General features: G+C 49.0%; 52 protein-coding genes. 17 read left to right on the forward strand and 35 right to left on the reverse strand.

Features of this window, described 5'->3' with window-relative positions; genetic code table 11:
* The first annotated feature begins 1,018 nt into the window (after positions 1–1,018).
* The 9 genes from IX315_RS03955 (at position 1,019) to IX315_RS03995 (ending at position 4,705) form a co-directional block, all read left to right on the forward strand.
* Positions 1,019–1,234, forward strand: coding sequence for a hypothetical protein (locus tag IX315_RS03955; RefSeq protein WP_002560959.1), 216 nt, complete (start codon positions 1,019–1,021; stop codon positions 1,232–1,234).
* Positions 1,235–1,245: 11 nt separating this feature from the next.
* On the forward strand, positions 1,246–1,467 hold the full coding sequence (locus IX315_RS03960) for a hypothetical protein (protein WP_002560960.1): 222 nt from the start codon (positions 1,246–1,248) through the stop codon (positions 1,465–1,467).
* A gap of 13 nt (positions 1,468–1,480) precedes the next feature.
* On the forward strand, positions 1,481–1,897 hold the full coding sequence (locus tag IX315_RS03965) for a PcfK-like family protein (protein WP_002560961.1): 417 nt from the start codon (positions 1,481–1,483) through the stop codon (positions 1,895–1,897).
* Positions 1,894–3,225, forward strand: coding sequence for a PcfJ domain-containing protein (locus IX315_RS03970; RefSeq protein WP_002560962.1), 1,332 nt, complete (start codon positions 1,894–1,896; stop codon positions 3,223–3,225). Before IX315_RS03965 ends, IX315_RS03970 begins: the two co-directional genes overlap by 4 nt.
* A gap of 24 nt (positions 3,226–3,249) precedes the next feature.
* On the forward strand, positions 3,250–3,507 hold the full coding sequence (locus IX315_RS03975; protein WP_002560963.1) for a hypothetical protein: 258 nt from the start codon (positions 3,250–3,252) through the stop codon (positions 3,505–3,507).
* 19 nt (positions 3,508–3,526) lie between these two features.
* Positions 3,527–3,757 (forward strand): DUF3873 domain-containing protein, encoded by a 231-nt coding sequence (locus IX315_RS03980; protein WP_002560964.1) that lies wholly within the window; start codon positions 3,527–3,529, stop codon positions 3,755–3,757.
* A complete protein-coding gene (locus IX315_RS03985) occupies positions 3,754–3,999 on the forward strand; it encodes a DUF6956 domain-containing protein (RefSeq protein WP_002560965.1) in 246 nt (81 codons plus the stop codon). Before IX315_RS03980 ends, IX315_RS03985 begins: the two co-directional genes overlap by 4 nt.
* Before the next feature lie 53 nt (positions 4,000–4,052).
* Entirely contained in the window at positions 4,053–4,361 is a 309-nt protein-coding gene (locus tag IX315_RS03990; protein WP_002560966.1) for a hypothetical protein, read from the forward strand.
* Between the two features lie 122 nt (positions 4,362–4,483).
* On the forward strand, positions 4,484–4,705 hold the full coding sequence (locus IX315_RS03995) for a DUF7688 family protein (RefSeq protein WP_004356138.1): 222 nt from the start codon (positions 4,484–4,486) through the stop codon (positions 4,703–4,705).
* 64 nt (positions 4,706–4,769) lie between these two features.
* On the opposite strand, the gene IX315_RS04000 is transcribed toward IX315_RS03995, so the two are convergent.
* The 19 genes from IX315_RS04000 to IX315_RS04090 form a co-directional block, all read right to left on the reverse strand.
* The gene (locus tag IX315_RS04000; protein ID WP_002560968.1) at positions 4,770–6,227 is read right to left on the reverse strand and encodes an ATP-dependent nuclease; all 1,458 of its coding nucleotides are present in this window, start codon (positions 6,225–6,227) and stop codon (positions 4,770–4,772) included.
* 161 nt (positions 6,228–6,388) lie between these two features.
* A complete protein-coding gene (locus IX315_RS04005) occupies positions 6,389–6,916 on the reverse strand; it encodes a glycoside hydrolase family protein (protein ID WP_002560969.1) in 528 nt (175 codons plus the stop codon).
* Positions 6,913–7,416 carry a DUF3872 domain-containing protein gene (locus IX315_RS04010; RefSeq protein ID WP_002560970.1) on the reverse strand — a complete coding sequence of 168 codons (504 nt, stop codon included), beginning with the start codon at positions 7,414–7,416 and terminating at the stop codon, positions 6,913–6,915. Before IX315_RS04010 ends, IX315_RS04005 begins: the two co-directional genes overlap by 4 nt.
* Positions 7,413–8,315 (reverse strand): toprim domain-containing protein, encoded by a 903-nt coding sequence (locus IX315_RS04015; protein ID WP_002560971.1) that lies wholly within the window; start codon positions 8,313–8,315, stop codon positions 7,413–7,415. The genes IX315_RS04010 and IX315_RS04015 overlap by 4 nt, the downstream gene beginning before the upstream one ends.
* A gap of 7 nt (positions 8,316–8,322) precedes the next feature.
* Positions 8,323–8,898 carry a conjugal transfer protein TraO gene (locus IX315_RS04020; RefSeq protein WP_008764729.1) on the reverse strand — a complete coding sequence of 192 codons (576 nt, stop codon included), beginning with the start codon at positions 8,896–8,898 and terminating at the stop codon, positions 8,323–8,325.
* 2 nt (positions 8,899–8,900) lie between these two features.
* Positions 8,901–9,887, reverse strand: coding sequence for a conjugative transposon protein TraN (traN, locus tag IX315_RS04025; protein WP_002560973.1), 987 nt, complete (start codon positions 9,885–9,887; stop codon positions 8,901–8,903).
* A 47-nt stretch (positions 9,888–9,934) separates the two neighbouring features.
* Positions 9,935–11,281 carry a conjugative transposon protein TraM gene (gene traM, locus IX315_RS04030; protein ID WP_002560974.1) on the reverse strand — a complete coding sequence of 449 codons (1,347 nt, stop codon included), beginning with the start codon at positions 11,279–11,281 and terminating at the stop codon, positions 9,935–9,937.
* The gene (locus IX315_RS04035; RefSeq protein ID WP_002560975.1) at positions 11,262–11,549 is read right to left on the reverse strand and encodes a TraL conjugative transposon family protein; all 288 of its coding nucleotides are present in this window, start codon (positions 11,547–11,549) and stop codon (positions 11,262–11,264) included. Before IX315_RS04035 ends, traM begins: the two co-directional genes overlap by 20 nt.
* Before the next feature lie 39 nt (positions 11,550–11,588).
* Entirely contained in the window at positions 11,589–12,212 is a 624-nt protein-coding gene (gene traK / locus IX315_RS04040) for a conjugative transposon protein TraK (protein WP_002560976.1), read from the reverse strand.
* Between the two features lie 31 nt (positions 12,213–12,243).
* On the reverse strand, positions 12,244–13,248 hold the full coding sequence (gene traJ / locus IX315_RS04045; protein ID WP_002560977.1) for a conjugative transposon protein TraJ: 1,005 nt from the start codon (positions 13,246–13,248) through the stop codon (positions 12,244–12,246).
* A 4-nt stretch (positions 13,249–13,252) separates the two neighbouring features.
* Positions 13,253–13,882 carry a DUF4141 domain-containing protein gene (locus IX315_RS04050; RefSeq protein ID WP_002560978.1) on the reverse strand — a complete coding sequence of 210 codons (630 nt, stop codon included), beginning with the start codon at positions 13,880–13,882 and terminating at the stop codon, positions 13,253–13,255.
* Positions 13,883–13,905: 23 nt separating this feature from the next.
* Positions 13,906–14,286, reverse strand: a complete 381-nt coding sequence (locus IX315_RS04055; RefSeq protein ID WP_002560979.1) for a DUF3876 domain-containing protein — start codon at positions 14,284–14,286, stop codon at positions 13,906–13,908.
* 34 nt (positions 14,287–14,320) lie between these two features.
* The gene (locus IX315_RS04060) at positions 14,321–16,825 is read right to left on the reverse strand and encodes a TraG family conjugative transposon ATPase (RefSeq protein ID WP_004356142.1); all 2,505 of its coding nucleotides are present in this window, start codon (positions 16,823–16,825) and stop codon (positions 14,321–14,323) included.
* A complete protein-coding gene (locus IX315_RS04065) occupies positions 16,822–17,154 on the reverse strand; it encodes a DUF4133 domain-containing protein (RefSeq protein WP_008764731.1) in 333 nt (110 codons plus the stop codon). The genes IX315_RS04060 and IX315_RS04065 overlap by 4 nt, the downstream gene beginning before the upstream one ends.
* Positions 17,155–17,164: 10 nt before the next feature.
* Positions 17,165–17,482 (reverse strand): DUF4134 domain-containing protein, encoded by a 318-nt coding sequence (locus tag IX315_RS04070; protein WP_002560983.1) that lies wholly within the window; start codon positions 17,480–17,482, stop codon positions 17,165–17,167.
* A gap of 201 nt (positions 17,483–17,683) precedes the next feature.
* Positions 17,684–18,412, reverse strand: coding sequence for a hypothetical protein (locus IX315_RS04075; RefSeq protein ID WP_008764732.1), 729 nt, complete (start codon positions 18,410–18,412; stop codon positions 17,684–17,686).
* A 16-nt stretch (positions 18,413–18,428) separates the two neighbouring features.
* The gene (locus IX315_RS04080) at positions 18,429–18,782 is read right to left on the reverse strand and encodes a DUF3408 domain-containing protein (RefSeq protein WP_025880727.1); all 354 of its coding nucleotides are present in this window, start codon (positions 18,780–18,782) and stop codon (positions 18,429–18,431) included.
* 2 nt (positions 18,783–18,784) lie between these two features.
* Complete coding sequence (locus IX315_RS04085; protein ID WP_002560986.1) at positions 18,785–19,225, reverse strand: DUF3408 domain-containing protein; 441 nt, start codon at positions 19,223–19,225, stop codon at positions 18,785–18,787.
* Positions 19,226–19,227: 2 nt separating this feature from the next.
* Positions 19,228–19,989 carry a ParA family protein gene (locus IX315_RS04090; protein WP_002560987.1) on the reverse strand — a complete coding sequence of 254 codons (762 nt, stop codon included), beginning with the start codon at positions 19,987–19,989 and terminating at the stop codon, positions 19,228–19,230.
* A 709-nt stretch (positions 19,990–20,698) separates the two neighbouring features.
* On the opposite strand from IX315_RS04090, the gene mobA reads away from it, so the two are divergent.
* From mobA to mobC, 3 genes are read left to right on the forward strand one after another with little or no spacing between them, the layout of a single operon-like run.
* The gene (gene mobA / locus IX315_RS04095; RefSeq protein WP_002560988.1) at positions 20,699–21,127 is read left to right on the forward strand and encodes a conjugal transfer protein MobA; all 429 of its coding nucleotides are present in this window, start codon (positions 20,699–20,701) and stop codon (positions 21,125–21,127) included.
* Complete coding sequence (gene mobB / locus IX315_RS04100; protein ID WP_002560989.1) at positions 21,106–22,353, forward strand: conjugal transfer protein MobB; 1,248 nt, start codon at positions 21,106–21,108, stop codon at positions 22,351–22,353. The genes mobA and mobB overlap by 22 nt, the downstream gene beginning before the upstream one ends.
* 30 nt (positions 22,354–22,383) lie before the next feature.
* The gene (gene mobC, locus IX315_RS04105) at positions 22,384–24,393 is read left to right on the forward strand and encodes a conjugal transfer protein MobC (protein WP_002560990.1); all 2,010 of its coding nucleotides are present in this window, start codon (positions 22,384–22,386) and stop codon (positions 24,391–24,393) included.
* A 41-nt stretch (positions 24,394–24,434) separates the two neighbouring features.
* On the opposite strand, the gene IX315_RS04110 is transcribed toward mobC, so the two are convergent.
* From IX315_RS04110 to IX315_RS04175, 14 genes are all read right to left on the reverse strand, one after another.
* Positions 24,435–25,052: a hypothetical protein gene (locus IX315_RS04110; RefSeq protein ID WP_008764734.1), complete on the reverse strand. Its 618-nt coding sequence runs from the start codon at positions 25,050–25,052 to the stop codon at positions 24,435–24,437.
* Entirely contained in the window at positions 25,018–26,181 is a 1,164-nt protein-coding gene (locus tag IX315_RS04115) for a GNAT family N-acetyltransferase (RefSeq protein WP_002560992.1), read from the reverse strand. The genes IX315_RS04110 and IX315_RS04115 overlap by 35 nt, the downstream gene beginning before the upstream one ends.
* A 9-nt stretch (positions 26,182–26,190) precedes the next feature.
* Positions 26,191–27,642 carry an ATP-binding protein gene (locus tag IX315_RS04120; RefSeq protein ID WP_211837204.1) on the reverse strand — a complete coding sequence of 484 codons (1,452 nt, stop codon included), beginning with the start codon at positions 27,640–27,642 and terminating at the stop codon, positions 26,191–26,193.
* A gap of 140 nt (positions 27,643–27,782) precedes the next feature.
* Positions 27,783–28,385, reverse strand: coding sequence for an RteC domain-containing protein (locus tag IX315_RS04125; RefSeq protein WP_002560994.1), 603 nt, complete (start codon positions 28,383–28,385; stop codon positions 27,783–27,785).
* A gap of 238 nt (positions 28,386–28,623) precedes the next feature.
* Complete coding sequence (locus IX315_RS04130) at positions 28,624–29,046, reverse strand: dihydrofolate reductase family protein (protein ID WP_002560995.1); 423 nt, start codon at positions 29,044–29,046, stop codon at positions 28,624–28,626.
* A gap of 279 nt (positions 29,047–29,325) precedes the next feature.
* Positions 29,326–30,648: a sigma-54-dependent transcriptional regulator gene (locus IX315_RS04135; RefSeq protein WP_008759623.1), complete on the reverse strand. Its 1,323-nt coding sequence runs from the start codon at positions 30,646–30,648 to the stop codon at positions 29,326–29,328.
* Complete coding sequence (locus IX315_RS04140) at positions 30,641–32,959, reverse strand: hybrid sensor histidine kinase/response regulator (RefSeq protein ID WP_211837205.1); 2,319 nt, start codon at positions 32,957–32,959, stop codon at positions 30,641–30,643. The genes IX315_RS04135 and IX315_RS04140 overlap by 8 nt, the downstream gene beginning before the upstream one ends.
* On the reverse strand, positions 32,959–34,884 hold the full coding sequence (gene tet(Q) / locus IX315_RS04145; RefSeq protein WP_005802293.1) for a tetracycline resistance ribosomal protection protein Tet(Q): 1,926 nt from the start codon (positions 34,882–34,884) through the stop codon (positions 32,959–32,961). The genes IX315_RS04140 and tet(Q) overlap by 1 nt, the downstream gene beginning before the upstream one ends.
* Before the next feature lie 657 nt (positions 34,885–35,541).
* Positions 35,542–41,355, reverse strand: a complete 5,814-nt coding sequence (locus IX315_RS04150; RefSeq protein ID WP_211837206.1) for an N-6 DNA methylase — start codon at positions 41,353–41,355, stop codon at positions 35,542–35,544.
* Positions 41,345–41,797 (reverse strand): DUF1896 domain-containing protein, encoded by a 453-nt coding sequence (locus IX315_RS04155; protein ID WP_002561000.1) that lies wholly within the window; start codon positions 41,795–41,797, stop codon positions 41,345–41,347. The genes IX315_RS04150 and IX315_RS04155 overlap by 11 nt, the downstream gene beginning before the upstream one ends.
* 239 nt (positions 41,798–42,036) lie before the next feature.
* Positions 42,037–44,124 (reverse strand): type IA DNA topoisomerase, encoded by a 2,088-nt coding sequence (locus IX315_RS04160; protein ID WP_002561001.1) that lies wholly within the window; start codon positions 44,122–44,124, stop codon positions 42,037–42,039.
* 61 nt (positions 44,125–44,185) lie between these two features.
* Positions 44,186–45,754, reverse strand: a complete 1,569-nt coding sequence (locus tag IX315_RS04165; protein WP_002561002.1) for a DUF3945 domain-containing protein — start codon at positions 45,752–45,754, stop codon at positions 44,186–44,188.
* Between the two features lie 20 nt (positions 45,755–45,774).
* Positions 45,775–46,125, reverse strand: a complete 351-nt coding sequence (locus IX315_RS04170; RefSeq protein ID WP_004291454.1) for a helix-turn-helix domain-containing protein — start codon at positions 46,123–46,125, stop codon at positions 45,775–45,777.
* A 3-nt stretch (positions 46,126–46,128) separates the two neighbouring features.
* On the reverse strand, positions 46,129–46,485 hold the full coding sequence (locus IX315_RS04175; protein ID WP_002561004.1) for a helix-turn-helix domain-containing protein: 357 nt from the start codon (positions 46,483–46,485) through the stop codon (positions 46,129–46,131).
* A 280-nt stretch (positions 46,486–46,765) separates the two neighbouring features.
* Between IX315_RS04175 and IX315_RS04180 the strand changes: the two genes are divergently transcribed.
* The 5 genes from IX315_RS04180 (at position 46,766) to IX315_RS04200 (ending at position 50,897) form a co-directional block, all read left to right on the forward strand.
* Complete coding sequence (locus tag IX315_RS04180; protein ID WP_019131010.1) at positions 46,766–47,065, forward strand: helix-turn-helix domain-containing protein; 300 nt, start codon at positions 46,766–46,768, stop codon at positions 47,063–47,065.
* A gap of 31 nt (positions 47,066–47,096) precedes the next feature.
* On the forward strand, positions 47,097–47,402 hold the full coding sequence (locus tag IX315_RS04185) for a helix-turn-helix domain-containing protein (protein ID WP_002561005.1): 306 nt from the start codon (positions 47,097–47,099) through the stop codon (positions 47,400–47,402).
* Between the two features lie 190 nt (positions 47,403–47,592).
* On the forward strand, positions 47,593–47,796 hold the full coding sequence (locus IX315_RS04190; RefSeq protein WP_002561006.1) for a helix-turn-helix transcriptional regulator: 204 nt from the start codon (positions 47,593–47,595) through the stop codon (positions 47,794–47,796).
* Positions 47,797–47,848: 52 nt separating this feature from the next.
* Positions 47,849–48,790 (forward strand): HamA C-terminal domain-containing protein, encoded by a 942-nt coding sequence (locus IX315_RS04195; RefSeq protein WP_002561007.1) that lies wholly within the window; start codon positions 47,849–47,851, stop codon positions 48,788–48,790.
* Entirely contained in the window at positions 48,774–50,897 is a 2,124-nt protein-coding gene (locus tag IX315_RS04200) for a DEAD/DEAH box helicase (RefSeq protein ID WP_004355287.1), read from the forward strand. Before IX315_RS04195 ends, IX315_RS04200 begins: the two co-directional genes overlap by 17 nt.
* Positions 50,898–50,999: 102 nt before the next feature.
* Here IX315_RS04200 and IX315_RS04205 read toward each other — a convergent pair whose 3' ends face one another.
* Together IX315_RS04205 and IX315_RS04210 are read right to left on the reverse strand one after the other, a co-directional pair.
* Complete coding sequence (locus IX315_RS04205; protein WP_002561010.1) at positions 51,000–51,362, reverse strand: hypothetical protein; 363 nt, start codon at positions 51,360–51,362, stop codon at positions 51,000–51,002.
* Positions 51,363–51,374: 12 nt separating this feature from the next.
* A partial coding sequence (locus tag IX315_RS04210) for a site-specific integrase (protein ID WP_211837207.1) occupies positions 51,375–52,502 on the reverse strand: 1,128 nt, incomplete at its 5' end.

Here is a 52,502-nt window from a genome sequence, read left to right on the forward strand (position 1 = left end):
TTTGCAACGTGAAGTTACGAAAAGAGTGTAATTTATTGAAAATGAGCGTAGGTTAATTGCTCTTGATAGTAATAGGTTACGATTTAGTTAGTTATCTACTGCATTATCCTTCTGCGCGTCGCGTAACCTTCAAAGAACTCTTTGTATGCAAAAGTAGCTATTTTATCCGAGATTTTGATATAAACTCCCGGATTTTTTATCACCTCATTCATTAGTTTTTCCGTAAAAGCGGTATTGTTCGTCGGAACACCATTGCCCAAAACGAGTTTAGAACAAACGTGTGCCGACTACCGCATAGCCAGAGAAAAGGGCATTGCCTCACGCCTAAACGATGTTTAGACTGATGAAGCAATGCCCCTTTCTTTTGCGTCTATGCCAAGAGGTGCTTTTACGGGCTACCAGATGATTTTTCTTTTTTAGCTGTTTTTTGTGCCGGAAGCGGAAAGTGAATGCAGAGAGTGTCAGCCTGCCCCATAAATGAAACAAGCGGCCACACACAGCGGGCAATCCGGGAAGAATGATTGTTGCCACCCGGCTGGACAAGTCCCGTCGGATCGGAAAACAATCATACTCCCTTTGTTGTGGTTTGCCCTTTTCACGCTTCCGGTGATGTCTTTTTCCTTTTGGTGATTCCTTTTTTACGGATTTTCCCCTGAAGTTTTTTCTACCCAATCTGCCTCTGGTTTCGTTTACCTCCATTTTGCGCCTTTCAGTGAGCCGCATCAGTCAGTCATTTTCGTTCAGGGCGCAAAGGTAATTCCGGGATTGGACGGGAAAGCAAGGTCAAGCCTCCTGTTTTCTGCGGAAATCTCCAGCCCTTCGGGTAGTATTTCCCCGAAAAACCTTGCATTCCCTAATCCCTACCTTTTCAAGCACCCGAAACGAAAACGACCGATGCGACAGAAAGACGCATAAAAAAAATGTCGGATAAACGAGAGGCAGATAAGATAGTTTGAAACTCAACTCCCTCAGCTCTTGAATCCGCATAAAAAACAAAAAAATCAAAAACAGCGAAGATATGACGGCAACGGCAAATTTCAGACAAGTGGCGCAATACATCGGGTTGGCGATATGCGGCTTGATGATGCGCACCGCCTTCGGGGTGTTCGGCATCCTTTGGGACATCATCAGAGAGATTATAAACGGAGTGTTCCGAGTGGCGATAGGTGTAATCGTGGCTATTCTTTCCACCATTGCCTACTTCGGCTTCATCCTTTGGTTATTCACCCTTTAACCCTTACCGACATGGCAAAGAGAAACAGCAAGACGGTAGCGCAGCAGTGCAGATATTACGAGGTGGACAACATCTTCGTGTATATGGTGGAAACGTACATCAACGGTAATTTTGAAACTTTCCGAAGATTGTACCACGAACTGAACAAGGACACACGGAGGGACTTCATGGACTTCCTTCTCAGCGAGGTAGAGCCGACCTATTGGAGAGAGAGACTTAAACAGACAATCTAAAAACGACAGCGATATGAAAGGAACAGACCATTTCAAAAGAACGATACAAATGTATCTGGAACAGCGGGCGGAGGAAGATACGCTCTTTGCGAAGAAGTACCGCAACCCTGCCAAAAACATAGACGAGTGCGTGACCCACATTCTGAACTATGTGCAGAAAAGCGGTTGCAGCGGCTTCACGGACGGAGAGATATTCGGGCAAGCCATCCACTACTATGAGGAAAACGAGATAGAGGTGGGCAAACCTATGAACTGCCAAGTGGTGGTGAACCATGTTGTGGAACTCACGGAAGAGGAAAAGGCGGAGGCACGTCAGAACGCAGCTCGCAGATACCAAGAGGAGGAACTCCGCAAGTTGCAAAACCGCAACAGACCGCCAGCGAGAAAAGTAACCCAATCCCAACCCTCATTATTTGATTTAGGCTTATGAAACCGAAGACCAAGATACAGAAAAAGGTGGCAAGACTTTCAGCCAACCTTCGCCCCATATCAGCGACACAAATAGATTGGGCATACCGCCACTGTATTGAACATATCGGCTACCGCACCAAGAAAGGGAACATTACCTGCTCCGACTGCGGTCACGAGTGGTACAGCAACAGCGTACTGTGCGACACCCTTGAAGGCTGTACCTGCCCCAAATGCTATGCCAAACTCAAAGTGCAGGACACACGCAAACGTATCTACAAGGAAACGCAGTATTTCAGCGTGATAACCACCTGCAAAGGCTATCAGGTAATCCGTGTGGCGCAGGTCAGATGCGAGAGCAGGAAAGGCGAGCCGATGCACTTCTATTGCCACGAGGTTGTGCAGCGTTGGATTTCACCCGACGGTAAGGTTACGGACATGGCGTTGCTCCGTGGCTTCACATTCTATTACTGCGATGTATGGGCATTGTGCAGCGCGATGGAGATAAGACCGCACAACAGCCTATACGATGATGTTGTGGCAAGAAGCTGTGCATATCCTAAGATGAGGGTATTACCCCAACTCAGACGCAACGGCTTCAAGGGCGATTTCCACGGCATTTCCCCCGTGCGTCTTTTCAAAGCCTTGCTTTCAGACCCAAGAATTGAAACCCTTATGAAAGGCGATGAGATTGAGGTCATGAAACACTTTCTTTTCAATGCCCGTACTGCCGATGAATGCTGGGCATCATATCTGATTGCCAAGCGTCACAAGTATCGGATAGACAACTTCTCCATGTGGTGCGACTATCTGCGTATGCTCAACAAACTCGGTCAAGACCTCCGCAACCCGAAGAACATCTGCCCCGAAGATTTCATGGCGGCACACGACAACGCAACTCGAAAGATTGAAGCCATACACGAGAAGGAACGGGCCGAACAACGCCGCCGCTGGGAGATTGAAAGGCGTGAGCGTGAACAACAGCGGCAACTGCAAAGGGAAAAAGATGCGGAGGATTTCATTGCCAACAAATCCAAATTCTTCGGATTGGTAATCACTGACGAGGAAATAATCGTCAAGGTACTTGAAAGCATAGACGAGTATTACAGCGAGGGCAAGGCACAGAACATCTGCGTGTTCGGCAGTGAATACTACAAGAAAGCCGACACCCTCATACTCTCGGCAAGGATTGGCGGTGAGATAATTGAAACCGTAGAGGTGGATTTGCGGACACTCAAGGTGGTGCAGTGCCACGGCAAGTACAACCAAGACACCGAATACCACGAGCGCATCATAGACCTTGTGAACAAGAACGCCAACCTTATCCGTGAGCGGATGAAAGCGGCATAGCATAAACCCTAAAACAACATTGATATGGAAGTAAGAATCGAAAGCATGATTTGTGTGTGGGACGATAAAATCCCCACCTTGTTCCTTGAATTTGTAAATCTCCTCACTCTCTCAACAAGTGAGGAGGGATTAAGAAAGAGCGTAAAGGAGTTTGCCGAGAAGCACGAACTTGACAAGTTTTTCCTTTACGGCTTCGGCTCTCACCATTTCTACCTGCACCAACGCTACACGAGCAACCCCGAAATAGTGATGAAGAACAGAGTTCTGTCAGTACATTTTTAATCATCTAAAAAGCAACATTATGGCAACACGAATGACCATCAACGGAGTAAGCACCTGTACGGAAGCAGGGACGGAGAAATATGAGCGTTTCCAATCGGGTATCGGCAGACGCAAGCGGACACTTGTGCAGTACGACTACCGCCATACGGACGGAGAACTGTTCACTTGTGTCAAACCCACATTGGACGAGTGCCGAACCGCAAGGAACAAGTGGCTGAACGCAAAGCAGGGAAAGGAGGGCAACCGATGAACACGACCTATCAAACGCTGATAGTCAAATTCAGCGAACCTATCGCGGCATTGGACGGTATCTTTGACGATGCCCAAGCGTGGGGAACGGACACCCTCAAAGGGTGGATAGATGATTACGAAAGCACACGTTTCACCGCCACCGACAGCCATACGGCAGTCATCACGAGCGAGTACAATATGGAGTGTGTGAAGGAGTGGCTGCAACGGCAGACACCCATTGCCGAGATGCGAGAATTTTGAACAAGTTGGCGGTGTCCGCACCGCCAGCACTTAAAACCCTAAAAACAACGAATATGATAGCACAGACGATATTACAGCAGATAGGTGGAAAACGCTTTACCGCCATGACAGGTAGCCGAGATTACATCAATATGGGCAACGGCTTACGGATGAGCCTTGCAAGGAACAAGACAAGTGCCAACCGCCTTGACATCATCTATGATGCGGGGGCAGATCTCTACAATATGCGCTTCTACCGCAGGACATTCAGCAAAAAGACATTCGAGTGCAGGACGAAGGACATTGCCGTACACGAGGGTATCTATTTTGATATGCTGGAGGAAATGTTCACGATGGTGACGGGACTTTACACACGCTTTTAAGAAGAGGAACGGGCGGTAAAATCGCCGCCCGCTACTTTTGTCAGTGAGCAGTGGGCGGCACAAAAGTAGCAAAAAGCCCAAGTTCCAATCTGTGATACAATTTACAAAAACAAGTTTTAATCATGGAAGCAATCAGACAGAACGGAAAAATCATCTTGCACAGCAACGACGGCATAAGCATAAAGATGATTTTCAGAAACCTTACGGGAAGGAATTTTCAAGGTCAGGAGTATGCGGACTATATTAGCCACATCGCAATTGGGAGCATGGGGTTTACGCCCGGTAGCATTGAGCATTGCAGGGACGGTGGCGTGATAGACACGGGAACAATCCCGAATGTATGAAAAGCGGAAAATCCAATGAAGTTGGCGGCTTCATCGGATTTTTCCGAAATAATCATTAAGTATTTTAATTTTGAAATGTTTTTTGTAAGAATGTTAGTAGTTTAGACATATCTTCCTTTCGATATATCATTTCACAAACTTTTTGAACAAATACATTTTCTTCTATTCCTTGTTCTTTTAAGTTTTTAATGAGGTAATTATAAAACGCCTTGTCGTCATTCTTTTTGATTAAACTATCCACCACTTCTTTTAGTGATTTAACTTTGAAAAAACGGTCACCTATTTCCTTGAAAAAATCAGCATCTTTATTTACAATAATTTTTTCATGTAGGTATTTTTCCAAACTATGTATTGGCAGAAAATTTATTGTTAAATTAGTATATAATCCCTTTTGCTTATATAGTTGTTCAAAATCCGGTTTTACATCACCATCAAGAACACTTAATACTTTTGTTCCAACCCCTGCTAAATTTGACTTACAAATATCATCTTGCATTTTTAACACATTCTCCCAACCACCACTTGGTAGAATATTAATCAATTTACTTTTATACAAGGCATTTTCATCAATTATATTCTCCAATATATATTTAGCCAACACATCCTCTACTAAAATAAGAAAATCGTATCCCGAATGTTGATAAATATCTCGTGTTGCATATGATGGATAACATGGATTTACAATAGCGATATTATCCAACTCCTTTTGTAAATGAAAAATATTTGAAGGCTTTATTTTCCTAAGTAATTCTATTGAATGACTTGAAAAATATATAGCAAGATTATACTCTGTAGCCAATTTTTGCAAAAAATCAACTAACCTCATGATTGCAGATGGATGCAATGCTAATTCAATTTCATCTATCAATATAAGCCGTACATCTTCAGACTTTGCAGGGCGAACAATGACAACATTCAACATATGCAATAAGCTAATCAACATATTTTCTCCTGCACTCATACAAAACTGATTAACTATTCCATTAGTTCCTTCAATGAAATATGGAATTCCTTTGAACGCTTTAAGTTGTGCTAATGTTCTATTTTTAATGCGTTTAAGATTTGTATAGAAATCATAATTTCCATGCAAAATATAACTTAAATTGCGCGAAACAAACGAATCTGCATCAGTTAAAATTGTATTATTAACTCTTTCAGCTTTTAGTAATGTATCATAATTTGCATCTATAAAACGCATTCCATGTATTATGCTACCTTCATAAAAACCTTTTAGAGATATTATATCAGTTGAACTACAACTCCATCCTCTACTGGCTTTTGTCCAAGAATTTTCTTTTCCATCATAGGATATTGTGATTTTACTATTAGATGAATAATCATGAGGTTGAAAAACATTGAATGCAGAGTTACGTACAACCTTAGAAATGACTGTCATGATAGTACTTTTGCCTGTTCCATTAGCTCCAGTTATAGCATAAAGTCCTGTTTCTATTGGTAGATTTAACTCAATATTATTGATGTTCTTTAATTGTTCTATTTTTATATTTAATTTATTATTCATAATTGTTCTGTCTTTGGACGCAAAATTAGGCATTTTATACTGAATGACAAAATGTTATCATAAAATAATACAACTAAAGTAATATTGAGGTGATACATAATTACCCCTGCTCTTGAATTATAAAACAGAGGTAATTATTTTTTTTACGAATTTTGCATCAATCACGGGATATACAGCAGCGCAAACTCCACCTTTCTCCGTGTGAGCAGCATGGCATGGCGTTTTCCCTTGTAACTGCAAAAAGCAATATATTCATGGTAGATGTTCCTGTCGCCAGCCTCCAACTTCTTTATCAAGGTGCTTTTGGGGATTGTCTTGCTACCCAAAAGCCGGTATGGACCCACGTTGTAGGCAAGCGTGGCGAGTAAAAGGCTGTCTTTCCCGAACTGCCGGAACATCGCGCAGAACTTCCGCAAGTCTTTCCGCAGAAGCACGTCCGCCTGCCGCTTCGTCATGGTTCGTGCCGAATATCTTTCGTCCGGCAGAATTTTGTGACCCCAACCCACGTATGGGTGGTGTTTTTCCGAGTGCCAGCCCTCAAAATATTTCGTGCAGCACACCGCCCTCTCGAAAAGTGGCAAACGGTAGATTGCCGCCTGCCCGTCCATTCCCTCTCGGCGGCTGATCCGTGCGGACACGGAACAGACCGCCATAAGCGAACAGAGCATTACCATGAATACACGCATCATTTCAGCAAGGGGCTGAAGTTGCCGATGGGAACGATGGTCAAACCGTCATCCTTTACATTCCGGTTGTTGAAGTCAAATTCCAGCTCGAAGGAGTTGCCGAAGTTGTCCTCCACCACCACAATAAAGTTGTGCGCCTCTTCGCCCTCCGCCGTGTAGTACAGGCGGAACTTTTCGTTCTCCAGCAGGTAGCGGTCGTTGGGCAGGAAGGTGATGCCGTTATCCATTTTCAACTTTCCTTCTCCCTCAAACTGAAAATAGCGGATGGTATAAAGCGTGTTAGCGAAGTCGCCCTCCTTTTTCAGTTCACAGCGGATTTCCACCGTCTGCCCCTTTGTCACCTTGTTCGGCACGGGCATGACCTCCACCGTGAAGGGATAGGACTGTTGGATGTCCATGTCGTCATCGCACGACACGAGGGTGAATGACACAGCGGCTATCAGGCATAACGCCACCACCTTAAAGATGTTTGTACTCTTGTTTCTGTTGTTCAGTATGTTCATTGTTCTTCGATTTTTAGATGATTGTTTTTCTGTTTTTTCGTTGTCCGTTGCAGGTACTCATTCAAGTCCTTGCAACCGTCATAGAGGGAGGAACGGTCGGCGACACGCGCCCCATACCGTTTGGCAAGAGCGTCAAGCGTCCGCCGTCCGGCTTCGTCACGGTCAAGGAAGCATCCGATGCGCCCGTAGCCGTCCAGCAATTCCGCCGCCTTCTCCACGTTGGCGACAGAGTTCAGAACAAGGCAGTCAGCGTTACCGGTTACGCCAAGCGTCACAGCGGAGAGAAAGTCCATGAAGCCCTCAAACACGAGGCACTCGTCAGCCGGGATTTCCTTCGTCCTTGCCAAAGACACATCTTTTGGCGGGATGCACCCCTTGAAAAATCGGCTTCGGACTTCATATCCACCTGCCATATTCAGGAAACCGACAGCAAAATACCGTTTTCCACGCACACTGTAGTTCAGACGGCAACAGTGACGGGATGTGATGGCGATGGGTATGCCACGTTCCGCCAGATAGTCCGTCAACGGTGAGCGAAGTAACGGAGCGACCTCCACATCCTCAAAGACGGGTTCGGTCGGCTTCGGGAGATAGGCGGGCTTTTCCCATCCGGCAACCGTCATATTGGCGGCTTCCGCTATGAACTTCGCTTGCTTCATGAAGTCATCGCTTTGCAGAAACTCCCCGGCAAGCGTGAAGATGTCGCCGCCCTTGCCCAAACCGAAGTCGTACCAGAGCTGTTTCGCCACGTTCACACGGAAAGAGGGTGTGCGCTCGCCCCTGTACGGGGCAAGATACCACAGCTCGTTACTGCTCCTTCTAACAGGCTCATGCCCCAGCCGTGCGAGAAAATCCGTAAGCGGCATCCTTCTGACAGCATCTATTTCCGTCCTTTCCATGCCCGTGTCAGTTGATGATGAACTTGATACCGACCCCGAACTGCGTGTGAAACTTCCGCGTGTCGCCACCCCAAAGGCAACGCTCCCGCAGATTGGCAAGCAGGGCTATACGGTCTGCCACGTAGCATTCCACATCGAGCGTCAGCGCGCCGCCGTAGATGAAGGCGTCCCGGTCGTGCAGCGTAGAACCGTCATGCAGCACCTTCGTTCCCCAGTTCACCGACTCATATCCGGCAAGAGCCGAAGCCCCGGCATAGACGAACACGATTTTTCGAGCGTCCGACAGTATCTTGAAGTAATAGCCGCCCTCCGCCGTGAACTGCGCCACGGGTATCTTGGTGTTCTTGTAAGGATTGTTTTTCAGGAGGTATTCGCCACCGAACACCCACTTGTTTCCCCTCTTCGTGTAGGTGGAAAGAGACGCCCCGAAACTGTAGCCGCCGTCCTTGCCACCGGGATTGAAACCGTCCGCCATGTCCGCCCTTACCTCGATGCCATGCATCTTCGGCAGACACCGCTGGGCGTGCGCCTGCCCCGTGAAAAGGGCAAGCGACGCGATGATTATTGCGATGTATTTTCTCATGGTCAGCGCACTTGAAGTTCGTTAATGGTGCTGGCTCGTACCAAATCCTCGTTCTCAATCACGAAGGACTGGTGACGGCCGCCGTTCTTCTCGTTCAGCTCCACCACGAGGCACTTGTCGTCGGGGATGGTGAACTTCGCCATCGTGAAGACCGTGCGCTCACTTTTTTTGCCCGGCACGAGAGTGGCGTAGTTCTGCGCACGGAGCGGCAGAATGATCTGCTCCTGCACGGCGGTACGTTTCGCCACCTTCTTGTCCACGATTTTCCAAGTGATGTAGTCCACATCGAAAGGCACGTTGCTCTGGTTCTTTATCTCCGTGTGGAAGTAGAGTAAGCCGTTGTGCGTGTAGATGCCTTTCAACAGGTATTGGATGCCGAAACGCTTGCAGCCGATATGCTTCACCTCGCGCTTGTTCTGTTTGTGGATGGACTTCATGATAAGGCGCACCAGCATCGGGCTTTCGCTGCCCAGCTCTTTCAGATAGATTTCCTGCGCATTGTTCGGGCGGTTCACCGTACTGCCGTCATGGATGAAATCGCACATCTCCACGTTGAGTAACAGCGGTTCGGCGGCGTACTTCACGTTGAAGGTGTAGAAACTGCCGTCCTCCGTGATGACGGACATATTCGTTTCGTTGGGAAAATTTCTCACGGTAGCCTTCACGCGGATGACGTTCTCCGCTCCGTCGGCTTTCCCGGCAATCAGGTCGGGCGAGCCTAAATCGACATAGCGCACCTCCGCCGGAAAAATGACGTGGACGGTCTTGTCATAGGTCACTTCCAGTCCGTGCGGCGGTATCATGCGGTCGAAGGTCAGCTTGCGCGACAGACCGTGATACAGGTCGCCGTCCGCCTCCTTCTGCGGATAGACCTCCTTCGTCAAGGTCGGCTGTTCACTTCCTTTGGTCGTTTCAACGGTTACATTCTCCTGCGCGTTGGCAGTTGCGATGCCCATAGCGAGGGCAAACATGATGATTACTTTTCTCATTACTTTTGGATTTTAGTGGTAAATGTTTTTTTGATTGATTGTTGTTTTCAGTCCTTTTCCTGATAGAGCATGACCCTGTACCCGGCTTTCAGATGCACCTTTACGGTTCGCATCTTCTTGGCGATGTACTGGCTCGTGCCTTGTATCAGCCCCTTGCCCAAATCGGAGGCGAGCTGCGCCCCGGCATTGGTGGAGATGTTGATGCTGCTCCCTAACGAGCCGCCCATGTTGGCGGCGACCTCCCTGACGGCGTTCATCTCCATCGAGTTCGGGATGAAGATACCGGGCTGTCCGTCCGTGTCATAGACCGCAAGCTCCACCGGGATAATCGTGCCATCGTATTCCAGCGAGGTGACCTCGATGTCGAGCCGCTCACCCTGTATCTTGCCCGTGCCGACCACCACTGCATTGCGTGGGATTGTTCTGCCCGCCACCGCCATAGGCTCCAGCAGGCGCAACCTTACCGTCTGTCCGTCCGTCACGCTCTGCGCACCATGCACACATGCCGGGATGGTATTCCGGTCCGATACCTCTGTAGTGCCGACAGCCGTGTTGAACCCCCGGTTGCGCTCCTGCGAGAAGGTGGCGACAAACTCCGCGTTGCTCATGGGCTGTGCAAGGGAGGAAACGACTTGGCGGGTCACTTGCCTTACGGGTGTCGCCGTGTTCTTCTTTCCCTTCTGCACGGTGGAAGGCTCTGCCGCCTGTTCCGGCTTTCCTCCGTTCTGACCGCCCATGTACTTTGCCGCCAGCTCATAGGACTTCTCCATAAGTGCCACCTGTTCGTCCATAGATGAAGTCCTGCCCTTCTCGCTTTCCAGTTCCGACTCCAGCGAGGCGATGCGCTCCAACAGCTCATCCATCTCGGCATTGTCGTTCTTCGGCTGTTCGTAGAAGTTGCCGAGGGTGGCGTTCAGGTCACGGTAGGCGGCTGCGGAGGATTGGATGGTCTGCGGCGTGGCGGGCTGTGCCTTTTCCTCTTTGCCGCCCGGATTGGCGAGGTCGAAGTCCGTCCCGTCCTCCGTTCCAGCTATCTCGCGGTCGAACATGTCGCCCAGCTGCCCGATGGCACGGTTGCGGCTCTCCAGACGCTCTTCCATCTCCCCATGCTCGTAGGCTTTCAACTTGTCGCCGATAATCTGCCGGTTCGCCTTGTCCGCGTCGGGCATCTCGGTGTTGTATCCGTCTGTTCCCGGCTGTTGCTCCTTGCCGGAGGACGGGGCGAATATCAGCCACATCGCCCCGATGAACACCAGCACCATAGCGGGCAGGACTATCATCTTCTGCCGTTTCAGCCGCTGCGCCTCGGTCAGCGGTTCGCGCCCCTTTTTCGGCTTTCCCGTGTCGGGAGCGGCTTTGTTCTCTTTCGTCGGTTCATTCTTCGTCTGTTCCATATAAATAAGGTGTTAAGTGATTGTCAGTTTCCACCGGGGTCGGCAGTTCCACCCGTCCGGCGTGTCCCGTTTCCATGCGTAAGCCGTCGTTCCTGCCGATGTCATAGACGGCTCTGCCGAAGGTGTAGAGGGCAAGCACCGCGAAGGCGGCGAGCATCCCCAGTACGATGCGGCGGCGTGTTTCCGGCGGCAAACCGTCCAGATACCCTTTGAGCCTTGCCACCAGCCGTTTCCGTTTGTCGTGGAGCTTCCAGTACACGCCCCACATTGTTTTTCTGATACTTTTTACTTTCCGTTTCATAATCCGTTACCGTTTGATAGTCTGTAAATCCTTATTCTCGATGATGGTGAAACCCTCGATGGTGAAGCCGTTGGGATTGTCGTCCGACCGTGATGCGTTCAGCAGGCGGCAGGTGGTCACGAGGCTGCGCTCGGTGACGTTGCTTTGCCGGATGATTTTCTGCGTGGCGTAGGTCACGGCTCGGTAGGGATAGGCGTTGAAGTCACACACCACGCTGTCCACCTTCAACACTTGGTTGATGTTTCCGGCGATGATGCGGTTGTAGTACCCCTTCTCGGCGAAGTCCGAATAATAGTGGTACACGCTCTTGTCTGCCAGCAGCAAGGCACGTTTTACGTTGTGTTCAATCGCGCTTTTTTCAGGTGACAGCGTGAAGAAAAGCTCGTGGAAGCGGCGCACATGCTCCCGTGCCTCCGCTGGACGGTTCTGCGACAGATCCTGCGACAGCGCAAGCATCAGCGACTTGCCGTTGTCCAACACATAGATTTTCTCCCGTTGCTTCTCCGCGAAACGGTAGGAGTTCCACACGCTCCACACCGTCACCACGGTGCACAGCGAGAGGAAGACGATACCGAACAGGCGTATCTGCCTGAACGATGATTCGATGTTTTTAAGTGACTTAAATTCCATTGTTGTTTATTCGTTTTTAATTGTCAGTTGATTATTTCAGCAGTTTCCCGGCACGTCCGACCACGTTTCCTGCGGCTGCACCCGCCACGCTGCCCGCCATGCTTCCGGCTCGTCCCGCCATCTGGTTCACGTTGCGACCGTAACCGCCCATGCCTCCGGCTTGGATAATCCAGCCGGCAACGGTGGGAATGGTGAAGTATCCGATGATGCCGATGCAGAGGAACACGATATACACCCCGTCGCTCGAATCCAGCGAGAAGTTCGGGTCTGCCTGCATCCGCTCGATGTCGCTTTGCAGCATCAGCACCTGTATCTTCGCCAGTATGGTGCTGAACATGTCCGACACCGGAAGCCACAGATAGACCTGTATGTAGCGGCATATCCACTGCGTGAGCGTGCTTTGGAAACCGTCCCATACCGACAGGGCGAAGGCTATCGGACCGAGTATCGCCAGCACCACGAGAAAGAAGGTGCGGACGGTGTCTATCACGAGGGCGGCGGCTTGGAACAGCAGTTCCAGTATCTCGCGGAAGAAGTCGCGGATACTCTTCTTCATGTTGTACATTCCCCGGTCGATATACATTCCCGCCATCGTCACCATGTCGGAGGGCGACCAGCCGAGTTCCTCCAGTTGCTTGTCAAATTCCTCGTTGGACACGAGGTAGGCGGTTTCGGGGTTGCGTACCATCGCCTCGTATTCCAGCTTGTCCTTCTGCTCCCGGTATCGGTTCATGTCCAGCGTTTCCGCCTCCAGCATCTTTGCCGTGCCCTGTACGACGGGTGAGAGGATGCTGTTTATCGTGCCCAGCACCACAGTCGGGAAGAACATGATGCACAGACCGATGGCAAAAGGACGGAGCATCGGGAATACGTCTATCGGTTCGGCTCTCGCCAGCGACTGCCATACCCGGTAGGCGACGTAGAACAGCGCACCCAGCCCGGCGATGCCTTTCGCCACACCCGCCATGTCCCCACATAGCGGCATCATCTGCTCATAAAGTGAGCGTAAAATCTGATGAAGGTTATCGAACTCCATAGGCTTACCAGTATCTTTCGTTCATGTTCCCGTACAGCCCCATGATGCGGTCGAGGTCGTTCTTTTTCTTCGCACGCAGATAACTCACGGAGATGTTCTTGTTGGTGTAATAGCTCACAAGGTTGCGGTAACGCTTCATTTTGGAGTAGCAGCGTTCCACCACGTCCATGCGCTCCTTGTCGGTCATGGAGAGCGTGGTGATGTTCACCACATTCTTCAGTTCCGTCAATACTTCGTTGCTCTCTTCCAGCAGTTTCGTGTAACCGAAAGCGATTGCCGACAGCTCTTCTGGTCTGAAATTTCCATCACGGAGCATCCTTTGGAAACTGTTTACATAAATGTCGGTGATGTCGCCTACCATCAGGATGGTCTGCTGCACCTTGCGGGCGTCCTTGACGAGATTGTTCACCGATTTGAGGGCATCGTAATACTTTTTGCCCTGCTGATAGATTTTCACCGTTTCCTGAAAGTTGCTCACCATGTTCGTGGCAGTCTTGGAGGTATGGATGATGTTTTTGGAGGCATTGATGATACCCTGCGCCAGATTGCCCGGATCGCTTACGACCCACTGTGCGCTTGCCCTGCCTGCGAAAAGCAGGCACAGGCAGATAATCATTGTTATTCTTGTTCTCATGTTACTTTGGATTTTAGTGGTTGTTATTCTTCTGTCGGGTGTCCCGGCTGCGGTTTCACCCGCACATAGTCGCCGCCCGGCGAGAAGGTCAGCACGTCCGTTGCCTCGTTGTAGGACACGTCGATGCGGAAGCCGGTGTTCATGAACAGGTTGTCGTTTTCCTCCTGCAAGAGATAGGTTTCCGGTTTCAGCTTGCGGCGCAGACCGCTCCGGCGGAACACCGTCACCTTGTAGGCTTCGCCCTCCTTGTAGATAAGCACATCGGGCTTCCCCTCCACGCTCTCCCAGTTCCCGCACAGCATATCACGGCGGTTATCGACCACATCGCAGGATTGCAGCATCATGACCGCCAATCCGATCAGGCACTTGCTGACTTGCAGCATTTTAACTTTTGATAAATTCATACGCATTTCTTGTTTTTAGCTGATGATTAAATGATTAACTTTTGGTTCTCCGCTTCTCGGCAAGTTGCCGGATGGCGGCTTCGATGTCGCCGCCCAACTTCTCCGCCAGACGGTAAACCTCCACTTTCTCCGTTTCCTCGGTGGTGTACGCCAGATATTCTTCTGCACTGACCTCGGTGGCATAGACCGCCGATTGTGTGCCACCCAAGCCTATCCACACCTCCTTGTAGAGCCGTGAAGGGTTGTTCGCCATGTTGATGGAGAGTATCTGCCCTTTCTCCTTTTCCGTCAGTCCGAGCAACGCCTGTATCTGGTCGAACTTGTTCATGTACTTGCGCTGGTCGAGAAGTATCTTGCAGTCGGAGTTGTTGATGATGCTCTCCTTGACCACGGGAGAGGAAATGATGTCGTCCACCTCCTGCGTCACCACGATTGCCTCGCCGTAATATTTTCTGACCGTCTTGTACATATAGCGCAGATATTCAGCCATGTTCGCTGAAGAGAGAGCCTTCCAAGCCTCTTCCACAATAAGCTGTTTCCGTACCCCTTTTAGTCGCCGCATCTTGTTGATGAAGGCTTCCATGATGATGATGGTCACGACGGGGAACAGTTCGCGGTTTTCCTTAATCGAATCTATCTCGAAGACAATGAACCGCTTGCCGAGCAGGTCGATGTTCTCCGTGGAGTTGAGCAGGAAGTCGTAGCGTCCGCCCCGGTAATACTGCCGCATGGTGGTGAGCATGTTGTCGATGTTGAAGTCGGACTTCTCCACCTTGATGTCACGCTGTGCCAGTTCCTTGCGGTAGTCGTCACGCATATACTCGTAGAAGGTGTTGAACGACGGCACGATGCTACGGTCGGATTGGATGCGCTCAATATAGGCACTCACGGCACTGCCCAGCTCGCCGCTCTCCGTCTTTGTCACCTTGTCGTCCTCCGACTTCCAGAGCGTCAGCAGCAGGGTCTTGATGCTGTCCTTCTTCTCCACGTCGAAGATGTAATCGTCGGTGTAGAACGGGTTGAACGATATGGGCTTCTCTTCCGTGTAGGTGAAATACACGCCGTCCGCTCCGCCTGTCTTGCGTCGGATCATGCCGCACAAGCCCTGATAGGAGTTTCCCGTGTCCACCAATACCACATGTGCGCCTTGCTCATAATATTGGCGCACGAGGTGGTTCATGAAGAAAGACTTGCCGCTGCCCGAAGGACCCAGCACGAACTTGTTGCGGTTGGTCGTGATACCCCGCTTCATGGGCAGGTCGGAGATGTCAAGGTGCAGCGGTTTTCCCGTGAGCCTGTCCACCATCTTGATGCCGAAGGGCGAGAGCGAGTTGCGGTAGTTGGTTTCCTCTGTGAACAGGCACACCGCCTGTTCGATGAAGGTGTGGAAACTCTCTTCCGCCGGGAAGTCCGCCGCATTGCCGGGTATCGCCGCCCAGTAGAGTGTCGGGCAGTCGATGGTGTTGTGGCGCGGCACGCATTCCATGCTTGCCAACTGGCTGCCCACGTCGTTCTTGATATGCTTCAGTTCCTCCGCATCGTCGCTCCACGCCATGACGTTGAAGTGTGCCCGTACCGAGGTCAGTCCGTAGGAATGGGCTTCGTTCAGGTATTGGTCTATCCACTCGCGGTTGATGCTGTTGCTCCTTGAATAGCGAGATAGCGACTGCATGTTACGGGCGGACTTCTCGAACTTATGCAAGGTTTCCTCACTGTTGTCTATCAGCACATACTGGTTGTAGATATGGTTGCAGGAGAGCAGAAGCCCCACCGGGGAGGCGAATGACAGTCGGCAGTCACTCCGGTCGGTGGAGAGCTTCTCGTAACGGGTGTCGGTAGCCACCTTGCCCGGCAGGTCTTCCGCGTCGGAGAGGGTGTGCAGACACAGGCGGTTGTCGCCGATGCGCATCTCCCTTGCCGAAAGCTCGATGTCCTGCAAGGTGGTGTCACCTTCCGACATGAGCGAGAAGTAGCGTTCAATAAGTCCCGTATTTCCCTCAGTACCCACAATCTCATCGGTGGAGAGGCGGCGCAGCCTGACAAGCCCGCTGTCGTTCATGATGCGCTCGAACTGTTCGCAGGCTTCCAAGAACTTGGTCGTGGTTTCCCTGTCCAGCTCCTTCGGGATGATATGTCCCCGGCACAGCGTGCTGAAATTGCTCTGCATCCGGTTACGCTCCTTTGTTGTCTTGGTCAGGTAGAGGTAGCAGGTGTGTTTCAGGTACGGACGCTCGTTGAAGTGACGCTCGAAAGAGCGGCTTAAAAAGCTCATGTCGTCCTTCTGAAGCTCCGGTTTGTAGCGTTCCTTGATGAACCAGTCCTGTTTGTGGACGACGGAGTAGTCCGGCAGCACCTTGATAGCCTTGCACCAGCAACTGTGTATCGCCTCGTACTCCGCACCCGTCACGGTGTAAAGTTCCGGCAGTTCCACCTCGAAAGCCACCGTGATGTCGGCGTCCTTTGAGATGATGCAGCCATGCTCCACCGCTAAAAGTGGGAACCTGTTTTCCAGTGTTGTCATTTTCGATGTATTCCTCATTGTCTTTCTTCCTTTCGTTGTCGTTTGAACAGACGGGGTATCCGCCGCCGGTTGATAAGGTATCGGGGATGGCTCCGTGCCGCTCCTAATTTCATCAGCCCGTGTTCGCCGTACCGGGCGTTCAGCGCGAAGGTCTGCCATACAAGGAGGGAGGACGATGCCGCGCCGAAGCCGATACATATCCACTGGTCGATACCGACCATGTAGAGGATGACGAACAGGACGAAGAGAGCCAGCAGACCTCCGCAGAAGATGAAGAGGTACTGTGCCTTCAAGCCCTTGAACTCTACCGGACGGCCGATACCCTTGTTGATTGGGTATTCAGCCATACATTATTTATTAAAGGAAGAATGAGCGCAGGATGGTGGCGGCAACAATCAGGAAGATGCACGCGCCGAACCACGAGGCGGCTGTCTTGCTGGTGTCGGGGTCGCCCGATGAAAACTTGCCGTACACTTTTACGCCCCCGATAAGCCCGACGACTGCACCGATGGCGTATATCAGTTTAGTTCCGGGGTCGAAATAAGAACTCACCATAGAGGTGGCTTCGTTGATGCCCGCGATGCCGTTTCCCTGCGCGAAAGCGGAGGCGGTTGCGGCGATGACAAGTGCCGCGGAGAGGATTGCTTTTCTGTTTTTCAAGATGTTCTTGTTCATAAACTGTTCTTGTTTTTTGCCGTCAAAAGGGTGGATGGTCCTTTGTCGGGCGGTTGATACTTTGTTTCTTTACTTTGGTTTTAGTGGATGCCCGTTTGTTTCCACGGACGTGGGCGTGTCCGTTGCGGATAGGGATGCGCCTTGCGTTTCCTCGCCGCGTGGGTTGATGTCATTCTTTCATGTTCATTTCTTTTATTGTTGTCATACATAGTTGCGAATGTCGAACTCCTCGATGTTGTCCGGCACGACGAACTCCTTTTCAGGTTTCTTCAGCCGAATCTCGATAAGCCCCTTGATGCGGATGCCTATCTCCGAAGAGCCTTCCATCATTTTCTCGTACAACTCCGTGCCCTCCATGTCGGTGAACACCTTCGCCGCCTTTTCACGTTCCGCCTGTGTCGCGTCCGGGTTCTTGGCGGTCTTGCAGGCGTCGTCAATCTCGTCAAAGCTGCTGCCCGAAGCCCGTGGCGTGTCCGAGGCGTCCTCTTCCGGTTCGTCGTCCCCGTATCCCAGTTCCTCCGGCGGTATGCTCGTGAAGGTCTCATCGAGTTTTTCCTCCGGAACTTGTGCCGGGCGGGATGCGTTTCCCGTTTTTCCGTCGTCAAAAGTAGCCTCTTCCTCCGACAGCTCAATGCCTTTTTCCATAGTGGCGGCTTCTTGCGTCGGTATGGCAGCGGTTGTCCGGGTGGATGCCATCCTGAAACGGCTCTTGCCGATGATGTCCGCCTTTTCCGCAGGGACTTCCTCGTGTGCCGCTATGCGTTTAGCCTCATTCCCGTCCAGTGACCGCCATAATCCGACAATGCCCTTGAAGAAGCGGACAATCCGCGTGTCCATGATGCGCTCGTAAAGGAGCAGGAACAGGAACCAGAGGTTGCAGCCGACCGATACCGCCAGCAGAATGTCTGTCATGCTGATTGTGTAATTCATATCCTTCCGTTTTTGGTTAGAATACTGAATTATAATTTCGGGCATAAAGGCTCTTTATCGCATCCTCGCACTGGTTGAAGTGATGCGTCAGCACATGGTCGATGTAAGCGGACAGCATAAGCCGGTCATGCCCGATTACACGGGTGATACACATGATACGCTCGTGGTACTCCGGGCGCACATACGCCATCTTCCCCTCACGTGCCTTTACTTCCGAGTCACGGATGAACAGACGTTCATAGTCCTTCTCGCAGCATTTGCCGCTTACCGGGACAGGCGACAGGATTTCCACACTCGCCTGCACTTGGGCAAACATACCTCCGCAGTCTTGCTGTGGTCTTTTTTCATTCGGTGTCATTTCTTTTTCCATTTTCAAATCAGATCTTCACGTTGTTTCTTGTACAGTTCGTTGATTCTCTCCTTGTGCTGTTCCAGATGTTGGCGCAGCACGGTATCCACATAGCCGCCCACCGAGATTTCACCTCCGGCGATGTCGTTCACGATTCTGAGGATTTTGCCGTGGACATCGCGGCTGATATAGACACACTGGCGGGTCTTTATCTCGTTGCGGCGCAGGAACAGCTCGTTATAGTCCTCATCCTGCCTTTTCCGGCGGCCACTTTCCCTCTGCGCTTTTTCCCGTGTTACTGGTTGCACAGGAGGTGGTTCCGGTGCGGCGGTGTCCTCTTCGGTCGGTGCAGCTGCGGGTACTTCCTGTGCGGGGCGCAGTGTCCCGTCCTGTGTGCGCCGCCCGATGGAAGCTAACAGCAGTTCCTCGTCGATGCCTTCCGTGTTCACTTTCCTGCTGCCCATGCTCACTGCGGTCTGATGATGTCGCTTATCTCTTCGGAAAACTCCCGGATGCCACTCCCTTTCAGCAGTGCCGTGTCCATCGGGAAGATGGTGGAGCGGAAAACGCTCTTGCGCTCTTCCGAAAGGTCACGGCGGAACTTCTTGCTGTCGGGCAAGCGGGTGGAAAGTACCGGAAAGCCCATTTCGGCTATCACTTCCTCGTAGATGCCGTACAGGTCGTTCCTCTCCCTGCCGTCCACCATCGTCCAAAACAGATAAAGCCCCTTTGTTTTCGCCTGTCCGGTAGTCATCAGCCTGTCGCGGAACATTGTGACGAATTTCAGGGTACTCTCCACAACAAAGCGGTCGGCACTCAGCGGAGTGAAGATGTAGTCCATCTGCGAGAGCGTCTTTATCACGCCGTTACTACGGAGTGTGCCGGGCATGTCGAAGAACACCACGTCGGGTTTCACGTCCTCAGTGGCAATCATCCTCTCGGCATCGTCGAGGGCGTTCACCGCATTGCTCTTGACGATGGTGTAGGCGTTCTTTTTCATCCGGCGGAAATGGTCGCAAGCGAGAGCCTTGAAGTAGGTGCTGCTGTCGATAAGCCCCATTTCGTGTTCGCGCAGCCCGTGGATGCTGTGCTGCGGGTCGTCGCAGTCCACGACGGCGACATTGTAGCCTTTCACGTTGTGCAGGTAGCTGGCGGCAAGTGCCGTGACAGTGGATTTGCCGATGCCACCTTTCTGTGTTGCGAATGCAACGAAGATTTCCTTACTCATAGTTCCATTTATTTTAATTGTTGAAGATTTCTTTTTCTATTTATATGCGGATTTGGTTGCTACATTATCCGCTTCAGTGAACAGACACATGGGCGGGTCATCGCGTATCCGGTTCTGTGGTGAAGCGGTGCGGCGAACAAGTGATGAATGACGACACTGCGTCATGAAGTCATTGAATCTGTACTTCACCAGATTGTCGGATAACCGGGGTTCCGACGGTTCGGGTATCCGCTTCGGCAAGTATCCGCCGAAGCGATTGTCCGGGTATTTGAATGTTCCTTTTCTCATATTTTCAAATCGTTCGTTTCTTGAATCATGCTGCAAATAAACAAGTATATTTTGGAACCTGTATCACTTCTCCGGCAAGTGGCAGCACGTTGCGCCGGTTGGCAGTCATTGACCGGGTCAAGCATCTGTCCAATACAGCTTTAAGGGCGTAACTTTGCCCCCCGGACAGCAGGGTTCGCCGATGGTGCGCGGCCCGGAGTCCTGAAAGGTATCTTCCCATCCGTCCCCTGACGGATTTTTATGTTCACCTGAACATAGCAAGGTATGTTTTCAGCCGCTCAAAATATTTTGAGCATCCCGGAAAACGCCTTGCCCTTGCAGGGGGCGGGCTTTCCCTCCGAAGTCGGAAAGCCTTTCAGAACTGCGGTGCTGTGATCCGAAGCGGCGGCTTATGCCGTCAATCCGCTAAATCCAAAGTAATATGAAAGAGAAAAGGAAAAGCAAAGCAGGGAGAAATCCCAAACTTGATCCGGCGGTGTACCGTTACACCGTCCGTTTCAACGAGGAGGAACACAATCGTTTCCTCGCCATGTTCGGAAAATCGGGTGTCTATGCACGGTCGGTTTTCCTCAAAGCGCACTTCTTCGGACAGCCGTTCAAGGTGCTGAAGGTGGACAAGACGCTGGTGGACTATTACACCAAGCTATCGGATTTTCATGCGCAGTTCCGCGCCGTGGGTACGAATTACAACCAAGTCGTGAAGGAACTGAGGCTGCATTTTTCAGAGAAAAAGGCGATGGCGTTGCTCTACAAATTAGAGCAACACACCGTCGAACTCGTGAAACTGAGCCGCCGGATTGTGGAACTTTCAAGGGAAATGGAGGCGAAATGGTCGCAAAAATCAGTGTAGGAAACTCGTTGTACGGCGCGATTGCCTATAACGGGGAGAAGATTAACGAGGCGCAGGGGCGGTTGCTTACGACCAACCGCATCTACAATGACGGTTCGGGAAAGGTGGACATCAACAAGGCGATGGAGGGTTTTCTCACCTTCATGCCGCCACAGATGAAGGTGGAGAAGCCGGTGGTGCATATTTCGCTCAACCCACATCCGGAGGATGTGTTGACCGATGCGGAATTGCAGGATATAGCCCGCGAGTATCTGGAAAAACTCGGTTTCGGCAACCAGCCTTATCTTGTTTTCAAGCACGAGGACATCGACCGCCACCACCTGCACATCGTGACGGTGCGGGTGGACGATAACGGGAAATGTATCAGCGACAAGAACAACTACTATCGTAGCAAACAAATCACCCGTGAGCTGGAGAAGAAATACGGGCTGCACGGCGCGGAGCGCAGGAACCGCCGGCTTGACACGCCGCTAAGCAAGGTGGACGCATCGGCAGGTGATGTGAAGAAGCAGGTGGCTGGCACTGTGAAGGCTCTGAACGGGCAGTACCGTTTTCAGACGATGGGCGAATACCGTGCGCTCCTTTCCTTATATAATATGACGGTGGAGGAAGCGAGAGGCAACGTGCGCGGACGGGAGTATCACGGGCTGGTTTATTCCGTCACGGACGACAAGGGTAACAAGGTGGGCAACCCGTTCAAGTCCTCGCTTTTCGGGAAGTCCGCAGGTTATGAAGCCGTACAGAGAAAATTTATCCGTTCCAAATCAGAGATTAAGGACAGGAAGCTCGCCGACATGACGAAACGCACCGTTCTTTCCGTGCTGCAAGGCACTTATGACAAGGACAAATTTGTATCCCAACTCAAAGAGAAGGGCATCGACACCGTACTGCGCTACACGGATGAAGGGCGTATCTATGGAGCGACGTTTATCGACCACCGCACAGGATGTGTACTGAACGGCTCTCGCATGGGCAAGGAGCTTTCGGCGAATGCCTTGCAGGAACACTTCACCCTGCCATACGCCGGACAACCGCCGATACCGTTATCCATCCCTATGGATGCTGCGGACAAGGCATACGGACAGACCGCATACGACCGTGAAGACGTATCGGGCGGAATGGGCTTGCTCACTCCCGAAGGTCCGGCGGTAGATGCTGAGGAAAAGGCTTTCATCCGGGCGATGAAGCGCAAAAAGAAGAAAAAGCGCAAGGGCTTGGGTTTGTAATCGGAGTATCAACAATTAAAAAATCAATGTATGTCACAACAAGAAGACGATTTGAGGGCATTGGCGAAAATCATGGATTTTCTGCGTGCCGTGAGTATTATTTTAGTGGTTATGAACGTGTACTGGTTCTGTTACGAAGTCATCCGGCTGTGGGGCGTGAACATCGGTGTGGTGGACAGAATCCTTCTGAACTTCGACCGCACGGCGGGGCTGTTCCATTCCATACTGTACACAAAGCTGTTTGCCGTCCTGCTGCTTGCCCTGTCCTGTCTGGGTACAAAGGGGGTCAAGGGAGAGAAAATCACTTGGGGAAGAATATGGACGGCACTCGCCGCCGGGTCCGTGCTGTTTTTCCTAAACTGGTGGATACTGGCTCTGCCGCTTCCGATTGAGGCGGTGATGGGGCTGTATGTCCTTACCATCGGTACGGGCTATGTCTGCCTGTTGATGGGAGGTCTGTGGATGAGCCGTCTGTTGAAACACAATTTGATGGAGGATGTTTTCAACAACGAGAACGAGAGTTTCATGCAGGAAACAAGACTCATCGAAAGCGAGTATTCGGTCAATTTGCCGACACGCTTCTATTACAAAAAGCGTTGGAACAACGGTTGGATCAATGTGGTGAATCCCTTCCGTGCGTCCATCGTGTTGGGTACGCCGGGCAGCGGCAAGTCATACGCCGTGGTAAACAATTTTATCAAGCAACAGATTGAAAAGGGCTTCTTGATGTACGTGTATGACTTCAAATTCAGCGACTTGTCCACCATTGCCTACAATCATCTGCTGAACCACCCTGACGGCTACAAGGTGAAGCCGAAGTTCTATGTGATCAACTTCGACGACCCGCGACGCTCTCATCGGTGCAATCCCATTCACCCGGATTTTATGGAAGATATTACGGACGCCTACGAGAGTGCCTATACAATAATGCTCAACCTCAATAAAACGTGGGTGCAAAAGCAGGGTGACTTCTTTGTGGAATCACCTATCATTTTGTTCGCCAGTATTATATGGTATCTTAAAATCTATCAGAACGGGAAATATTGCACGTTTCCCCATGCCATCGAATTTTTGAACCGCCGCTACGAGGATATTTTTCCGATACTGACTTCCTATCCCGAACTGGAGAACTACCTTTCCCCGTTCATGGATGCGTGGCTCGGAGGGGCTGCGGAGCAGCTCATGGGGCAGATAGCGTCGGCAAAAATTCCGCTTTCGAGGATGATTTCACCGCAGCTCTATTGGGTGATGTCGGACAGCGAGTTTACGCTGGACATCAACAATCCCGAAGAGCCGAAAATCCTATGCGTGGGCAACAATCCCGACCGTCAGAATATCTACGGGGCGGCTCTCGGATTGTATAACTCCCGCATCGTGAAGCTCATCAATAAGAAGGGGATGCTGAAGTCGTCGGTCATCATAGATGAGCTGCCGACGATATATTTCAAAGGGTTGGACAATCTTATAGCTACCGCCCGAAGCAACAAGGTTGCCGTGTGTCTGGGATTTCAGGATTTCAGCCAGCTGGTGCGCGACTACGGTGATAAGGAGGCGAAAGTGGTGATGAATACGGTCGGTAACATTTTCTCCGGGCAGGTGGTAGGTGAAACGGCAAAGACACTATCGGAACGATTCGGTAAGGTGTTGCAGAAACGGCAGTCTATCTCCATCAACCGGCAGGATGTTTCCACCTCCATTAACACGCAGATGGACGCGCTTATCCCGCCCAGCAAGATTTCCGGTTTGACGCAGGGAATGTTTGTCGGTTCGGTGTCCGACAACTTCAACGAGCGTATCGAACAGAAGATTTTCCACTGCGAGATTGTGGTGGATGCCGATAAGGTAAAACGGGAGGAAAGTGCCTACAAGAAAATCCCCGTTATTACCGATTTCACTGACGCAGACGGCAACGACCGCATGAAGGAAACGGTGCAGGCAAATTACCGGCGCATCAAGGAGGAGGTGAAGCAGATTGTTCAGGAGGAATTGGAGCGCATCGCGGGCGATGACAACCTGAAGCATCTGTTGCAGCAGAAGTAACCTATTAAAATAAGGGAGGATAGCTAAAATCCTCCCTTATTTTAATATTCCTCCAAAAGTTTATTTTGACGTAAATCTTCAATGTAACATGCTAAGTTACTTGAAACTTTATTAAATACTTTATCAAGATATGGGATGATATTTTCCAAATTCAATTCCAACTCTAACGGGAAACTATGATATTGATGTAAAAACCTTGTGATGTCATTTCTTTCTGAAACAGATAAAAGCAAAAATGGATTACTGTTTTTATAATATACCATTGCTGAAAGATGAATAAAAGCGCATCCTAATTTATAAACAAAAAAAGGCCAGCCATAAAATTTATCAGCTAAATCCACCATTTGTTTATCGGTCACGACTTTCTTTGTATTGGGATAAGACCATTTTATTCCCTCCAAAGTTTGGTTTATAAAATGCTCTCTAAGGTTTAAGTCGCTAATTGACAACAAAAACATAACTCTTACCATAGAATCTAATTCTTGACGCAGAATAGATATTACCTGCCCATATAATTGTTGTTGCAACAAAATATTTATAGCGCAAGAATGTTCTCCTGACCTTTGAGTAACTATATCGCAAAATAAATTAATATTATTTGTTTTCATTGTTGAGTGATTTCGCTTATAAGATATAGGATTTACTATTGGTTGCCACATATATCTGATGCGGCATTTCTTTTTCGTTGTATATTATTGTATGGTTGTCGCACAAGGTCATTCCCAGCCTTTCAACCACACGGATGGATGCCACGTTTTCCGGTCGGATACTGCAACAGACAGTTTTCAGTTCCAGCTCTCCAAAGGCGTATTCCAAACACGCGCGGGCGGCTTCCGTACCGTAACCGTTATGCCAGTATGTGTTATCGAGTATATAGCCAAGCTCGACAGTCTCGTTCCCGTTTAGGGTACTATTCATCAGACCGGCTTGTCCTATCAATGCGCCGCTTTCTTTCAGTATGACGGCAAAATATCCGAACCCGTCCTTGCGGTATCGGATGAGTTGCCTGTTTATCCATTTGCGCACGTCCTTTTTGGTAAAGCCGTGTTCCCAAGCGTACATGACTTCCGGCTTTCCCATTATGGCAAGGAGTGCGTCCATATCCTTACGGGTTATCCTGCGGATAAGCAGCCGTTCCGTTTCCATGACGACCAGCGATGCGGAATAGGTCTTTATCTCAAATCCGTCCTCTTTCCATTCCTTCACAAGCCTGTTGATCGTTTCTTCCACCAGACTGTCATAAGCGGCATCGGGAATAACCTTTATAAAAAAGGTGTCACGGGTTTCTTTCATGACCCATTCGTTGATGTCTTTCAGTTCCTTGCCTTCGGGAATGTAATTCTTGTGTATCATGAACTCGTTGATGTTGTCCGCCAACAATTCTTCCAACTGATAACGGATGTCATCCTCCAGTTCGGCAAATGGTATGGTTTCCTCTTCATAGATGCCTTCTATTAAAACATCATCCTCTTCCATATCCTCGTCCGGTGTCTGATTGCCCCGTTTCATGTCCAACATATCCTGCGCGAACTGCCCGGATTCCTTGTCCTTGTACTTCTTGGCATATTTTTCCAGCAGTTCCCAGTCCTGACGGCTCATCGGGCATTTGAAAACGGCTCGTTCCACCTCGTTACAGCGCACCATGTCCGCCTTCACATCATCGGGAAGCGACCGGCATTCCTTGCAGATATGCCGCGAGTGTCCTTTGCCGCTGAATTGCTCGTTGGCTTTGTACTCGCTACAAATCCGACAGTAATGCCCCTGTTGTTTCTTCTTTTTCGCCACCATACCCCGTTATTATATCAACAGTTCTTTTCCTTTATCGGTAAGACGATATTTCTGCCGGGGATGTTTCGGATTTTCCGGGTAAATAGGCTCTACCAAATTCTGCCTTATGGCTGGATACAGATATAGTTCTAAAAAATTACTTTTGTCCTTTAATCCTATCACACACATAATCTCTTTGGTTGAAAGTGTCTGTGTGCCGATTGCAGACAACACCTTTTCCACCTGTGGGGTAACTGTGGGGTGACTGTGGGGTAACTGTCGGGTAATTGTCGGGTCGTGCCCCACAGTTTTTCGGGTATAGCGGAAAATAACCCATACACTATTTCCATCTGTATGAAACTCCGGATCGGGAATGCCGACACGCCGGCATTCGCTTATCATAAGCCCGATGCCTCGTCCCCAGCTTTCCAGAACCTCGCTTTTATACAGAACATTCGCAATAATCAGGTTTTGAGGTTCTGAATTATGCCCGCTCAATAACTTTTCCATTGTTATATCCGGCGGAAAAGTTCCACTGTTCTCAATCTCCACACGGTCATCATAGATGGCAATTCCTACCGAACTGCCGGGACGGTGGTATGAGCGGTGGCAAAGGGCATTTGTGCAGCATTCCCTCAATGCCTTGTAAGGAATCTCAAGCTCTTCCTCCCGATACAAGCCTTCAATTTTGCCCGAAAGGGAAAGATGCTTGAAAAAGAACGACATTGCAGTGTCCAGCAGTGTGTAGATATTGCCAGTGGTACGCTGATTGTCTATAAACTCGTCTTTTGTAGTTCCTTTGAAACGCGCCAACCGAAGCAGGCACTGGGGATAGAAGTAAAAATCACGACCGAACAAGACTGCGGAAGCATTATTCAGTTTTCCGTCATGTAACAGGTTGAATTTTTCGAGTATGGTCGGCAAATCCTCCCTTATGGTGGCTTCGGGTAGGCGACCGCACCGGATGCCTCCACGTACCGCTCCCATAATGGCATGTTCATCAAGGTCAGTAACTTTGATGTCGGGATTCGTCATCGCCTCCCAAGCGTATTTCCCACCTCGCTGCATAAGCAGTTGGTTATATACGTCTTGCGGCATGGAGGATGTCACGCTCTCCAATCGAAGATAAGCCCGTCCCTTATAGGAGAACGGACGCATATAACGTTGGCTGTCCGCAGACAAGGCTATCACACTCTTGTCTGTATTTTGGATACTGATATACGAAACTTCGAGTGTGGCAAATGGTTCAAAACGCCGGATGGCTTCCGCAATATCACGCTTCGTCTTGTCGCTCACTTCCTGCCCGATGATCTTTCCTTTGTCGGTCACACCGAACAACACCGTGCCACCTTCGCTGTTAAGGAAAGCGCAGAGCGTTTCCATGCCGCGCTCCAACTGCCCGGTGGTTTCCTTGAACTCCACCTGCCCGTTTTCCTTTTCGGCTATCAGTTGTTTTACTATATCGAGGTTGTCTATGTTCATATTCAATTCGTAACAATTGTACAAAGATAGCGTTTTTCGCTGAAATTCGGGGCAATAGCGCGCCGAAAACGCCCTTTTTCGTATAGATTTTACTCAAACGGGAGAACAGCATGATACCATTCTCCCGCTTATACCTGATTTTATCTTCTCATACGTTCCAGCTCTTCATCGCGCAGCATTCTCTCGTTCAGTTTCTCCTGCATCTTGTCGAGGAAATAGGTACGGCTTTCGTTTTTCCGACGTTTGATGTCGGTATAGAAGCGGTAGCAATCCTTCGACTCAATACCGAATATCTTGTAGAGAATCGGGGCGAGCTGTTTTAGCGGCATATTGCCGTTGTTGATACAGCCCATCTCGTCTATGCCGTAGATAAGTTCCACGAGGTCGATGGCGTTGCCCGTCCAAAGAAGGCTGGCGGTGGTTTCTGTTGCGTTGTTGGCGGATATTAGTGGTGGCACTTGGGGCGTGGCAAGGAATTTCTGCATCTTTCTTACGAAAGACAGAGCCTTGCTGACGTAGGCGGCAATCTCTCTTCTTTCTTCTGACAGATTACGCACCGGATGGTGCTGCAACTCGATTTCGATGTAGGCAAGCGCGATGACGGTAAGGTTCATGTCCATGCCGCCGTTGCACAGTTCTATTACTTGGGTGGCGAAAGCCGTGTATGCTTTTTCCATATTGCAGTCTCCGGCTTCGTTTATCCGGCGGAAGAACTCGGTTTCCGCCAATAAAAAATAATTCATGTCCTGTCAATTTTGAAATTTTACACTCTGTTTTCGGTATGCGCACATGAATATAATTGGCAAAAAACGCGGCAGAAAACAAAAAATCCAACGCTCAATTTTACAAAGTGTTGTATTTCAGTGGTATAAAATTCAATATTTTTTCACAGGGACAAATTGTCTCCGACTTAAATTGTTTGTAATCAGAACATTTATTCTATTCTTGAAAATAAAAATGTATGCTTGCCGCACATTTTGGCTATCTTGCTTTTTTATCAAGGATGTAGATAATGCGGCATACACCGTTGGGAAAACTTTTCAAAGAGGAAAGCGTCCAGTGTTGCTCTGGCAGAGCCGACTTAAAAAAATGTCGTCCGCTTCCGGATATGAAAGGAACGGTGTATAGTATGATTTCATCCACAGCGTGCATACGCAGTAGTCCGTTTATATAGTCTGCCGTGTCCGGTGTGGCTTCCGCGAGGTAACGGATGTTTGTGCCGTCTTTTCTCCATTCGTGCAGCATTGAAATGGAATAGTCTGGTGTCACGCGGTAAAGGGCGTTCTTCCTGATTTCATCAAGACCGCAACGGTCAAGGCACAAATCCTGATGTGCTTTATAATATAACTCTGAAGAAAGACATCCGTCCATCGTCAGTACGGCGAGAATCTGAACTTTACCCATAATCGTTACCTTTCATTAGGCAAGGGCAAAAAAGTAGCGTGCAATTCACACTACCTTCAAGCGATGGCTCTGGTAAAGCCTTTACGGAGAGTACGTGAATGCACGCTATGCGTAAGCATAGCATAAGCATCACGCAATCGTCTCCGTAGTTCCAATTTACCAGATTTTCGCTTGAAACGCCTTGCGGTCTTATCCTATATGTTGGCGGCGAAAAGCTCCTGCCAATCGCCGTTTTTCTCAAATGTTATGCAAAGATAGCCAAATTCAGTGAATTACAGGCTATGATTGCTTGAATTTATATTTAAGTCCATACTCTTCAAGTTTGCTGTATAGTGTTGTCCTGCCTATGCCGAGCAGTTCTGCGGCGACACTCCGGTTGCCGTTTGCCTGTTTCAACGCACGCAATATCCGCTCCTTATCCTCCGCGTCATTGCGCAAGGCGAAGCTGACAGTAGAGGTCGGTTTCGTCACGGCAAGTTCCAGATGCTCTTTCATGACAACACCTTCCTGCGCCTGCAATACAGCACCCATAACTTTCTGCCGAAGTTCCCGCACGTTGCCCGGCCATGCGTGTATCAGCAACGCTTTACGTGCTTCGGAACTGAACCCGCTCACGCTACACTCCAGCTCTCTGTTTGCCATATCACAGAAGAACTCTGCCAGCGGCATGATGTCTTCCTGACAGTCACGCAACGGAGGAACGGTTATCCCGAAGTCGTGCAGGCGGTAAAGCAGATCCTGCCGAAAACGCTTTTCATTCACCGCTACCTCCAAATCTTCATTGGTAGCAGCGATGATGCGGACATTGAAATTCCGGTCTGCCTTGTCTCCGACCGGGCGATACCGCCTCTCCTGTATGGCACGGAGCAACATCTGTTGGGTTTCCAACGCGAGGTTTCCTACCTCGTCCAGAAATAACGTGCCGCTTTCCGCCTCATGGAAATATCCTTTCTTGGCATTGTCCGCACCTGTAAATGCACCTTTGACGTGTCCGAAGAAAGCCGACGGTGCAAGCTCTTTGGAGAGTGAACCGCAGTCCACCGCCACAAATGGCTTGCCTGCACGTTTGCTCTTGTCATGCAACAGGTGGGCAATATGCTCCTTGCCCGTGCCGTTCTCACCAAATATCATCACGCTCATGTCGGTGGCGGCTACCAGTCTTATGCGGTGCATGATTTTCTGAAAGGCGGAACCTTCACGGGCGAATACAGGCATACGGCGTTGTCCTGCCTGACGTTCTTTCAGTATGGAACGGATCAGGGGGACAAGTTTATCCTCCACAAGCTGTTTGGGAATATAGTCTATCGAGCCGAGTTTCATGCTTTCCACGGCGGTATTAACTTCGGCGTAGTCGGTCATAATGATGAAGGGCTGCATCTTTCCCTCCTTTCGCATCCAGCGCAAAAGGTCTATGCCACTGCCGTCAGGCAGGCGCAGGTCGGCAACCACGATGTCATTATCTGTCGCCTGTTGTAGATGTTTCTTCGCGGTTGAGAGGTGGTAAGCCTTCACGGTGCGGTAGCCCTCCCGCGCCAGCATGTTGCAGACAAACTCGCAGTACACGATATTGTCTTCTACCACAATTATTGTTGTCTTATCCATCTTCGTATTTTCTCCTTTCCTCTTCTGCCAACCGGATTATTTCCGCTCCCTTATCCAGCACAGCAGTCACAGCATGGCTTAACGCTTCACCATCCGGGAGTACATCGCCATGAAGCAATCTGTAAAGTACATTCAGCGGTTGGTCGGCACGTAGCACCTCCCACGAGCTGCGCAGGTGGTGTGTCAGGGAATCCAGCTTTTGCAGGTCTTTTTCTGTTGCCGCTTCCCGTATTGTCTGCATCTCTTTTTCAGTTTCCGTCATCAACTTTTCCAGCATAACGGCTTCATTGCCGTAGGACAACAAGGCTGAAAAATCCGGTTTCCCGTCCGGTGTTTCTTTTATGGCACACCTGTCGGAAACCTCCATCAGTTCCGATATGGAGAACGGCTTGAACAGGCATCCGGCAAAGCCTTTTGCCAATAGTTCCCCTTTGTTACAACTGCCCGAAGCGGTTGCCACAACCACCGGGATTGTTGGTGAATTGCCCACGTTGGACGAACGCAACAGTTCCAGCAATTCGAAACCGTTTATACCGGGCATATTCAAGTCTGTCAGCAACAGGCTGTATTCTTTCTGGCGTATCATTTCCATCAGTGCCGCAGCATCGGTGCAAGTGTCGCAGTGTATTCCTTCTTGGGAATACATCTCTTTCAGCATCAGAAGTAATACCTCATCATTGTCAATGGCGACAACATCATGGAATTTATTGTTATGATAAACAGGTGTATTGCTTGTATATCCAAGCTGTTCTTCAGCTTCCTGCATAGAAATTTCAACTGTGAAACGACTGCCTTTCCCTTTCTTGCTGTCCAAACGGATTGTTCCGCCAAGCATCGACACAATATTACGCATTATGGCAAGCCCAAGCCCGAAACCCTCCTTTGCGGCGGCATTTGATAGACGTTCAAACGCACCGAACGCTTGTTTCTGTTCCTCTTCTGTCATGCCTGTACCTGTATCTTCAACGACCAGTGTCAGAACTCCATTATCATATTCAGTAATCAAAGAAACACCGCCTTCTTCTGTGAACTTGACAGCGTTTGACAGCAGGTTATTCCCGATTTGTATTATTCGCTCTTTGTCGGTCAATACAATGGCATCGTGTCCAGTCTTCACGGACAAGGACAGCCCTTTGTTCACGGCAACAGGCATGAACTCCGTTTCAAGTGTGTGCGTGATTGCAGAAATCCGGCAGGGTGACAGACGGGGCTGTTCCTTGCCGTTGTCCAGGCGGAAGAAGTCAAGCAAAGTGTTGAGCATATCCCGCATACGGTCGGAGGATTGCAGTATGTTTTGGATATACTGCCCGGACTTATCCTCACACTGTTCTTTCCGTATCAGTCCGGCATAGCCTGTTATTGCTGTCAGCGGTGTGCGCAGTTCATGGGTGATAGTATGCACCGCCTTCTTCCTTGACGTTATCAGTGCCTCGTTCCGTTGTACGGATTGTTCCAGTTGCCTTATCAAATCAGTTGTCTTGTGCTTGTATTGTTTAATGCTTTTGGCATCACGATGTATAATGATGTAGGAAATTAACAACAATAGAAGAACGAATCCCATTAAACCGCCTACTTGCATAAATGACTTTTCACGCATGGCAACTATTTCGTCTTCCCGGCTTTGCAGGTCGGTTTGTACCTTTTCTTCTATTTGGCAAATCAATTCTTGCAGTTGTCTGTTAAGTTCAACATTACGAGCTGCAAGGCTGTCGGCTTGTTCCGACAATTGGCGACCCTGCACTTTCTGTTCACTGATTACGTTTCTATTGACCGAATGAAGGATAGTAGTTGATACTGCTGGAGTTACTTCCTTTTTTTTGCCGAATATGCCTAAGAAACCTTTTCGTTTTGGCTTTTTGGACTGTTCCTGCACACTTTTCTGCACAATAACCGGAATTTGATTGGCTATCTTCTTGTTAATAGATTGTTGTTCATCCATTAACCGGACTATCTGGAACATCTGTCGTTCCTTATCCTCTAAAAGACTGCGCACACTATCGATGCGCTCTGCTGGATAGGTGACCTTGAAACGGCAGAGCATACTGTCCATTGCCATACGCCGTGCATGGTAATGCTCGATATCTTTATCGTTCCATTCCAGTATCGTTTCACCCAATAGAGAAAATTTTATCATTTGAATATTGATATTGTTTATTTCTTTTCGGAACTCGTCTATTTTTTTATTGCCAAGTTCTAATGCTTCTATCTCCTGCCATTCATAGAGGCTATTATATGCCATACATCCGATAAGAATGGAGATAAGTATATATCCCAACCGTATTGCCTTATAGAAATTTCCTGACCGCTCCATTATTTTGATGACATTGATTTTTGAAACATGAATAAAAGTTTATCTTTTTCGTTCATGCGGATATTATCAGAATAACCGCCTTTTGTTATTTGATACCCACATGGCTTAACCATAAAAATGCCTAAGCCCTTAGTGTATGAACTTACTTCTGAGGCATAGTCTTTACTTGTATTTAATGGAACTTTCCCTTTAATATGACACCACTCATTATTACAACTGATGTCTTCAATCTCAGACATCATTTTTTGCAAATCTGTAATAGCTTTGGAACTTGCCACTTGGGGTATCTGCAACTCAAAACAGAGCATCGGTTCGAGAATGTCCACACCTGACTGTTGCAAAGCCAGCCTGAAGACATAAGGGGTCAGCTGTCTGAAATCAGCAGGTGTACTTACCGGGCTATAATACTCGGCTTGAGTAAAAGTTACTTTCAAATCTGTCACTTCCCATCCATGTAATCCCGATTGGCAAGACATACGAATTCCTTCAAAAACGGCATTTTGAAAAGAATGGTTCAGATAGCCATAGGAGATGTCACTTTCGATCTGCAACCCTGTCCCTAACGGCAAGGGTTCAAGAGTCAGCCCTATTGTGGCCCAATAAGGGTTGGGTGGCACTTCGATCTGAATAATCTTATTGACCTTTTTTACAGGTCGTTCTTTGTAGATAGTCTTGATCTCATCAAAATGGACCTTTACGGAAAATCGTTCTTCCAGCAATGTCTGTATGATTTCCTTTTGGGTTAAACCATATAACGAGATTTCCAATTCATCACTATATGAGTTTATGGAAAAGGACAAAGACGGGTCTTCAATCCACAATGTATTCAGAGCGGATATCACCTTGCTTCTCTCTTCGGGCTTGTCTGGTCGGACGGAGGATTTGAGAGCGGGATGCTGATGAGATAATCCTTGAATCAAACAAGGTTTAGCGCCTAAATAATCTCCGATTCGAAAATCTTCCATATCTTCTACAATTGCGATATCATTGGCACCCACTTCATCAACATTTATCTCTCTGCCCTGATAAATAGTTTTTAGATTTTTAATCTTGATGAATTTTTCCGAATCGTTGATTCTTACAACGTCTCGAAGCCTCAGACTTCCGTCAATTATTTTTAGAAAACTTCTTTTATGTCCTTTGGGGTCATGCTCTATCTTATAGAGATAAGCTGAAAGTCTGTTTGAGACTGATGCCGGAGGAAGTATAAAAGAAGAGATGGCGTCCAACAACTCATTGATACCGATATTGAACATTGCTGATCCATGTAGCACCGGATAGACTTTGGCTTTTTCCACAAGAGCGATTATCGTATTCCAATAATCAGCCGGTGAAATTTCGCTATCCGCCAAATACCGTTCTAATATATTGTCGTCATGGTTGCATACAAATTCTTTGTATTCTTCCTTTATATATGTTTGGGAGCAAATCGGATAAACCAATCCATCGACAACAGTTTGCATAAACAGGACATCTTGCGACAGATTTGTTTTTATATCCAGATACAAACGCTCTAAATTCACACCGGCACGGTCAATTTTATTGATAAATATAATTGTCGGGATTTGCAGCTTCTGTAAAGTATTGAACAGCAACTTTGTCTGCGCTTGTATGCCTTCCTTTGCGGATAAGATGAGGACTGCTCCATCAAGCATTTTGAATGTCCGCTCCACTTCCGCAATAAAATCCATGTGTCCCGGAGTGTCAATGATATTGCATTTCACACCATTCCAGATAATAGATGTCGTAGAAGCCCGAACAGTAATTCCTCTACGTTTCTCTATATCCATAGAGTCCGTTATGGTGTCACCATTATCCACACAGCCGCACTTTTCCGTTGCTCCACTGGCAAACAGCAGATTCTCGGTTACGGAAGTTTTTCCTGCATCAATGTGAGCAAGAATTCCTAAATTTATAATATTCATTTGGATTAAGCAATAATATACTACAATAGATGCATTGTCGAAACGCACCTTTTAATACCTCCTCGTAGCATGTGAGAACTACAGGATTACTAACTCGTATTAATATGTATATTATTACTGCCGCATAACGATTACAAAATTACACAAAAAAATATATCTAACAAAAGTGGGAGGATTTTTTAACTTTTTACCATAGACATTTTATTAGGGAAGCGTAGGTTCAACTGGTAAGTACAAATAAGTAGAAACGTTTGAACAACACCGTTTTAGGAAGTTGAAGAATCAAGTTTCTCTCTCGGTATAGCGTTTATTTTGGCCAATATCTTCTTTAGTTTGGCATTTGAGTATTTCCCATTCGTGTTCTATTTAGCTCCTTATTATGAGTATGTAGCAAGTTACTTATCAAATTCAGCCTCTTTGAGGGTCAAATATGGTTTTGCAAATGGTGACTGATAAGACATAAACAAGGTCAGCAGGAATTTTTTACATAAATGGACATGAATGTATATAACCTAAAATAAGAATAAATTTTAATAAGGGCTGCCCAAAAAGAAAAAAATGCAGTTGCCATCCTACAGATACTTGCAGAAAGGATAAAATTTACTTTTAGACCTTTTGGGATAGCCCTTATTAATACTTCAGATAAAATTCCTAAGGTTATATTTTCAATCCTTTGGACCGGGTTTCCTCCTTGGCATACAGCCCCGGATGCCCAGTTATGGTGTGATTGGCGATAATACTTTCCGATGGATTGCGTATTTGCGGCGGTGCATTTTCGGAATATTGCGCCTGCCTGTTCCGTACATCTTCCGCTTCCGGCTTGACCTGTTGCCCTTCGTTCTCCTTTTCGGCGACTTCGGGCGTGGGCGGCGCAAGTTCCAGCTGTATTTTTCGGTCAAGTGCGGCAAGTTCAGACTTCAACTGTTTCAGTTCTTCCTCCTTCTTCCACACCTTGCCCGCTATCTCCTGCAACTGCGGTATCTCACGTTCCAGCACTTCATTCTTAGTCTTGTACTGGTCGATGATGGAGGGGATGCGCTCCAAAGCGTTGAGGAAATTGCGGGCGGCGGCCAACGGGTCAGCCATTGCCAGATGTCCGTTGTTATAGGTGTACTTGTAGTTCCCCTCGACCACGAAACGGTTGTCGGTGAACTCCAATCCCTCTTTGAGTATCCTTTCGCTCACCACCTTTATCGGGAAACCGTAAAACTCTCCAACCTGCGTGTAAAGCCCGCCTGTAGTGGCGTTTTTCGCTATCTCCTGCAAACGCTTTCCGATGACCTTCTCATCGGCGGAATCCACACCGTCCACCTTTATCATATTAAGGCGGTTGCCCTCCTTGTCGGTCTGCACCACCGAAAGGAAGCGGTTCCAGTCCTCCGTCATGGCATCTATGAAAGCCGTGTTGTTGCGCAGTTCGCCGGTCTTTGACTCCTGCTTGAACTCCGAATCACGCTTGCCCTTGTTGAACGACTTGCGTTCCCCTTCGAGCGAGGCGATGCGCTTTTCAAGTTTCGCCTTGTCCAGCAGGTCGGTGTTGCCGGATAGCAACGCCATATATTCCGAAAAGTTCATGCCCGATTTCTCGTCCATTGCCCCCTCGTCGATGGTACGCGCCCCCATAGCACCGCTTTTGAGCTGGCTGATGAAAGTCTGCTTGCAGTGCAGGAGGTTGAACTTGTAGCTGTCCAGTGACTTCTCCACCGCGTAGATGATTACGTCCACGTTGTTCCCGGCGAAATGCTTGGCAATTTCGTTTCCGGCTCTAACTCCGCGTCCGTCACGCTGTTGCAGGTCGGACGGTCGCCACGGCGTATCGAGATGATGAATTGCCACACACCTTTTCTGTGCGTTCACACCCGTTCCGAGCATGGAGGTGGAGCCGAACAGAACACGCACTGTTCCGGCATTCATGGCGTCTATCACCGCCTTCCGAGCCTTGTCGGTCTTGCACTCCTGAATGAAGCGCACCTCGCTTGGCGGTATGCCGTAATCCTCCGTCAGCTTGCGCTTGATTTCCGAATAGACGTTCCACCCGTCGCCCGGCTGATATGTCCCCAAGTCCGAGAAAACGAACTGCGTGCCTTTCTGCGCGTCGTATTTTTGGTAATACTCCGCGATCATCTTGGCACAGTGACTCGCCTTGTTGTCGGGGTGGTCTTCATAATTCGGGTCTATCATACGCATGTCGAGTGCCATCTTGCGGGCATAGTCCGTGGCGATAAGCATCTTCGCCTTTTCCTCCGTTTCCGAAAGCGGCAGTCTGCCCAACAGGGTGGCATCGCCAGTCTTTGCGAACTGCATCAGTTTCTGTATGAAGTCCTCCTGTTCCGGCGTGGGCGGTATGTGGTGCAGTATCTCATTCTTGTTGGGACGATCTACGCCCACGTCCTCCGCCGTGCGGTAGTCCGTGATTTCATTATAGAAGGCGGCAAGTTCCGGCACCTTGATGAAGTAGCGGAAACGCTCCTTTTGAACCACGTTGTTCGTCACGTTAAATTCAAAATCCGTCGTCTTCTTGGCGAATATCGCCGCCCAAGCGTCGAAACATCGGATGTCCTGCCGTTCCAGCTCCTTCGGACGCAAATACTTGAACAGCAGATACAACTCCGTCAGCGAGTTGCTGATGGTAGTACCCGAAAGGAAGGTCGCTCCCAAGTCTCTGCCCGTGCGCTCCTGTATGGTGCGTATGGCAAAGAGCATGTTCAGTGCCTTCTGGCTTCCCTCGCTGTTGCCCAGTCCCGCCACACGGTCATGGCGCGTGTTGAACGTCAGATTTTTGAACTGGTGGCTCTCATCTATGAAGATGTGGTCGATGCCCATCTGCTTGAAATCCACCACGTCGTCCGTGCGTGACTTTATGGCATGTTCCACCTTCTCCAGCTTCGCTTCAAGGTTGTGTTTGCGCTTCTCCAGACCTTTCAGCATAGCCCGCGACACGTTCTTTCCCTGCTGCCGCAGCACTTCGAGGTTTTCCTCCACCGTGTCAAGCTCCGCTTGCAGGATGCGCTGCTGCAACTCCGGCGACTGCGGTATCTTGCCGAACTGGTCGTGCGACATGATGACACAATCGTAGTCGTTGTTCTTTATATTATTGAAGAAGCGCACACGGTTGGCAGTCGAAAAGTCCTTCTCCGAAGCGTACAGAATACGCGCGTTGGGATACGCCGCCTGATAGGTGGCGGCAATCTCCGCAACGTTGGCTTTCAGCCCGATAATCATCGGCTTGTGCGCCAAGTTCAGACGTTTCATCTCATGTGCCGCTATGCACATTATCAGCGTCTTGCCGGTTCCCACCTCGTGGTCGCATATTCCGCCTCCGTTCTGTTTCAGCATCCATACGCAATCCATCTGCGAGGGATAAACGCTCTTGATGCCACGGCTTGCCAGCCCCTTCAGATTGAGGTCGGGGAAGGTCTGGTGCGAGCCGTCATACTTCGGGCGCACGAAACAGTTGAACTTGCGGTTATACATCGTCGTCAGCCGCTCCTTGAACTGCGGCGACTGCTCTTCGAGCCATTCGGAGAAGCCGTTTCGTATCTCGTCAATTTTGGCGTTGGCGAGCTGTATTCCCTCGCTGTCGCGCACCTTGATCTCGTTGCCATGCTCGTCCTTGCCGATGGACTTCATCATGTCGGGGCAGGTATTGTGCAGGGCGTGTTTCAAGAGGTGCATACCGTCATAGTTCCGGTAATACCCCTTCACCAGAAACTCGTCCGTGATTTTCATGGTGCGGTAGCCGCACGCAACCGAAAACTCGTCCATGCTTGCGGAATAGGCGATTTTCACCTCCGTGTCGAACAGCCGGCTCATGTAGGCGGCATAGACACCCGTCGGAATCCAGCGTTCCCCGAAATTGAAGTCCAGATCCTCGAAGGCGATACGCGGCGGTTCGGCATCTTTCAGAGCCTCCAACGCCTGTTTCACTTCCGGCATACGCTCACTTTCGGGGTTTTCGCCCATCCAAGCCTCTATGCGTTCCGCCTTCTCTATCACGTTCCCGGCTATGAAGCGGTCTTTGATTTCGTAACCGGTCACGAGCGGATTGTAATAGATGCGTCCTTGCAGGGCTGTGAGCAACTCCTCCGCCGTGCTGTCGGTTATCTCCCGCATATAGCCGAGATCGACCGTGCCATATTTGTTGAGCGACGCGGACAGGGCTTCTTCGGGAGAGCCTACGTTGGCATGGCTCTCCACGGAGAAGGAAACGGGATGCTCGAAGATGTCCGCCTTGACGAACTTTCCGTTCTCCACCCGTTCCAGCGAAAGGATGTCACGCCCGCCCGCGTCCATCATCACTAACTTCACGTTCTGCTTGGCGTTGAGGTTGCCGTAGCGCATGACAAACTCATCGTAACAGGTATTCAGATGCTCTCGCCACGGAACATTTGCCTCGTGCCTGTTCGATTCATAACGGTACAGACGCTCGTAGGCGTCACGCAGCGACACATACAACAACGCCTTTTCCTTCTGGTATCCTTTCAGGTCGAGCGGCTGGAATGTAGCCCCGTATGGCGTGATGTCCTTCAGATAGCCGATGTTATGACGTCCCCAGTCAGCCACCAGCGAGCCTTCGCGCAGGTGCATCTCCGGCGTGCGATGGTAGGCACGCGGCGTAAGGTCCACGACTTCCTCCTTCGGCTTTTCCGGTTCGATGTCGGGAAAAAGGGAAGTAGCCACCGTTTCCGGTGGAGCATCGGTAACAGCAGGTGCGGCGACTGCTTCCGGCTGTGTTTCCTCCTGCCGGGGTTGTTCACGTGGTACTTCCGGCGTGATCGTCGCAACCGTTCTGTTTTCATGTTTTTCATTATGCTGCCTTGCCAGCTCCCGAAGTTCCTTCCTGCGCTCCGGCGTGAGTTCCATCATCATCTCGTAGAAGCCGTTGATGGGAGGATTGGTTTCCCAGTCCAGCTTTGCATAGATGTCGTCCGGGTCGGCAGGCTTGGCGGCACTGTCCGCTTTTGCCTCCTTGTTTTCCGTGGCAGGCTTGACGGCTGGAGCCGTCGGCGTAACTGTTGCTTTCGACTTCGGTGGAGTGGTCTTTGCCGTAACAGCCTTCTTCGCCGTCCTTTTCTTTTTGGCGGTTTTCGGTTGGCTGACTTCTTCTGTCATTCCCCAGAGGTCGAGCAAGGAGAGCTGCACCCCGTCAGAATATTTCGGACGTGGTTCTATCTCCGGCTTCTCCTCAACGGCTTGCGGTTTTTCCGTCGGAGTTTCCACCGCTTGCATCGGAGATGCTGTTTCCATCTTTATGGCAGTACGCTCCACCTCCTTTTGAACGGTAACCTTTTCTTCCGTTCCCGACTGCCGGATTGAACCCGAATACAGACGCATGGCGAGCCTGTAATGGAAATCCTCGTCAAGCATACGGCGCAAGTCCCCGGCTATGCCTGCGGTCTTGCCCTCGTGCAGATAGACCATAGCGGGTTTCCCGTAGGGGTCGGTGTCAAGTTTAGCCGTCGTATGCACGATGCGTTCCGGGTGATGGATGAAATAGGCGTTGTCGGTCAGGTCGGTTTTCGTGTCCGTCTGTATCACGGTCATCAGCCGCTCGTCCTGCGACATTTCCTTCTTGCTGAGGTTCTTTTGCAGGACAATCAGGTCACTGCCCACTTCTGTCCCCGCGTTGTCCGTGAACAGGTTGTTGGGCAGGCGTATCGCAGATACCAGATTAGCCTGACTGAACAGCTCGTTACGCACGGAGGTCTTGCTGCTGTTCAATACCCCTTGCGAGGTGATGAACGCCACGATACCGCCGTCACGCACGGCATCCAGTCCTTTGAGAAAGAAATAGTTGTGGATGGCTTTCTGTGCCGATCGTCTGCCGAAGGACCCACTCTTTTCAAACTCCGCGTCGAACACGGCAATGTCACCGAACGGAATGTTGGACATCGCCAAGTCGAAATAATTGTTGAACGGTCTTTCGATTTTCTCAAAACCGCAGGTGCGCGTTTTCTTGTCGGGATAGAGATGCCGCAGGATTGTACCCGTGAGCAGATCCTTCTCGAAAGCCATCACGTCCGCACCGGGGCTGTGCCGTAGCACGGAATCCACGAACACGCCGACACCTGCCGACGGTTCGAGCATACGGGTGGGACGGACGCTGTAATCCGCCAGCACGTCCGCAAGGGTGTCGGTTATCTCTTTGGGGGTGTAGAAAGCGGTCAGCACGGACGCTTTCAGCGAATCCACAAACCGCTTGTACTCCGTTTCGTCATTGCTGTTCTCACGGATAAGCCTGTGCAGCTCCACCGTCGGGGCGAACAGTTCGAGGTCGGATTTCGCCCACCGGACGGCATCCGTCAGTTCCTTCGCAGGGTTGAGGATACATTTCAGACCGCCGAAACCGCAGTACCTTTGAAGTATGGCACGCTCTTCGGTTGTCGCTGTCCTGTTTTCCCTGTCAAGGATGAATGCCGTCCGTATCGCCTCGATGTTGTCCCGCAGTTTCTGTTTGCGGTTAAACGCCATATTCCCCGATGTAAAGGACGGTTGCCCCCGTCAGCTCCGTGTAGAGCAGGTCGTAATCGGAAGACAGGGCGAAGTTGTCGTCCGAAAGGTCATAGACGGAGAACACGTTGCCGACAAGCGGCATGAGTTTCAGAATAAAGGCTTCTTGTTTCTCTTCCGGCACTTCGTCGAAAAACTCGCTCTCCACGACTTCACGGAGAATGGCGTACCGGGAATAGCGCAGCCCGCGCAGCAGCGTGTCCATCGCCTGCTCTTGCGCGCCATCGGCGGGATAGCCTTCGAGCCGCGCCTTTTCATACGTTTCGGCGGCACGGTCGGCCCGTTCCCGTATGAAAGCGGTGTCAGTCGCCTGTTCAAACTTGTTCGTGCGGAGGTAGTCCAGCAGGTACAGACCGTAATAGGAAAAGTCGGTCTGACCCTCGTTTTTCTTCTTGTTGTTCATTACTTTGGAGTTTAGTGGATTGATATTTAACGGGATAATTGATTGGAAAAAGGAAGAAAAAGGCACTCGGTATCCCTCCGAGTGCCACCACTAAATCCAAAGTATGAGTGTAATCCGGTATCGAAGAACAATTCATTACTCTGAACAAGTGGCAAAGTTAGTGCAAATCGAAGACAATACGAAAAAAACTTGTTTGTTTCTATTGTTGAGATGCAGCCTAACTTATCAAAAGTTAGTGATTATTTCCTTTTTTTCGGATAGGAAGACTTGCATTTCTTTTCCGGGAACACGAACGTCGTGTTATATTCCCCGTCAAAGGCGACTATGGCATCGAAGTTCTTGCCCTGCTTGCTCTTGAAGCCTTTGAGCGGCTTGGTGTGCCCGTCGGTGAGCAGGTCTTTGATTTCGTCGTCGGACAGGGTGCGTCCCGCTTTCTGCCGGAACACGGGCAGTCCGCACTCCGTGTTGTCGCAACGTACCACCTTGCCGTAGAACCGCATCCTGCCCGTGCCGCACTTGGGACACGCGCAGCCGGAATCACGGCTGCCGAAGAGCTTGTCGCACGAGAGCAGTTCGGAGGTGATTTCCCGTGTGTACGCCTCTATCTCCTTGCGGAAAGTGTCGGCGGGCAGTTCCCCGCGCTCGATACGTGCCAGTTCCTTTTCCCATTCGCCCGTCATGGCTACATCGGCGATGCGCATCGTCTTCACCACGGAATTGAGGGCGAGTCCCTTTTCGGTGGGAACAAGCGACTTCTTGCAGCGTTCCATGTAACCGCGCTTGAAAAGCGTTTCGATGATGGACGCTCGTGTGGCGGGAGTGCCGATGCCGCAGTCCTTCATCGCCTGCCGCAGCGCGTCGTCCTCAATTTCCTTGCCCGCTGTTTCCATTGCCGAGAGCAGGGTGGCTTCGGTATGCAGCGGCTTGGGTTTGGTCTTTCCTTCGGTGATGGAGGTGGCTTTCAGCGTGAGCGTGTCGCCATCCTGCCAGCCGGGGATGGTAGTTTCCTCCTTTTCCTCGCCATAGACGGCACGCCATCCGGCTTGCTTCACGACACTGCCTTTCACGGTGAACTCCACTCCGGCACATTCTGCCGTGACAGCAGTCACGTCCTTGACGCATTTTTCGGAGAATGCCTCTATCATTCGTCCGGCAATCATCTGATAAATGGTGCTGTCCTCTTTGGAGAGGAAGAGCGGTTTCTCTCCCGTGACGAGCAGGGCATGGTGGTCTGTTACCTTGCCGTCATCCACGCTACGGCGTGTCGGGATGGCTTTTGCCCGCACCTTGTCTTTCCATTCGGGCTGCGTGCCGATAAAGGCGAGTAGCTTGGGGATTTCAGCGAACACGTCTTCGGGGATGTAGCGGCTTCCCGTTCTCGGATAGGTTATCAACTTCTTCTCGTAGAGCTTCTGCGCGATTTCAAGCGTCTGTTCCGCCGTGAAGCCGTGCTTGGCGTTGGCTTCTTTTTGGAGCGTGGTCAGGTCGTACAGCAAGGGAGTTTCCTCCGTCTTCTCCTTACGCTCTGCTTTCGTTACCGTTGCGCTGCCTGCCGCCTTTACCTTATTATATAGCTCCGTTGCCGGTTCTTTCGACTTCCATTTCTCGGAGGATGAGAGTTTCACGACCTCGCCGTCGCAACCGTCTGTTGCGATATGGAGCTGCCAGAATGCTTCGGACGTAAAACGGCGGTTCTCCCAATAGCGTTCACACACCATCGCCAGCGTGGGTGTCTGCACACGCCCCACCGAATACGTGCCATGTCCGGCGGCTATGGATAACGCCTGAGTGCCGTTGATGCCCACGAGCCAGTCGGATTCGCTCCGCGCTTTGGCGGCGAGGTATAGGTTGTCGTACCTGCTGCCGTCTTCGAGGTTGCGCAGTCCCTCACGGATAGCCTTGTCGGTGAGCGAGCTGATCCACAGACGCACGAAAGGAGTGGTGCAACCCGTATAGTGGTAGAGGTAGCGGAAGATAAGCTCTCCCTCGCGTCCGGCATCGGTCGCCACGATGATTTGTTCGCTTGTGTCGAACAGTCTTTTGATGACTTTTATCTGCGACACCACGCCGCTGTCGGGCTTGTAACCTTTCTCCGTCCTGACCTGACGGGGGACGAGCGTGAATGTGTCGGGAATAATCGGGAGGTTGTCACGGACAAATCCGCGCACGCCGTAGCCGTCGGGCATGGCAAGCTGAACGAGGTGTCCGAATGCCCATGTCACGGCATAGCCGCCTCCTTCGAAATATCCTTCCTCTCTCTTTGTCGCGCCCACGATGCGGGCGATTTCACGTGCCACGGAGGGCTTTTCTGCAATGATTGTCTTCATGTTTTCTTGCTTTTTTGTTGATACTTTGGATTTTATTTTGGATTCAGTGGCGGACACGGGATTACATTTTCATGCCTTTGTTGTTCTTCTTTTTCGGCTTCTCCTGCTGCTGTTGCTGGCGGTCGTCCTTTGGGGCGGTCTGACCTTTCTGCAAAGGCTCTTTCAGGTTCTTTGTCGCCTCGTTGGTTTTGCCCTCGTTGTTCACCGCCACCTGTGTGCGGCTCTCGTTGGACGGGGCGACCTGCTGGGCGTTGTCGGGGTTCGTTTCGTAGCGGTACGGGCGGCCCTTCTCCGGGTTGAACTTGATATACATCGTGGCATGGAAGCCCTGCTTGTCGGTCACGTTCTCCAGTTTCACGGCTTTACCCGCCACGTAGTCGGCTTTCTGCTTGTCGGTGAAGTTCACGCCGCTCCATTTGCTGATGGGGCGGATGCTGCCGTCCTCGTTCATCCACGTGTTGCGGCGTTGCTCCTTCTTGGTCTGTGCGGCATTTTCCCCGCCTTGCGCCTGACTTTTCGAGGTGTCACCTTTGGCTTCCTGCGTCTGTGCGGTACGGGGCGACCTTCCGGTTCCCGGCACGAACTCCACGCCGCGCTGCTCCACGTTCACTTGAAGGGTGGTGACGAACTTCCTGCCGTCGTTGCGCTCGATGAGCTTGTCGCGCACGGGCAGTCCGGCGCGGAGCATGTCCTGCTCCTGTTTGGTGATTTCCGTCTTGCCGATGCGCTCCGGGATGCGCACCTTGTTTGCCGGAATGTCCGTGATTTCATTCGTCTTGCGGTCGATGCTGATGTAGGAGGGGATGATTTCGCCCGTTTCCCTGTCCACAATGTCCACGACCCTGCCGAGGTTGCCCGTTTCGCGCAGGTTCTTCCGGTCATCGTCGGAGAATTTGTGTTCCTTGTACTCATCTAACTTCTGCTCCTTGCGGATGAAGTGCGGCACGAGGCTGACATTTCCCTCGCCGTCCTTCTTGAAGGAGAGGCGGGCGTCCAGCTCGAATGATTCGCCGCCGAAGGTGGGCTTGACCTTTACCAAGTCGGACTTGCCGTAGTGGAGCATCTTCGTAAGGTCTCCGGACTTTTCAAGGTCGTCACGCTTCACGCCCCATCTGTCCTCCAGCTCCTGCCAGTTGATTTTGCTCTCGTTGATGGGTTGGTAGCCCTGTCTGCCCTGCGTCTGTTGCGGGCTTTCCTGCTGTTCTTTCTGTTGTTCCATGTTTTCCTGTTTTTGAGGTTCTTGTTTCTCTGTCTTTTGTGCCGCCATCTCTTCCTGCACCTGCTGTTGATAAGGGAAGGTGTCGATTTTGTGCGGTGCAAGGATTTGTTTGTTCTGGTACGGATGCTGAAGCAGGTCTTTCATCACGCCAAGCATGGAATCCACTTGGTCTGCCGCGATGCGGTAGAAACCGAAGCGGCTGGGTTCCTTGCACTGCCGGAAGAAGTTCTTGAAGAAGTTGTCCAGCACGTCGCCGTGTCGGTCGAATTGCAGGAAACTCTGCGCGTTCTCAGCTTTCGCAGGGGTACGCTTGGGTGTGTCGTCTGCATTCAGCCCGGCTACCACGCTGATCTCGCCCGTCTTCTCGTCACGGACTACCAGCACGTCCTTTTCGTCTTTTTTCTTTGCCATTTGAAAAATGTTTTAATGGGTTATTTATGAAAGAAATTATGGATACGAGCCTTGTAGAAGGCTATATCTTCTTTTTTGAAGTCCTTGATATGGTTGGAAAGGAATGTCAGCACATCCTCCTCGCTGTAATAGGTTTTCTTGCCCAGTGTCTTGTAGGGCAATGCGCCGACACTGCGGTAGCGTTGCAGTGTGCGCTTGCTTATCTGGAGCAGCATGCACAAATCCTGATTGTCGAAAAGGCGGATGCTTTCCGTGATAGTAGGCTGTTTCCCCTCAGCCTTCATCGCCAGCAGCAGTTCGTCCTGACGGTCGAGCCGTTCCATCAGCTTCTGCATCCAGCCCTCGAAGTTGTTTCGTGTGAGCAGTTCCATGACCTATGTCCTCCTTCCTTTTGGTTTGCCGCCAGTGCGCAGCGTGTGGTTGCGTTTCAATTCCTGCGGTGTCGCCGCGTCCTCGTTGACGGCACACGCTTCAAGCAGGCGGTCTATTTCCGACTGCCGGTAGCGGCATTTACCGCGAAGCACGACATAACCGATGCGTTGCTCGCTGCGCATACGCTGGAGGGTGCGGGTACTCACGTTAAGCAGGTGCGCCGCCTCGCGTGTGGTGAGCAACCTGTCGGGCGATGCCGCTTTCTTGTCGCCGGAGGCGGCACGGACGTGTGCCGCAATCTCCGCTATCTGTTCCGTCAATGACCGGAAGGCAGAACTTTCCATCGTTATCACTTTCATATTCAGTCCTTTATTTTTGTTTATTTTCATGAACATAGGCTGCGCCTCGGCATACCGTTCAAGCAAGTTTGACGCTCTACACTCGGCTTGCTCTATGTTTCTGCGACAAAATTCGGCAATAAACAAAAGGGGCTTTAACAACTCACTACGTGACTCACGTAAGATTTTTACGGAAGATGGCTCCGTAACCCGGTCAAACGGTGCAACAGGCAGCCTTTCAGCGGAAAACGGTACGTGTTAAGGGCTGCATCGTTACCTTTGCGGGCAAACCGATAATTGCATGAATATGGAAATAGTATCTATCGAGAAAAAGACTTTCGAGATGATGGTGGCGGCATTCGGCGCACTCTCGGAGAAGGTCGCCGCCCTAAGGCGCAAAAGCGACACGGGGCGCATGGAAAGATGGCTCACGGGCGAGGAGGTCTGCGGGCAGTTGAGAATAAGCCCGCGCACGTTGCAGACGCTGCGCGACAGGCGGCTTATCGGCTACTCGCAGATAAACCGCAGGTTCTATTACAAGCCGGAGGAGGTTAAGAGGTTGATACCGCTTATCGGCACGCTCTATTCGCACGGCAGATGATTTGATTTATTCACCCACTGAATCCGAAGTTATGATGAACGAGACCAACGATGTTTTTACGATGGAAGACGAGCCGATAGCCTCTGTGATGCAGGATATGCGCAAAGGCTCGAAATGGCTGTCTGTATTTCTGGAAAGTTACCGCCCTCCGCTGGACGGGGAACGTTACCTGACTGACGGTGAGGTGGCGGAACTGCTCCGTGTCAGCCGACGCACCTTGCAGGAATACCGCAACAACCGCGTGTTGTCCTTCATACTTTTGGGAGGGAAGGTGCTTTACCCGGAAACGGGGCTGCGCGAGGTGCTGGAAGCGAACTACCGCAAGCCGCTGGAGTGAGGCGGCCAACATGAAAAAGGAAACGGGCGACATTTTGTGGTGCTGCCCGTTTACTTTTTATATACTTGGGTGTTTTAATGACCTTAAAACCAGTTTTTTGATTGATCCAACCAATTTCTATCGTTAGAAATTCATATAGTTAATAAAAAGTTGTAACTTTGCATTTAACGCAATCTAAAAATTAATTGTAATGGCAATTTTAAACAACATTAAAAATGTACTATCAGAAAAAGGAGTTATGAGCAAATGGTTGGCAAAACAATTACAGAAAGATCCTGCAACAGTATCTAAATGGTGTAATAATCATTCTCAACCTGATTTGTACACATTTGTTCGTATTGCAAATTTGCTTGATGTTGATGTTCATGAACTTATTTGTCATACAAAAAAATAGTATCTAAAGGAATATAGATGTTTCACCATTTTTAAGCATGTAAATAAAGTGTATGAGCAATAAAATTTGGAATTTTGATATATTAGTTGATGATTGTTTTGTTAATTTTAATACAAAAAAGCAAGAAATAAATCCAGATCATAATGACAGGTTATTATCAGTTGCTAATGGCTTTGAAGATGGCAGTTGGAGATATCGTCAATTCAAAGAATTTGTTTTCAGTAATATTGCAGAAACAGCTTTGTCTGCACAAGAACGAGAGAAATTAATAGATAATGATTACGGTAGGCTTATTGAGGCTGCCAAACATTTACGACTTGTTGACAAAGAGCAGAATGGAAAGGGAAGTGAAATAGCGGAAATTATTCTATATGGCATAATGAAGAACCATTATAAAGCCTTATCTGCAATACCTAAAATTTTTTATAAACAGAATGATAATGATAATGCAAAGGGCTCTGATTCTGTACACATTGTAATTGACCCAAATGGAGGCTTTCAACTTTGGTTAGGAGAAGCTAAATTTTATAATTCTCTTGAGGATGCGCGATTATACGAACCAATAAATTCTGTTGAACAAATGTTGCGCAAACCTATTATGAAAAAGGAATGCGGAATAATGACCAATCTCAATGAACTTGATAAACAAATTGAAAACCAAACATTACTTAAAAAGATAAAAGAATGTTTCGATGAGAATACTTCCATTGACGAAATAAAACCCAAACTACATATACCTATTCTTTTATTACATGAATGCCAGATAACAGCAAGTACTACTGAAATGAGTGATGAGTATAAAAATAGTATTATTTCTTTTCATAGAGATCGTGCTCATTCGTTTTTTAAGAAGCAGATCAACAAGCTTAGTTCTGTTCATAAGTATTCGGAAATAAACTTTCATTTGATTCTTTTTCCTGTTCCTGATAAAACAAAAATAGTAAACTGGTTTATTTCACAAGCAAAAAATCTCAAAAATGATGCAGACGAATGATATATATAATACATGTTTAGATATAAGTAATGTTCTAAATGCTGGTGATATAAGTAATGCAAGATCCAAAGTAATTACATTACTTCATGAGATTAATGGTACTAACAATAATTCATATATGGAATTAGTCAACCATCTTATTCGTGAAGTGGGGCTTTTACCGTATATTGATACATATACTGCATCTTGGGAAGATCGGTTTGTATGTGAAGTTTTTAAAGTTAATATTGGAGAAAGAAAACCTTGTGTCTTACATACTGCTCAATCACAGGTATTAAAGAAGTTATTAGAAGGGAAAAGCGTTGCGGTGAGTGCTCCTACAAGTTTTGGTAAAAGTTTTGTTATTGATGCATTTATTGCGATTAAACAACCAATTAATGTTGTAATATTAGTACCTACGGTTGCTCTTGCAGATGAAACAAGAAGACGAATTTGCCGAAAATTCTCTCATCAATATAAAATAATTACAACAACAGATGTAGAACTTGCGGAGAAAAACATATTGGTATTTCCGCAAGAAAGAGCTTTTGCCTATATAGATAAACTTCCTTCAATTGATATTCTAATCGTTGATGAGTTTTATAAGGCAAGTACAAATTTTGATCTTGAAAGAAGCTCCACTTTACTCAGTTCAATGGTAGAACTCGGAAAGAAAGCTAAACAAAGATATTATCTTGCCCCAAATATCCATGAAATAGAAGAAAATGTATTCACTGAAGGGATGACATTTCTGCGTATGGATTTTAAGACCGTTGTAACGCATGCATGGCGGTTATATAAAAGCAGACCAAAGAATGAAGATAAACAGAGTTTTAAGACACGTAAACTTATTGAATTAATAAATACAGGTATAGGTAAAGCTTTGATATATACCGGCACATATAAGGGAATTGAAGAAGTAACAACAATTCTTAACAGAAATTTATATAATAAAGACTCTGAACTGCTTGCTAATTTTTCTGATTGGCTGGAATGCAATTATGGAGAAAAGTATATTCTTAAAGATTTAGTCAAACATGGTATTGGTATTCATAATGGTCAGCTACATCGTTCTCTTAGTCAAATTCAAATAAAACTATTTGAAGAACAGAATGGGTTAGATTATTTGGTATCGACCTCGTCTATAATTGAAGGAGTAAATACTCAAGCAGAGAGTGTCGTTTTATGGTCAAATAAGAACGGGGCTCATAAGATTGATTATTTTACCTTTCGCAACATCATTGGACGCGCAGGCAGAATGTTTCGTTATTTTGTAGGTCGTGTCTATATGCTTGAAGAGCCACCAAGTCAAGAAAATACTAAATTGAGATTAGAGTTTCCTGATGATGTAGTAAAAAAACTTGATGGAAATGACCCCGGTATAAAATTGAATAATGAACAATATGTAAAAATTCAACGATATCAAGATGAAATGATAGAACTTCTTGGAACGGATATTTGGCATAGAATTGAAAGAATACCACAAATCAGAAGTTGTAAACCATCAATGTTAAAGATAATTGCGGAAAAATTGAAAACTGATTCCAATTGGCCAACAAATTGCGATGCTTTACAAAACAATAATACATGGGAATGGAGGGATGCTTTAGGAGATATCATAGAAATTTTGGAATATCATCGAAAAGGACATTTACGGTATTATGCATGTGCATGTAGTAATGGATGGAAAATGACTATAAAAGAGCTATATAACACAGTAAAAGATTATGGTATTACATATGAGGATATATTTACATTTGAAAGATATGTATCCTTTAATCTCTCATCTATTATTGCGGTAATTAATATTATACGTCAAGAACTTTATCCTAATTCCTCAAATATCGCCAATTTTGTATATAAAGCATCAAATGCCTTTTTACCTAAAATTGTATTTCAACTTGAAGAATACGGATTACCGAGGATGATTAGTAAAAAGATACAAAATGCAGGTCTTATAAATCTTGAAGACGATTCTAAAGAGATTACAATCGTTATACAGGAATTTAACACGATAGGAATTGAATACCTTGAACAAAAAATACCTAATCTCCATTCATTTGACAAATATATATTAAAACATTTTATGAACGGAATTCGTTGCATAACGACAAATCAAAAGAATTAAATAATAGCCATATTATTACCTCTATATTTTTTGAGATATGATATGGCTATTTAGATAAGGATCCATATAGAAATTCTTTCGTATAATTTTCATTTGATATCTTCAACAGTACGCAGTTTTTCCGTTCTGTATAAACATCACGTATGTTTGCCGCTTCTCTTGTGAGAGAACCTTTCCTACCAGCCACATGCGGAACAGGTAGGTGTTGTAGGTGTTCAGCCGAAAAGCAATCAGAATAATGATTTCAGGCGCGTACACGTCCGCGTACAGCCCGTTTTCAAGCTGCATGTAGCGGCACACCTTGTAGTCGTTCAGCACGTCAGACTTGCGGACGGCTTTGATGACGGCGTTCACTGCCGGGACGGTCGTATGGAACAGTCCGGCTATTTCGGTGGCGGTCATCCACACATCGTTACCGGTTACGCTGACCGCCTTGTCCTCTATGATGATTATGTCACGTTTCATGGCTCCTCTTTTTTAGATGGTGCAACCTGCAAATTCCTCGACGTTGTTTAACCTTGCGGCAAGGTTTTCCATATCCTGATTGAGTTTTTCTTTGGTTATCTTCGCGTAAATCTGCGTCGTCTTTATGCTCTTGTGTCCAAGCATGGAGCTGACCGTTTCGATGGGTACGCCGTTGGAAAGGAAAACTGTCGTGGCTGCCGTGTGGCGGCTTTGATGCCACGTGATATGCTTGGTGATGCCGCAACGCTTGGCGACGGCACGGATACCGGCAAGGCACGTGTTATAATGCGGAACGGGGAATATCCTGCCGTTCTCGCATAGCCCACGGTATTTGCCGATTATGCGGTTGGCGATGTCAAGCAGGCGGATGTTGGACACCACGCCCGTTTTCTTGCGGTTGATGTTTATCCACTCGTGTTCGTCGAAATAGGTACGGATATTCTCTTCCGTGAGGTTGCGCATATCCGCGAACGACAATCCGGTGAACGCACAGAACAGGTAGAGGTCGCGGTACAGTTCCTGTTTGGCGTTTTTCAGTTTCCCCTCCATCAGCAGGCGTATTTCGTCTTTGGTCAGGAAACTGCGTGTCGTTTCCTCCTTCTTGATTTCATACTCGCGGAACGGGTCGCGTGTCAGCCACTCGTTGTTGATGGCTATGAACACCATTGTCCGTAGCGGGCAGACGTACAGCCACACGGTATTGGTGCAGCAGTGCTTGTCCGTGCGCAGGAACATCTCGAAGTCGGAGATGAAAGCGGGAGTAAGCTCTTTTAGGGCGATGTCCTTCACATGGTAGCGGATGTCGAGGAACTCTTGCAGGTGCTTGTAAACGACACGGTACTTTTCCAGTGTACCTTTTGCTTTCATGCCTGCTTCCACCTGTTTCTCATAGTTCTCGTTGTGCCGACGGAACACCTGCATCAGCGTGTGGTAGCGGTGTTCCAGTCCGAGAAAGGCGTTCTTTACCTTCTCCGCCGTGACGAAGTTGTCACGCTCCATGATTTCCTGATAGTGTCTGTTGATGCGCACCCGCATCTTGTCAAGCATACGGTTCGTTTCGAGTGCCGCCGCGCTTCTGCCCGTGACACGTCCCCCTTTGGTGTCCCACAGCTTCGGATCGACACTCAACTTGCAACTGAA

Source organism: Porphyromonas levii, from assembly GCF_018206105.1.
GTDB lineage: Bacteria > Bacteroidota > Bacteroidia > Bacteroidales > Porphyromonadaceae > Porphyromonas_A > Porphyromonas_A levii.

Bases quoted from the DNA above. Each gene is read 5' to 3' on its own strand.
- IX315_RS03955 (WP_002560959.1), top strand. From the start codon at position 1,019: ATGACGGCAACGGCAAATTTCAGACAAGTGGCGCAATACATCGGGTTG.
- IX315_RS03960 (WP_002560960.1), top strand. From the start codon at position 1,246: ATGGCAAAGAGAAACAGCAAGACGGTAGCGCAGCAGTGCAGATATTAC.
- IX315_RS03965 (WP_002560961.1), top strand. From the start codon at position 1,481: ATGAAAGGAACAGACCATTTCAAAAGAACGATACAAATGTATCTGGAA.
- IX315_RS03970 (WP_002560962.1), top strand. From the start codon at position 1,894: ATGAAACCGAAGACCAAGATACAGAAAAAGGTGGCAAGACTTTCAGCC.
- IX315_RS03975 (WP_002560963.1), top strand. From the start codon at position 3,250: ATGGAAGTAAGAATCGAAAGCATGATTTGTGTGTGGGACGATAAAATC.
- IX315_RS03980 (WP_002560964.1), top strand. From the start codon at position 3,527: ATGGCAACACGAATGACCATCAACGGAGTAAGCACCTGTACGGAAGCA.
- IX315_RS03985 (WP_002560965.1), top strand. From the start codon at position 3,754: ATGAACACGACCTATCAAACGCTGATAGTCAAATTCAGCGAACCTATC.
- IX315_RS03990 (WP_002560966.1), top strand. From the start codon at position 4,053: ATGATAGCACAGACGATATTACAGCAGATAGGTGGAAAACGCTTTACC.
- IX315_RS03995 (WP_004356138.1), top strand. From the start codon at position 4,484: ATGGAAGCAATCAGACAGAACGGAAAAATCATCTTGCACAGCAACGAC.
- IX315_RS04000 (WP_002560968.1), bottom strand. From the start codon at position 6,227: ATGAATAATAAATTAAATATAAAAATAGAACAATTAAAGAACATCAAT.
- IX315_RS04005 (WP_002560969.1), bottom strand. From the start codon at position 6,916: ATGATGCGTGTATTCATGGTAATGCTCTGTTCGCTTATGGCGGTCTGT.
- IX315_RS04010 (WP_002560970.1), bottom strand. From the start codon at position 7,416: ATGAACATACTGAACAACAGAAACAAGAGTACAAACATCTTTAAGGTG.
- IX315_RS04015 (WP_002560971.1), bottom strand. From the start codon at position 8,315: ATGGAAAGGACGGAAATAGATGCTGTCAGAAGGATGCCGCTTACGGAT.
- IX315_RS04020 (WP_008764729.1), bottom strand. From the start codon at position 8,898: ATGAGAAAATACATCGCAATAATCATCGCGTCGCTTGCCCTTTTCACG.
- traN (WP_002560973.1), bottom strand. From the start codon at position 9,887: ATGAGAAAAGTAATCATCATGTTTGCCCTCGCTATGGGCATCGCAACT.
- traM (WP_002560974.1), bottom strand. From the start codon at position 11,281: ATGGAACAGACGAAGAATGAACCGACGAAAGAGAACAAAGCCGCTCCC.
- IX315_RS04035 (WP_002560975.1), bottom strand. From the start codon at position 11,549: ATGTGGGGCGTGTACTGGAAGCTCCACGACAAACGGAAACGGCTGGTG.
- traK (WP_002560976.1), bottom strand. From the start codon at position 12,212: ATGGAATTTAAGTCACTTAAAAACATCGAATCATCGTTCAGGCAGATA.
- traJ (WP_002560977.1), bottom strand. From the start codon at position 13,248: ATGGAGTTCGATAACCTTCATCAGATTTTACGCTCACTTTATGAGCAG.
- IX315_RS04050 (WP_002560978.1), bottom strand. From the start codon at position 13,882: ATGAGAACAAGAATAACAATGATTATCTGCCTGTGCCTGCTTTTCGCA.
- IX315_RS04055 (WP_002560979.1), bottom strand. From the start codon at position 14,286: ATGAATTTATCAAAAGTTAAAATGCTGCAAGTCAGCAAGTGCCTGATC.
- IX315_RS04060 (WP_004356142.1), bottom strand. From the start codon at position 16,825: ATGAGGAATACATCGAAAATGACAACACTGGAAAACAGGTTCCCACTT.
- IX315_RS04065 (WP_008764731.1), bottom strand. From the start codon at position 17,154: ATGGCTGAATACCCAATCAACAAGGGTATCGGCCGTCCGGTAGAGTTC.
- IX315_RS04070 (WP_002560983.1), bottom strand. From the start codon at position 17,482: ATGAACAAGAACATCTTGAAAAACAGAAAAGCAATCCTCTCCGCGGCA.
- IX315_RS04075 (WP_008764732.1), bottom strand. From the start codon at position 18,412: ATGAATTACACAATCAGCATGACAGACATTCTGCTGGCGGTATCGGTC.
- IX315_RS04080 (WP_025880727.1), bottom strand. From the start codon at position 18,782: ATGGAAAAAGAAATGACACCGAATGAAAAAAGACCACAGCAAGACTGC.
- IX315_RS04085 (WP_002560986.1), bottom strand. From the start codon at position 19,225: ATGGGCAGCAGGAAAGTGAACACGGAAGGCATCGACGAGGAACTGCTG.
- IX315_RS04090 (WP_002560987.1), bottom strand. From the start codon at position 19,989: ATGAGTAAGGAAATCTTCGTTGCATTCGCAACACAGAAAGGTGGCATC.
- mobA (WP_002560988.1), top strand. From the start codon at position 20,699: ATGAAAGAGAAAAGGAAAAGCAAAGCAGGGAGAAATCCCAAACTTGAT.
- mobB (WP_002560989.1), top strand. From the start codon at position 21,106: ATGGTCGCAAAAATCAGTGTAGGAAACTCGTTGTACGGCGCGATTGCC.
- mobC (WP_002560990.1), top strand. From the start codon at position 22,384: ATGTCACAACAAGAAGACGATTTGAGGGCATTGGCGAAAATCATGGAT.
- IX315_RS04110 (WP_008764734.1), bottom strand. From the start codon at position 25,052: ATGTGGCAACCAATAGTAAATCCTATATCTTATAAGCGAAATCACTCA.
- IX315_RS04115 (WP_002560992.1), bottom strand. From the start codon at position 26,181: ATGGTGGCGAAAAAGAAGAAACAACAGGGGCATTACTGTCGGATTTGT.
- IX315_RS04120 (WP_211837204.1), bottom strand. From the start codon at position 27,642: ATGAACATAGACAACCTCGATATAGTAAAACAACTGATAGCCGAAAAG.
- IX315_RS04125 (WP_002560994.1), bottom strand. From the start codon at position 28,385: ATGAATTATTTTTTATTGGCGGAAACCGAGTTCTTCCGCCGGATAAAC.
- IX315_RS04130 (WP_002560995.1), bottom strand. From the start codon at position 29,046: ATGGGTAAAGTTCAGATTCTCGCCGTACTGACGATGGACGGATGTCTT.
- IX315_RS04135 (WP_008759623.1), bottom strand. From the start codon at position 30,648: ATGGATAAGACAACAATAATTGTGGTAGAAGACAATATCGTGTACTGC.
- IX315_RS04140 (WP_211837205.1), bottom strand. From the start codon at position 32,959: ATGGAGCGGTCAGGAAATTTCTATAAGGCAATACGGTTGGGATATATA.
- IX315_RS04150 (WP_211837206.1), bottom strand. From the start codon at position 41,355: ATGGCGTTTAACCGCAAACAGAAACTGCGGGACAACATCGAGGCGATA.
- IX315_RS04155 (WP_002561000.1), bottom strand. From the start codon at position 41,797: ATGAACAACAAGAAGAAAAACGAGGGTCAGACCGACTTTTCCTATTAC.
- IX315_RS04160 (WP_002561001.1), bottom strand. From the start codon at position 44,124: ATGAAGACAATCATTGCAGAAAAGCCCTCCGTGGCACGTGAAATCGCC.
- IX315_RS04165 (WP_002561002.1), bottom strand. From the start codon at position 45,754: ATGGCAAAGAAAAAAGACGAAAAGGACGTGCTGGTAGTCCGTGACGAG.
- IX315_RS04170 (WP_004291454.1), bottom strand. From the start codon at position 46,125: ATGGAACTGCTCACACGAAACAACTTCGAGGGCTGGATGCAGAAGCTG.
- IX315_RS04175 (WP_002561004.1), bottom strand. From the start codon at position 46,485: ATGAAAGTGATAACGATGGAAAGTTCTGCCTTCCGGTCATTGACGGAA.
- IX315_RS04180 (WP_019131010.1), top strand. From the start codon at position 46,766: ATGAATATGGAAATAGTATCTATCGAGAAAAAGACTTTCGAGATGATG.
- IX315_RS04185 (WP_002561005.1), top strand. From the start codon at position 47,097: ATGATGAACGAGACCAACGATGTTTTTACGATGGAAGACGAGCCGATA.
- IX315_RS04190 (WP_002561006.1), top strand. From the start codon at position 47,593: ATGGCAATTTTAAACAACATTAAAAATGTACTATCAGAAAAAGGAGTT.
- IX315_RS04195 (WP_002561007.1), top strand. From the start codon at position 47,849: ATGAGCAATAAAATTTGGAATTTTGATATATTAGTTGATGATTGTTTT.
- IX315_RS04200 (WP_004355287.1), top strand. From the start codon at position 48,774: ATGATGCAGACGAATGATATATATAATACATGTTTAGATATAAGTAAT.
- IX315_RS04205 (WP_002561010.1), bottom strand. From the start codon at position 51,362: ATGAAACGTGACATAATCATCATAGAGGACAAGGCGGTCAGCGTAACC.